We start from the raw sequence: 47733 nt of genomic DNA, 5'->3' as shown, positions 1-47733 counted from the left end.
CTGGCCCTTCAAACGCTTGTCGCAACCGGATCGCGCGTGGTCGCACTCCGGTTTTTCGCCGGGAGCCGCGGTTCCTGCATCTCCGCTCCTTCGTTGAGGAGCCTCTTCGATGTCACCGGGACCACGCTGCGCCGCGCGCTGCCCGACCTCGACGCGCGTATCGCCGCCAGGGACCTGGCCCCGGTGTTTGACTGGCTGTGCACGAACGTTTGGAGCCAGCTCAGGCCTCGCGGTGGGACACCGACGAACTGACGCGCCGGGCCCGCGGCGAGACGCTCGACCCGGCGCCGCGCACCTCGAATCGCGCTACCTCGCCGACGCCCTCGCGCTGACCGCGATTGTGCGTGCCGTCGCCGGCCCGGGGGCCGGCCGTGCAGGCATCGATCACGCCGCGGCTCGCGCGACGAAGCGCTGAGCGAGCGGGCTCGCCGGTCGCATCGCGGCCCGCTCGGCCGCTAGCGCTGCCGCGAGTGGCCGATCGCCGCTGCGCAGCGCCGCCTCGATCAGCGTCAGGTCGAGCAGGTCGCGCTGAGCGTGGCTGCCGCCGAAGCGATGCGCACTCGAGCGGATCGACCGCAGCAGCGCGACGACCGTCGCGTGGTCGCCCGCCACGAAGGCCTGCACGGCGCACGTCGCTGCCTCGCCAGCCTCGGCGGTGAAGGCGCGGGCGTCGCCGTCGCCGGCGAGCGCGGCACGCTGTGTCTCGCGCAGCTGCGCGGCGAGATCGCTGCGCCAGGCGCTCGCGAAGGCCATCATCGCGTGCAGGTCGTTGAACGCATAGTTGCCCGCGGTGGCATGCGGCGCCCAGCGTTCGGCCAGCGGCTGCCAGCGGTCGCCGACGTCCACGCCGCGCAGCGCGAGGCGCCACAGCAGTGCGCTTTGGTCGATCATGTCGAGCACGACCCCCGAGCCCGGCCCGCCGATCGACGCGTCGTACATCGCGAGCACCTCGTCGTGCCGGTCCTGCTCGAGCTTGAACAGCGCCAGGTGCCACCAGTTGTGCACCGCGAAGAAGCTGTCGCGCGACCAGTGCACCGCATTCGGCTCGAGCCAGGCGATGCCGTCCTTCGGCGCATTGCGCATCTCGTGCACATGCGCCACCGCATGCCAGGCCCAGGTGTCGCGCGGCTGCAACTCGATCGCCCGGCGTCCGGTGCGCTCGGCCTGCGCATAGTCGCCGGTCTCCTCGAGCCCGAAGGCGTGCATGCCGAGCACCGCATGGTGGCCCGGCATCGCGTCGTTCCAGTGCGGCCGCACGCGCGCGATGCGGTCGCGCAGCATGCGTGAATCGCCGGTGAAGAAGTCCGCTTGGTGGCCGGCCTGCAGCGCGAGCAGGTCGCGCGGGTGCTGCGCCGACAGGTCCTCCAGCACGCGCGCGGCGTCGCGCCAGCGGCCGGCGGCGACGAGCGCGGCGGAGCGAGCATGCATCCGCTCGCGATCGGTTCCGGCGTGGCGCGCCGCGGCTTCGGCCGCCTCGCGCGCGGTCGCGAGCGCCGGCGCCTCGGTGCCGAGCAGGTGCAGCCAGGCACGCAGCGTGTGCGCGATCGACATGCTTGGCGCCTCGGCGAGCGCACGGTCGATCGTCGCGAGCGGGTCGCCGATCAGGCAGCACATCTCGTGCGCGGCCTGATCGTAGTGGTCGATCGCGGCGGCGGTGGCACCGCTCACCGGATGTCCCAGGGCGTCGATAAGAACGGTCATCGTCGGGCCCTCCGGATCAGCCGATGGCCGCGCCGACGGCGACCGAGGCGACAAAGCGGCTCAGGTCGAGTGCGAAGCGTTGCGGCTCCTCCCAGTGCATCGCGTGCCCGGCGTCGGCGTACTCGAGGAACCGGGCGGTCGGGATCAGGCGCAGCATCGCCTCCTGGTCCGCAGCCGAGCAGAACGCATCGTGCCGACCCCAGACGATCAGCGTGGGCACCTCGATCTCGCGCAGGCGCGGCGAGAAGTCGTCGCCGATGAAGCCGGCGAAGGCGGCGCGCCAGACATGCGCCGGGACTTTCAGGCTCTCGGCGACGAAGCGCTCGAGCATCGAAGCGGCGATCGGCCGGGCCAGCGTGCTCTGCTGGAAGTCGCGGGCGACGGCGACGGGCACCGGGTCGGCGAGCGGCACGATGTGCTCGCGGTGGTACGCCACCAGCTCGGGTGGCCGGCCGAACCACGGCATCGTGCCGGCCAGCAGCAGGCCGGCGACCCGGGACGGGTGGTCGATCGCGAAGCGCATCGCGTTGACGCTTCCCATCGAGTGGCCGACGAGCACCGCGCGCTCGATCTCCATCACGTCCATGAAGGCCGCAATATCGGCGGCGAAGTCGGCGGGCCGGTATCCTCCGGCCGGCTTGTCGCTGTCGCCATGGCCGCGTTGGGTGAGCGCCATCACGCGCAGTTCGGATGGCAGGTGGGGCAGCACCGGCTCGAAGGAGTGCCACGAGTCAGTCACGCCGTGCAGCGCGATGACCGGCGTGCTGGAGCGGCCGCCCTGTTCGGCGAACTCGAGCCGCACGCGGCCGGGGAGTTGGATCTGGCGAAGGGTGAGTTTCATCGAGGGTTCCTCAGGAGTGGGTGGGGGATCGGGATACGTCGCGGGCGAGCTCTTCGGCGGCATTGAGATTCATGGCAGTCTCAATCTCGATAGAGTTGGGTTCCTTCAAGTGCTTGAATGGGTTGGTGTGGGATGAAGCTTGCGCCCGCAAAGGGCCTCGGAGATGTGCGTTCTCGCACCTCGGCGTTCATGTCGTGGAATAGTGCGGCCTGGCGCTTGGCTCGCCCATACTGGGGACAAGGCTTCGCCACCGAGGCAGCTCAAGCAGCCCTGGAGTTCGGCTTCGAAATCGTTGATCTATCTGAAATCGTGGCGCTGACCGTGCCTGGCAACGCGCGTTCTCGTGCTGTGATGTCCAAGCTTGGGATGACGCGAACGGCCTCCGATGACTTCGATCATCCGCTCGTGCCGGCTGGTCATCCGCTGAAGGCAGGTCCTGTATCGCTTGGCCTGGGAAGCATGGTTACGGACGGGGACGCGCGGGCTGTCGCGTTCCGTCGGCCACCAGCGTGATCGCGGCAAAACCTGCACCCCACGCAGCGCCTGCAGCGCGGCCACCACCGGCGCCAGCGGCCAGTCCGCCAGCGCATCGCGCAGCGACTGCTCCAGGCGTGCGATGCGCGCCCCGACTCGCTGACCGCGTGCAGGTACTCCCGGAAGGCAATCTGCTGCGCGGCGTGCGGCAGCGCCAGGCCGGCCCCGCGCCAGCCGGCTGAGCTACTCGGCCACTTCCGCGACTTCTACCGGCAGCTCATCGCGACGACCGACCTTGGCGCAGCTTTTCGGAGTTGGAGCAGTCGGAGCTTGGAGAAGGGCAAATGGCGATCGTCACCGCGGAACTCTGGTGGAGGCAGCTGATGTCCGCGTATCTGGGCGAACATGCAACGAGGGACGGAATTGCGAAGACAGCGCGGCGTCAAAGAAAGATTCAGGCTGCTCAAGGTGTCGCTGCATCCATTGGATCCTTGAGACGCAAGTTCATCCCGCTGGGTGGAGGCCCGCAGGTTGAGGTCGTAGTGGACAAAATCACGCCGTCGGGCTGGATCGCACTACGGCTACTCTCACTAGACATCTAACGCGTCATGGCAAAGCATGCTCTTGCCAGAAACCAAAGGCGAGGCAGTTCTCCCTTTCGATGGCCCTGCCCTGCAGCCCCCTGGGCATTGATCAACCCATTCGCACCCATTTCGGCGTTCCCCAGCCAGCTGCCCACTAGCGCCCCGCAATGTGACTTACTTTCCACCTTCCCCGACGCGTTGTCACCACAAGGTGTTACTCCCCCCGACCCCGCTGCTAATCTAGCTCCGCCACTGCCCCTCAGTGGCCGTGCAGAGGGCGCACGCCACAACAAGCTCTCGAGGAGACAGCGACATGAAACGATTTCTCGCGCCGATGGCCCTCGTGCTGGCGGCGATTCAGCCTGCTTGGTCACAGGACATCGTGATCGGCCAGTCGGTCCCCTTGAGCGGCAGCAATGCCGACATAGGGCGCGACATGCGCGACGGCGCACTCGCGGTGTTTGCCAGGGCGAACGCCAGCAACGAGCTGGGCCGCGCCATCAAGCTGGTCACGCTGGACAACGCCAATAACCGGCAGCGCGCGCTCGAGAACTCGCAGCAGTTGCTTGGCCAGCATGGCGCGATGGTGCTGTTCGGCTACAACTCGGCGACCAACAGTCTCGACGCACTGCCGCTGGCAGAGCAGAACAAGGTGCTGTTCTTCGCCCCCTTCAGCGGCTCGTTGAGCCTGCGCAAGCATCCCAACGTCTACACCATCCGCGCCTCGTATCGCGACGAGGCGGTCAAGGTGATGGAGGCCAAGCGCACGGTCGGCTCCGACAAGGGGGTGATCCTGCACTACGACGACGAGGTGGGCCGCAGCAACTACGAGGCCGCGGCCGCCGCGTTCACCGAAGCCGGCCTCCCGAAGCCCAAGGGCGTGGCGACCAAGCGCGGCGCGGCCATGGAGCCCGCCACGGTCGAGGCGCTGGTGAAGGACGCGCCGCACTACGTGCTCGCGACCACGCAGTTCAGCCAGGTCGGCGACTACTTCAAGGCCGTCGAAGGCAAACCGCAGCAGGTGCCGGTGGCCGCGCTGTCCTTCGTCAACCCCGACGAGCTGGCCGAGTCGCTGGGCGGCGTGGCGCGCGGCACGGTGGTGTCGCAGGTGATTCCGTCGCCGCGCATCTCGAACCAGGTGGCGATGCCGGTGGTGAAGAGCTGCGCCGAGGCGCTGACCGCGTTCAACGGCGGCAAGCTGAACTACACCTCGCTGGAGTCGTGCATCGCCGCCAAGACGTTGCTGGTCGCACTCAAGAAGGCCGGCGGCGCCAAGGCCACGCGCGAGAGCGTGCTGCAGGCCATGGGCACGCTGGGCCGCGTGGACCTCGGTGGCTACGTGCTCACCTACTCGCCGACCAGCCGCCACGGCAGCACGATGGTGGACCTGACCATCCTGTCGCGCGGCAACCGGTTCGTGCAGTAAGCGTGGGCGAGCCCGCGCTGCGAGTTGGGAGAAATCGTGCGCGTCGCGCGCGGCCGCCGCGACGAAGGACTCTCCCCCGCTGCTAGCAGGCCAGCGCCGGCGCCGCGATCCGCCGCTCCAGAAATCCCAGCAAGCTCCGCAGCGCCGCACTGTTGTGCCGCCGCTGCGCATAGGCGGCGTGAAACCAGATGTCGCGCGGCATGAAGTCGCGCAGCACCGGGACCAGGGCGCCGCGTTCGAGGTGCGGGCGGGCGAGCACCGCCGGCACCGCCACGGCGCCGAGGCCGCTCAGCGCAATGCCGACCAGTGCCGAGGGCTCGTTGCATTCCATGCGGCTGGTCACGGGCACCTCGCAGGCCTGGCCATCGACCTCGAAGGGCAGCAGCGCTCTGCCTGCGCGTGAGATGAAGCTCAGCACCTCGTGCGTGCGCATGTCCTCGGGGTGCGCCGGCATGCCGCGCCTGGCCCAGTACTGCGGCGTCGCGCACAGCACCCAGTCGACTCGCGCGAGCCGCCGCACGATCAGGTTGTCGTTGCGCAGCCGGCCGAGCCGGAGCGCGATGTCGCAGGCGTCTTCCACCAGGTCGACGGCGCCGTTGGTGACGCGCAGGCTGATGTGCACATCGGGGTGCGAGCGCATGTACTCGCCCAGGATGTCGGGGAACGCAGTGCGCTCCAGGCCGTAGGGCGCCGTCACGCGCAGCCGTCCGCGCGGCCGGCTCGCATGGCCTTGCAGCTCGGCGCGCGTCAGCGCCGCCATCTCGATCAGCGGCGCGCTGCGTTCCAGCAGCACCTGGCCGGCATCGGTCAGGCTCACGGCGCGCGTGGAACGATTCAGCAGGCGCACGTCGAAGCGCTTCTCCAGTTCCGCCACATGCTTGCTGACCGTGGGCTTGGAGATGCGCAGCCGCGTGGCCGCGCGCGAGAAGCTGCCGCGCGCGGCGACCTCCCTGAAGGTGTGGATGAGCTGCAGGCTATCCATGGCGGCCGGCGCCGGCGATGTCCACCACCGCCGGCCCTCGCAAGGCAAAGATCAAGACCGGCGCATCGCAATCGACGACGAAGAATTCGCCGCCGTCGAGCACGATGTCCCGTTCGTCCCGGTCCAGCGTGACCCAGACAACGCCCTCGACGCAGCCGATGCGGCGCCCGCGCGAGCGCAAGAGCCGATGGCTGCGCTGGTGCGCGATGGTCAGGCTGCGTCCTTCAGGCCGCCACATGGTCTTCGACCCGCGCGGGCCTGGCTGCAACGACGGCCTTGCGCGCTGCCCGCTCATCCCCCATGGCGCGCACGAGCGCGCGGTCGCCGGCGCGGGACGCGGCCTCGATCACCGTGAGATGCAGCAGGTCGCGCTGGGCATGGCTGCCGCCGAGCGGACTGCTGGCGGCGAGCACGGGCAGCAGCAGTTCCACGCACTGCGCGTAGCGGCCGGCCGCGAAGGCGTGCAGCGCGCTGGCGGCCGGCAGCGCGACGGCAGCGGCGGCGGCGGCTTGCGCAGCGGGGCCGTGGGCCGCTTCGGCGATTGCCGCGATGCCCGCTTTCGCCGCGCTGTCGTCCCCGGCCGCGGCCAGCGCCATCACAGCATGCACATCGTTGAAGGCGCTGACGCCCCACGCGGCCTGCAGGCGCCAGCGTGCAGCCAGGGCCTGCCAGCGCGCCGACACGTCGACGCCGCGCAGGCCGAAGCGCCACAGCAGCGCGCTGGCATCGTCGAGGTTCAGCGCAATGGCTTCGGGCGCAGGAGCGACCGCGTCGTCGTAGAGCGCGAGCGCCGCTTCCATCTCGCCGCTTCCCATGTGCATCAGCGCCAGATGCCAGTGGTTGTGGACCGCCATGCCGCAATCGGTCGCCCAATGGCGCTGCGTCGCCTTCAGCCAGCGGATGCCGTCGGCCGAGCGGCCCTGCATCTCGCAGACGTGGGCCACTGCGTGCACGGCCCAGCTGTCGTGCGGCTGCAGCTCGAACGCGCGGCGGCCGACCGACTCGGCACGCGCGTAGTCGTTGCACTCCTCGAGGCCGAAGGCGTGCATGCCGAGCAGGTAGCCGTAGCCCTTGTCGTCGGCGCTCCACTGGGTCAGCGAGCGCGCAACGCGGTCGCGCAGCATGAAGGAATGGCCGAGGAAGAGATCGCCCAGGTGCGCGAGCTGCAGCGCGAAGAGATCGCGCGGATGGTCGATCAGATGCCGGCCGAGCAGCCGGTTGGCGCGCAGCGCGTCGCCGCTGCTCCAGGCGCCGAGCGCGGCGATCAGCGACTGCTCGCGCTCGTTGGCCTTCTGCGGGCTGGCCGCCGCGGCATCGACGCAGGCCTTCGCCATGCCGTGCAGCTGGCCGTCGAAGGCGGTCAGCAGCATGCCGGCCATCAGCAGCTGGCCGGACACGAAGCCCGGATCGCGTTCGAGCACCGGCGTGAGCACCGCGACCGGGTCGGTGCGAAAGCTGTGGAACAGGTCGAGCGCATGCTCGTAGGCGGCAAGCGATGCGCGGTCGGTGGTGGAAAGCGCCTGGCCGTGGGCATCGCGGAGGGTCGTGGTCATGGGAGAGGTCCTTGGGGAATGGTTGAGCGGATTGCGCATAGAGCGTAAATTCGCCGGTCTCCAAGGCACGAAGCCATTCCGGCAACAAGACTGACGAATCAGCCATGAGCGCAGCGCCGGGCCGCCCCAAGCAAGCTCGCACCGCGGTGCGAAGCACGAAGGTATTTCAATGGCCACCACCACCGCCAACGCGCCGCTCCCGCGGATCGCCATCGTCGCCACGCCGCTGAGTTCCGCTGCGGTGGTCTACGGCATGTACGAGATGTTCAAGTCGGCAGGCCGCGATTGGCCATGGATGCTGAACGGCCGCTATGGCCGCTCCTTGCTCGATCCGGTGATCGTGGGCGCGCAGGCCGGCGAAGTGACGGGCTGCAACCAGCTGCCGATCCGCGTCGAGATGGCGTTGTCGGAATGCAGCTCGCCGACGGTGGTCTGCGTGCCGGAGTCGCTGCTGGTGCCCGAGGACGCCGAGCCGGGCCTGTTCGAGGCCGAGGCCGCCTGGCTGCGCCAGTGCCATGCGGACGGCTCGCTGGTGACCGCCGCCTGCTCCGGCGCAATGCTGCTGGCCCAGGCCGGCCTGCTCGACGGCCACGAGGCGACCACGCACTGGGCCTACTGCGAAACCATGCAGCGCCTCCACCCCAGCGTGCGCGTGCAACCGCAGCGCGCGCTGGTCGCCACCGGCGACGGGCATCGGCTGGTGATGGCCGGCGGCGGCAGCTCGTGGATGGACCTGGGGCTCTACATCATCGCGCGCTGCGTCAGCGTGGAAACGGCGATGCAGGTGGCGCGGGTGCTGCTCATCGACTGGCACCACGTCGGCCAGCAGCCTTTCGCGCGCGTGGCGCGCTCGAAGCAGGTGGACGACGCGCTGATCGGCCGCTGCCAGACATGGATCGCCGACCACTACGCCGACCCGGCGCCGGTGGCCGCGATGGTGCAGCAGAGCGGGTTGCCGCAGCGTTCGTTCCAGCGCCGCTTCAAGCTGGCGACCGGCATGGCGCCGCTCGAATACGTGCACACGATGCGCATCGAGGAAGCCAAGCACCTGCTCGAGACCAGCGGCCTGCCGGTGGCGGCGGTGGCCGAGGAAGTCGGCTACGACGATGCCGCCTTCTTCGGCCGCTTGTTCAAGCGCCAGGTGAACCTGACGCCGCCGCAGTACCGCCGGCGCTTCGGCGGCTTGCGCGCGGCGCTGTCGGTGCACGGCAACACCTGACGACGGGCGCAGCGCAGGCGCCCGCGTCAGCCTGATCCTCGCGCCGGATGCGGCGCGGTCCGGCGCGCGGCCCGCGCCGCCGGGCCAGACTGGCGAGCATGAGAAAAGGACCGACGATGAAACATCTCGACATATCCGATGCGCAACGCGCCGAGCTTTCCGGCCGCAGTCTGTTGGCGATCAACTCCAAGGGCCAGGAAGTCCTGCACGGATTGAGTTTCGAGGAGTCGCAGTTCTTCGTCGACTGCGCGCGGCAGATGCCCGCCGGGAGCGCCGAGCTCGACCGCTACGCCGACCTGACCCACAAGCATGAAGCCGCGCGCTTCAAGATCGCATCGGTGGACGACGAGAGCACGGGCGAGGAAGACGGCCCGCCCCGCCTGCCGGGCAAGTTCTGAGCGCTACTCGACGAAGCGCCGCAGCCCTTCCAGATCGACCACGGTGATGCCGCCGTACTCGATGCGCAGCAGTCCCGCCTCGCGCAGCCGGTTGAGCGCGGCGTTGCAGCGCTGCCGCGAGAGGCCGGAGAGGTTGGCAATTTCTTCCTGCGAAGTCTGCAGGTGCACGTCGCTGCCCGGGTGCAGCCACGGATGGAACAGGCCTGCGAGCGCGCGCGCCACCTGGCTGTCGGCATCGAGCAGCCGGTGCGCCGCATAGTTGCCCATGAACCAGTGCAGCCGCTCGTTGATCTGGTTCAGCAGGAAGTGGTTGAAGCTCATCTGCGTGCGGTGCAGCCACTGGAAGGTGTCGAGCGGCAGCACCGCGACGCGGCTGTCGCGCAGCGCGATGATGTCGGCCGAGCGCGGCATGGCGCGCAGCAACGTGCCCTCGCCGAACCAGCTGCCGACCGAGAGGCCGCCGAAGGTGACGGAGCGGCCGTCGTTCGAGGTCATCGACCACTTGAGCAGGCCTTCGAGCGTGCCGTACCAGTGCAGCGGCGTGTCGCCGCGGCGGCACAGCGCGGCGCCGGCGGCCACCGGCTGCTCGCGCATGTCCTCGAGCACGCGCGCCTGCGCCGCCGCGTCCAGCCCGGGGAACCAGACCGATCGCTGCAGCAGCTCGGGAATCGACAAGGACGCCGGCGGTCTTTGGCTCGGCCTGGTGTGCTGCATCAACGCTCCTGCTGGCTGCGGCTCGTAAACCCTGATCTCAAATGTCATCGCAATGACTGCCGGGGCGGCAGCCGCCAAAAATAATAGCGCGCCATCCACAGGAGAACGCCCATGTCGAAGCGCAAGGTGATCGTGACCATCGCCCCCACGGGAGGCATGGCGCACAAGTCGCAGAACCCGCATCTTCCCACCCAGCCCGAGGAGATCGCGGCGGACGTGGTCGCCTGCTGGAAGGCCGGTGCCAGCGTGGCCGCGATCCATGCACGCCGGCCGGACGACGGCGCCACCTGCGACGCCGAGGTCTACCGCGACATCAACCGCCGCATACGCGCCGCTGGCTGCGACATCGTGATCAACAACTCCACCGGCGGCGGCGTGCACGGCGACATGATCAAGCCGCTGCCTGGGGGGCGCTGGGAGATCGCCTTCGACGAGCGCGTGAAAGGCATGGACGCCGGCGCCGAGATGTGCACGCTGGACGCGACCACGCTCAACCTCAGCTTCGAAGGCCGCGAGATCCTGATGGACACGCCGCTCACCAAGGGCCGCGAGCTCGCCGCCGGCATGAAGGCGCGCGGCATCAAGCCCGAGTGGGAGGTGTTCAGCCCCACCCACATCCTGCAGGACACCACCACGCTGATCGAGGAGGGCCTGGACGAAGCGCCCTACTTCATCAACCTGGTGATGAACGTGCACCGCAACTTCCAGAACGCGATGCCCTTCTCGCCGCGGCACTTGCAGATGATGGTCGACACGCTGCCCAAGGGCGCGATCTTCTGCGTCAGCGGCATCGGCCCCTCGCAGCTCGAGGCCAACATCAGCGCGCTGCTGCTGGGCGGCCATGCGCGCGTGGGCCTGGAAGACAACCTCTATTACCGTCACGGCGAGCTGGCGACCAACCTGCAGTTGACCGAACGCATCGTGCGCATCATTCGCGAGATGGACATGGAGCCGGCAACGCCGGCCGAGGCGCGCGACATGATGGGCCTGCCGCGCATCGGATTGCCGCGCCCCGAATTCGCCGTCTGAAGAACCGATCCAAAGAACTTTCGAGGAGACACACCATGACCGATCGCCGCCACTTCCTTCACACCCTGGGCGCCACCGCCGCGCTCGCCGCCCTGCACCCGCTGGCCGCGCTGGCCCAGACCATCGAGCAGGTGAAGATCCTCTACGGCTTCCCGGCCGGCAGCGCCGGCGACAGCGTGGCGCGCCGCGTCGGCGAAAAGCTCGCAGGCTCGGCCTTCACGCGCAACTCGGCGGTCGTCGAGAACAAGCCCGGCGCGGGCGGGCGCATCGCGCTGGAGGTGCTCAAGGGCGCGCCGGCCGACGGCAGCGTGCTTGCGCTCACGCCCTTCTCCTGCACCTCGATCTACCCGCACATCTACGGCAAGCTCAGCTACGACCCGGTCAAGGACCTCGCGCCGGTGTCGATCGCCGCCGTGATGCACCACGGCCTGGCGGTGGGCCCGCTGGTGCCTGCCAGTGTGAAGACCGTCAAGGACTTCCTCGCCTGGGCCAAGGCCAATCCCAACGAGGCCAGCTACGGGTCGCCCGCGGCCGGCTCGACGCCGCACTTCATCGGCGCGCTCCTGGGCATCAACAACGGCGTGGAGCTCCGACATGTGCCCTACCGCGGCTCGATTCCCGGGGTGACCGACGTGGTCGGCGGCCAGATCGCCGCGATGGTGACGCCCAGCGGCGACTTCATCGCCAACCACAAGGCCGGCAAGCTGCGCCTCCTCGCCACCTCCGGCAAGGCGCGCTCGCCCTTCTCGCCCGAGGTGCCGACTCTGGCGGAACAAGGCTTTGCCGAGCTGACGACCGAGGAGTGGTTCGGCTTCTACGCGCCGGCGAAGACGCCAACTGCGGTGATCGCCGCCGCGAACGCAGCCATCAACGCCGCGATCAAGGAAAAGGCCGTCGTCGACAGCCTGGCGGTGGTCGGCCTGATCGCCCAGGGCTCCACGGTCGAGGAGATGGCCCGCTCGCAGCGCGCCGAATTCGAGCGCTGGGGTCCGCTGGTCAAGAAGGTCGGCTTCACGGCCGAGTCCTGACGGATGGCGCACATGGACACGGCCATCACCCGCGTCGCGGTCGTCGGCACCGGCGTGATCGGCGCCAGCTGGGCGGCCTACTTCCTCGCCCATGGGCTCGACGTCCATGCCACCGATCCTTCGCCGGACGCCGAAGCGCGGCTGCGTGAAGCGGTGGCGCAGCACTGGCCGACGCTGCAGCGCTTCGGCCTGGCCGAAGGCGCATCGGTGGAGCGGCTGCGCTTCCATGCGACGCTGGAAGCCACGGTGCGCGACGCGGACTTCGTGCAGGAGAACGGCCCCGAGCGCCTGGACTTCAAGATCGATCTGTTCCGCCGCATGGACGCGGCCGCCAAGCCGCAGGCGATCCTCGCATCGAGCTCCTCGGGGTTGGCGATCAGCGGCGTGCAGTCCGGCTGCGCGCATCCCGAACGCGTAGTGCTGGGCCATCCCTTCAACCCGCCGCACCTGATTCCGCTGGTCGAGGTGATCGGCGGCACAGCCACGTCGCCCGCGACCATCCAACGCACGATGGCCTTCTATGCCGCGATCGGCAAGCGGCCGATTCACGTGAAGCGCGAGGTCAAGGGCCATATCGCGAACCGTCTGCAGGCCGCGCTGTGGCGCGAGGCCTTCCACCTGGTGGACCAGGGCGTGGCCTCGGTGGCCGACATCGATGCGGCCATCGCGCACGGCCCAGGCCTGCGCTGGGCCGTGATGGGCCCGTTCATGAACCTGCATCTCTCCGGCGGCGCCGGCGGCATCGCGCATGTGCTCGCGCACCTGGGCGGGCCGATCGAGGACTGGTGGAAGGATCTGGGTGCGCCGAGCATGACGGCAGAGCTCAAGCAACAGGTGACGGAGGGCGTGGCGGCGGAACTCGGCGAACGCCAGACCAGCGAGCTCGAAGCAGCGCGCGACACCTTGCTGTTGAACCTGATTCGCGCGAAAGCGGCATCCGGCACACTCGAAACATGAAGGCGCCCCGGCGGCGGCCGCCTACTCGCCATGGAGGCAACAGCATGACCAAGACCTTCTTCGACGACGAGCGCCAGCTCGCCCCGCCGCGCACCCTGCGCATCGACTTCGACGACGGCTCCTTCGCGCTGCGCTCGCCGGTTGCGCTCCGGCCTTATGCGCGCTGCATCGGCGAGTGGCTGGAGCGCTGGGCGCGCGAGACGCCCGACGCCCTGGCGCTGGCCGAGCGCGACGAGACCGGCGAGGGCTGGCGCCGGCTCGACTACCGCGCGCTGCGTCGCGCCGTCGGCGCCGTGGCGCAAGGCCTGCTCGACCTGGGCGTGCCGGCAGACAAGCCGGTGGTGATCCTCTCCGACAACGCGATCGACCATGCGGTGCTGATGCTCGCCGCCATGCACATCGGCCGCACCGCCTGCTCGCTCTCGAGCGCCTATTCGCGCATGGCGAAAGACCCGACGCGGCTGCACGGCATGCTGCGCGCGCTCGGGCCGGCGCTGGTCTATGCCTCGGATGCCAAGGTCTACGGCAGCGCGCTGGCGGGCTGCGGCCTCGACGCGCCGGCGGTGTTCAGCCGCAACGCCGACGCCCACCCGGGCGCACTCGGCTTCGCGCAGCTGCTGGCAACCGAGGAAACGCCGGCCGTCATGCAGGCCTTCGAGGCGATCCTGCCCGACACCCACGCCAAGTACCTGCTGACCTCGGGCTCCACCGGCAAGCCGAAGGTGGTGATCAACTCGCACCGCATGCTGTGCGCCAACCAGCAAATGATGGCGCAGACCTGGCGCTTCCTCGACCAGGAGCCGCCGGTGCTGGTCGACTGGCTGCCCTGGAGCCACACCTTCGGCGCCAACCACAACTTCAACATGGTGCTCTGCCACGGCGGCGCGCTCTACATCGACGAGGGCCGGCCGGCGCCGGGGCTGATCGAGAAGACGGTGCGCAATCTGCGCGAGGTGCGGCCGACGCTGCTTTTCAACGTGCCGCGCGGCTACGACATGCTGCTGCCCTTCCTCGAGGCGGACGACGCGCTCGCGGCCGAGGCCTTCTCGCGCCTGCGCCTGTGCTTCTACGCGGCGGCGGCGCTCGCGCCCTCGACCTGGCAGCGGCTCGAAGCGGTGGCGCGGCGCGCCCGGCCGACGCAGCCGCTGTGGCTCACCACCTCGTGGGGCGCGACCGAGACCTCACCCGCCATCACCTCGGCGCACTGGAAGCTCGACGGCGCCGGCTGCATCGGCGCGCCGCTGCCGGGGCTGGAGCTGAAGTTCGTTCCCAACGGCGACAAGCTGGAGATGCGGGTCAAGGGCGTCTCGGTGTTTCCCGGTTACCGCGATGCGCCGCGCGAAACCGCACAGGCCTTCGACGAGGAGGGCTACTACCGCATCGGCGACGCGGGCTACCTCGTCGATGCGGCGCGGCCCGAACGCGGCGTGATGTTCAACGGCCGCGTGGCCGAGGACTTCAAGCTCACCAGCGGGACTTGGGTTTCGGTCGGCACGCTGCGCGTCGATCTGGTCTCGCGCCTCGCGCCATTGGTGCAGGACATCGTGATCACCGGGCACGACCGCGACGCGGTCGGCATGCTGGTGTTCGCCAGCCCGCAGGGCGCCGCGCTGCCGCGCGAGGAGCTGACCGCCGCGCTGCGCCGCACGATGGCGGCGCTGCGCGATGCGGGCGCGGGCTCCTCGCAATGCCCGGTGCGCGCGCTGGTGCTCGCCAGCCCGCCCGACATCGATGCCGGCGAAATCACCGACAAGGGCTACATCAACCAGCGTGCGGTGCTGACGCGGCGCGCGGCCGAGGTCGAGCGGCTGCATGGCAGCGCAGGCGATCCGGAAGTGGTGCGCCTGGACTGAGGCGGCTCAGCCGAGCAACAGCGGGTTGCGCCGCGCTTCGTCGAGCCGGCGCTGCCGCAGCGGCTCCGCGCACTGCGTGCTGCGGCGGGCGGATGGTTGCGCGCACCTGTTGTTCGTGCAGACGGCGCGAAAGATGAAGTTCAGGCCGGCGCATTGGGCCAGCGGCCCCCACGCGCCGGCGCGCGCGAAGCTCGCAGGCGCCGCGGTGCGGCCCGGCGGCCGTGCCGATCTGCGCGGGGCTGCGGGCGCGGGCGTTGGCGTGGCATCGGCATCCTCGCGGACCAGGGCAGGTGCTTCGGGTTCCGGCGCCAGCGCCAGCGCCACTGCGGCCGTCGGCCCGAGGGGCGATGCCTGCACTGGCTTCCGGTCCGCCGAGGCGACACCCGCGTCGCGCGGCCCGAAGGCCGTGACGACCATGACCGGGATCACCACCGTCCACATGGCCAGCAAAGCAAAGCCGCGCAACGGCCTCCCCACGCTGGCGGCCTTCTTCGGCTCGTTGCCGGCGGGCAGCGCCACCAGGCGGTCGGCGAGGCGGCGGCGCCGTCGCTGCTCGTCCACCGCCAGTTGGGCGAACTGCCTGAGCTGTTCCTCCGTGGGGGCCGGACCGCCGCCCCGGAGAAAGCTTCCGAACGACTGGACGATGTCGGCCTGCACCGCCTCTCTCGCATTCGCCACGGCATTCATCGCGGTCAACTGCGCATTGATCGACGCTTCCGCAGTTCCGGTGCGCTTTGGATCGAGAGCCTCGGACATCTTTTCCTTTCAACAGAACGGCGACAAGCCATACGCATGGAATCAAATCCGAGCTTGGGCATTTATCTGTCGGACAGCGTCTGAAGTCGTTGTCTCGCTGGTAACCGTGCGTTAGCACGAGCGTCCTCTAGCGTTGCAGGCGCGCCGCGAGCCGGGCCAGATTGGACGCCCACTGGTTCGGCTTTTCTTCCTCCCATTGCTGGGCGAGCTCGGAGACGTTGCGGTCCGCGACACGGGCCAGGGCCTGCCTGGCGCGCGATGCAAGCGCCTGCAGCTCTTCGGGTCGCTTGCCGGCCAGGCAGGGCACCGCCCGTGCCTTCGATGCCGCGGTATCCGTTGCGATGGCAGCGGCAACCAGCTCGGCGACGGCGACTGCCGCAGCGCCGTCGTCCGCATCGACGTAGCTTGCGAAGAGCGCCATGTCCAGGGCCTCGGACGCGAGGCCTGGATGGGTCGAGCGCGCACATTCGGCCAGCCATTCCTGTGCGGCGTCGTTGTCGAAGGCGCCGTCGCCCCACGCTCCGGCGTGCGCCGCCAGCTTCATCGAAAGCGCAAGTGCGGCAAGAAACAAGTGCTTCGAACGGCTCACCGGGTCCACCTCATCGCAGCCGCCATGACTGCCGGCAGCAAGGCTACATCGACCAGCGCGCGCTGCCGGGGCGGCGCGTGGCCGGGCTCGAGAAGCTCTCCGGCAGCGCCAGCGATGCGGTGGTCATCCGGCTCGACTGAAGCACGGCCAGGTCGGTCTCCACTTCGAGAAAGCAGGCCAGCATCGCATTGACGCCCGGCGCGCGGCCGGCCTGGTCGCGCCAGTGCGGGAGCTCGTGGTCCATCTGGGTGCAGAGATCGTTCCAAGCCTCGGCCAGCGCGGCCCAGGGCACGACCGCGGGCTCGCTGACACGCCCCGCCAGCAGCAGGAGCGGCCGCCGCAGCGAGGGCGTCTGCTCCAGCAGCAGGCGGCAGCGGCGGAATTCGCTCGCGCTGCGCGGCAGGTCGAGCGCGGTACCCCCGTAGTGCGGCGGGCGAACGCCGGTCAAGAGCGTGAAGAGCGCCAGGCTCGACAGCCCCTGTTCGCCCGCCGCCAGCCAACGCACCGCATCCGGCTTGAGCCGGCGCGCGGCTCGGCCCAGCTGTGCGCGCACGCGTCCCATGGCAGCGGGCGCTTCCTGCTCGCGGATGCGCGCCAGCCCTTGCGGCGGTCCGAGGACGGCGGTGGCACCCAGCATGCGCGCCACGTCGGCATGCAGCACATCGATGTCGCTCGCCTCTCTCAAGAGCAGCAGCCAGTCGCGCAGCGGCATGTGGCCGTACACGATCCGGCAGCCTTCGCGCGACTGGATCCTGTAGTTCGGCTCGCCTGCGGCCGGCGTCTTCGTGGGGGTCATGCCGGTATATCGGCAGACCGGGGGCCAGCGAACAGGGCGGCGCCGGAAAAAATGCCGCGGGAGCGCTCACTCCGGGTTCCTCCCGCTCACCAGCGCGCCGCCCACGTCTCCAGCGGCACGCGCGCCGCGTTGCAGACATAGCTGATCGCGTGGTACCAGCCGGCGAGCATCAGCAGTTCGATGAGCTGCGGCGGCGTCCATTGCGCCGACAACGACTGCCACAGCGCGTCGTCGACATCGGCCTTGTCGTGCAGCGCATCCACCATCTGCAACAGCAGCCGGTCGCGCGGTGCAAGCACTTCGAGGTCGGCGACGGCCGAGACGATGGCCTCACGCTCGCGTTCGCCCAGCCCCGCAGCCTGGGCGAACGCCGCCCAATGCACGCCCCACTCGTACTCCGCGCCGCAGCGCGCGCACACGCGCAGGATGACGATCTCCCGATCGCGCAGCGCAAGGCTTGCCTTGCGGCCCAGCAGGTAGCCGCCCCATGGCATCGATCGTTCGGCAAGCATCGGGTTGATCGCCAGCACCCGGAAGAGCGCCAGGATTTCCGGCGCATCGGGCGGCGTCATCTTTTTCAGCAGCGCACCGAGCGCTTCCGGATGGGGCGGCGCAAGCGGTGCGATGCGTGGTTCGGACAGGGTCGTCATTGGCGATTCCTCTGGCTAGAATGACTGCACTTCGCTACGGAATTCGTAGCGACAGAGTGCAGTCTATCGCTACGGATTTCGTAGCGCAATCACCTTCAGCATGAACGCCAAGTCCTCCGATGCCCTCCCCGTCGCGGCCCGGCGCCCGATCATGGCGCTGCTCGAGCAGCTCGGCCGCAAGGGCACATTGCGCATCCTCTGGGAGTTGCGCGACGGCGCGCCGCAGAGCTTCCGGTTGCTGCAGACGAATGCGGGCGAGATGTCGCCCTCGGTCCTGAACGACCGCCTCAAGGAACTGCGCGCGCTGAACATCGTCGAGCTGGCCGAGCTCGGCTATGCGCTGACCGAATCGGGCGTCGAGCTGGTGAAGCGCCTGAAGCCGCTCAACCAGTGGGCAGACCGTTGGTTCGCCGAGCTTTGATAATTTGTCCAGGTATAGATAATCTGTCCACATCGAGGAACGCCATGTCTGAAACCCTGAAGCTGCCCACCTTCGAAGACGTCGCCGCCGCTGCCGCGCGCATCGAAGGCCACGCCCATCGCACGCCGGTGCTGCGCTCGCGCACAGCCGACGAGGAATTCGGTGCCGAGATCTTCTTCAAGTGCGAGAACCTGCAGCGCATGGGCGCCTTCAAGTTCCGCGGCGCCTTCAATGCGCTCGCGAAGTTCGACGAGCGCCAGCGCCGGGCCGGCGTGGTGGCCTTCTCCTCGGGCAATCATGCGCAGGCCATCGCGCTCGCCGCGCGCATCCTCGGCATGCCCGCGACCATCGTGATGCCGCACGACGCACCGGCGGCCAAGGTGGCCGCCACCAAGGGCTACGGCGGCCAGGTCGTCATCTACGACCGCTACCGGGACGACCGCGAGCAGATCGGCCGCGACTTGGCCGAGAAGCACGGCCTGACGCTGATCCCGCCCTACGACCATCCCGACGTGATCGCGGGCCAGGGCACGGCGGCGAAGGAACTGTACGAGGAGGTGGGGCCGCTCGATGCCTTCTTCGCCCCCATGGGCGGCGGCGGCCTGCTCTCGGGCTCGGCGCTCGCCGCGCGCGCGCTTTCGCCGCAATGCAAGATCTACGGCGTGGAGCCGGAAGCGGGCAACGACGGGCAGCAGTCTTTTCGCAGCGGCGAGATCGTCCACATCGACACGCCGAAGACCATCGCGGACGGCGCGCAGACGCAGCACCTGGGCCAGCACACCTTCCCCATCATCCGGCGCGAGGTCGACGCTGTATTCACGGCGAGCGACGCGCAGCTGGTCGAGGCCATGCGCTTCTTCGCCTCGCGCATGAAGCTGGTGGTGGAGCCCACCGGCTGCCTGGGCTTTGCGGCCGCGCGCGAGATGAAGGCGCAGCTGCGCGGCAAGCGCATCGGCGTGCTGCTGAGCGGCGGCAACGTCGACGTGGAGCGCTTCGGGGCCCTGCTCGCGGGTTGAGCCTCGGGCCTGCGCTCTACTCGGGCTCTACGCCGAAGCGCCACAGCACGTTCTTCAGCAGCTTGCCGAAATTCGGGTCGCTGCCCAATACCCAGGCTGCGCCGACCGCACCGGCGTGGAACACGCGCCCGCCCTGAGGCCGCTCCCAGTAAATCATCTCGGCCGAAAGGCCGTCGAGCGACTCGGTCAGGTTCGAGAAGCAGTCGAGGTAGGCGTCGAGCCGGCCGGGCACGCGCCGGATGCCTTGGGCGATGACCTCGATGCCTTCCTGCGGCACCGGCAGCGCAGCGCCCGGTGGCATGCGCTTCGTCATGCGCGCGAGCGTGGCGATCGTGAGGTCCCATTCGTGGCCGATCGCGCGCGGCAGCCCACCGCCCGGCGCATGGCCGAAGGTCTGGCCCCTGGCCAGGCCCAGCGGGTGCGGCTCGTTGAAGAGCGCATGCGCGGGCTGCGCCACGTGGTAGACGCCGAAGTCCTCGCTGTCGGCGAAGGCCCAGCCCGCGGTTTCGAGCCCGATGATGTCGGCCGCCGCCCGGCCCGAGGCCCTGAGCCGCCCGCCGCGCGCCCAGTCCTGGCCGTGGTACTGCTCGCCGAAGGGGCCGGCCGGCGGGCCCACCGGCGGCACCGTTTCGTCATGGTCGGGGCCGTTGACCTTGCGCTGCTCCATGACCGTGAAGTCCTCGTCGTAGCTCACGCGCAGGTACATGGTGTTGCCCGAGAGCACGATCGCGCTGCCGCCGCGGCAGAGGTAGTCGTCGAGCCCGTCGACAGCGGGCAGCGACCAGTATTCGCTGTGGCCGTTGACGAACACGGTCTTGTAGCGCGAGAGGAGCGCCGGATCGCGGTGCAGGTCGATGTCGCCGATCACGTCGAAGTCATAGCCCTCGCGCGCGAGCCAGGCGTGCAGGCGCCGCTCGAGCCGCGTCCACTGGCTGAAGCCGCTGCCCTCGGGGTCGTAGAGCGCGTTGGGGCTGGCGTTGGGCCAGGGCATGCGCAGGCCGACCTGGTAGCAGGGCTGGCCGGCGCGGTGGTAGGTGTAGCTGCTGTAGGCCGGTGCTTCCGGATGGCAGTTCTCGAGGCCGGCCGCGCGGCGCGGCCACACAGGATCGTCGACCACGTTCTTCGCAAAGGGCGTGCTCGCATAGGCCAGCCAGCTGTTGACGGCGCACAGCACGAGGATCGGCGCCGGCGCCGCATGCGCGGGCTTGCGCACGATGAACGTGATGTCGTAGTCGGCCTCGCGGCCGTCGAGCTCGTAGCGGATGCGGCACACATAGACGCCCGACTTCGCGTCCGCGGGAATGCGGAATTCGTGCGTCGCCTCCCAGCGGCAATCGTAGAGATCGTCGCTCGCGAAGCGCAGGCCGTGCCCGCGCGTCGGATCGGCAAAGGGGTCGTAGCGCGACTCGGCGTCTTCTCTGGGCCCCACCTTGGCCGGCTCGAAGGCGGGGCCGACGATCATCCAGGTGCCGTGGTTGACGATGCAGCCGGTGCGCTGATGGCCGCTCGCATCGGCCACCTGCGCGCCACGCTCCTCGCGCAGCGGCCAGCAGGCCAGCACCGAGCGGCCGGACGCCACCGTGAGTCCGCGCTGCGCGTGGCGCTCGGCGATCTCTTCGGCTGCCAGCGCGCGACCGTGGATCGCCGGCATGACCAGATCGGCTTCGAGAAAAACGTCGGCCAGACCGTCGACACCGCTCGCGCCTATTCGCAACGGTGCGGGACCGGGCCGGACTTCCTGCACCGCATCCCATTGCCCGACTTGCTGGCCATCGATCCAGAGCGCCGCGACGCGGCCGTTCCACGTGGCGGCCACATGCTGCCAGCGCCGCGCAGCGAGCCGGCCGTGCGCCTGCTGTGCCTCGGCGCGGAAGACCCGGCCGTCGCCGAGGTAGAAGCCGAGCGCTCCGCCTTCCTCGATGAAAAGGCCCCAGCCGCAGCGGGCGGGAAAGTCGTACTGGGCGATCAAGGTCTGGCGCGCTGCGACGCTCCAGGGCTTGACCCAGCACTCCAGGGTCAGGCCGGAGAGCGGCAGCATCGCATCCAGCCCCTTCTCGACCAAGACATAGGAGCCGGGGTGGATCGGCTGCACGCGCGCGGGCGACGGCGCGAAGGCATGCAGCACCAGGTCGTCGCTGCGCCCTTCCACATCGCTGCCGAGCCGGCAGACCGAGAGCCGGTAGCCCCGGTCGCTGCTGATGTGGAAGCGCACCAGCTCGCCGGCGGCCGCGCTCTTGCAGTCGGCATAGCCATGGACGCCGGGCAGGCGCAGGGACTTGTGCGGCGGGATCGGCGCGCGCGTCATTCCGAGCTGAAGCCCGAGGCCTTGACCACCGGACCCCAGCGCTTGAGATCGTCGGCAATGAGCCTGGTCAGCTCCTCCGGCGTGCTCGGGCTCGGATCGCTGCTGAGCTTCTGCAGGCGCTCTTGCACCTCCTTGTTGGCAAGCGCCTTGCCCAGCGCCGCATGCAGCTGGTCGACGATGGGCCGCGGCGTGCCGGCGGGCACGAAGAGGCCGGTCCATTCAAGGTTGTCGAAGTGCGGCTGGCCCAGTTCCTTGAGCGTGGGCACATCGGGCAGGAGCGAGGCGCGCCTGGCGCCGTTGACAGCGAGCACCTTGAGCTTGCCGCTTTGCTGGTGCGCGACCAGGTCCGCGATCGGCATGATGCCGGCCGCGATCTGATTGCCAAGCAGGTCCTGCACCAGCGGCGCCGCGCCGCGATAAGGCGCCGCCACCAGGCTGGCCTTGGCCTCGCTGCCGAGGCGGAAACCCATGAACTGCGCGACGCTGCCGGGTGCGGGCACGCCGTAGCTCGCCTTCGACGTATCGGTGCGTGCGAGCTCCAGCCATTGCTGCACGTTCTGCACCGGCAGCGCGGTCGGCACGGCGATGCCCTCGTAGAAACTTGCGATGCGACCGACGGCGTGAAAGTCCTTCACCGGGTCGTAGCGCACCGACTTCGAGGTCAGCGGCAGCATCACCATCATGTGCATGTTGGCCAGCAGCACCGTGAGGCCGTCGGGCGGCGCGGCGCGCACGTAGTCGGCCGCGATCTGGCCACCGGCGCCGGTGCGGTTGTCGATCACCACCGTGGTGCCGAGCTCGGCCGCGAGCTTGTCGGCCAGCGTGCGCGCCTGCACGTCGGCCGAGCCGCCGGCCGGGTAGCCGACGATGAGCTTCAGCGGTCCCTTGGTGGTGGCGATCTGCGCGGGCGCGGCAGCGGCGAAGGCGAAGGTCGCGCAGGCGAGCGCTGTCTTCAGGAGAACGGCATGGAGCTTCATCGAGGGCCTTTCAGGCAAGGAGGTGGGAAATCAAGCGAGGCCCTTGCGCGCGATCTCGTCGGCGAGATCGCGCAGGGACTTCTCGAGCAGGTCGGCGAGCTCGTCGAGCTCCGGCTCGGTGATCGTGAGCGGCGGCGTGATCATCTGGAAATCGCCGAAGGCGCCCAGGTTGGCGCGCCGGTTGTAGAGCGCGATGCCGTGCTTCAAGCCGTGCTCGGTGAGCCGCGCGGGCGCGTTGAAGGCCACTGGCAGCTGGCGCCGCGTCGGCTTGTCGGCCACGATCTCGATCGCGGTCAGCAAACCCTTGCCGCGCACGTCGCCGACGATGGGCGAACGCGCAGCGAGTTCGTTGAGCCGCGCCATCAGGTACTCGCCCCTGTCGCGCGCCCGCACGACCAGGTCCTGCCGGACCACTTCGTCGACCACCGCATGCGCGACCGCGCAGGAAAGCGGATTGGTGAAGTAGGTGTGGCCGTGCACGAAGCCGCCGCTGGCGGCCACGGCATCGACGATGCGGTCGGGCGCGAGCAGGCAGCCCAGCGGCGTGTAGCCGGCGGCCAGGCCCTTGGCCAAGGTCACGAGATCGGGCCGCGCCGCGGGCCAGTGGTGCGCGGCGAGGAAGGCGCCGGTGCGGCCGGCGCCGCTCATGATCTCGTCGTAGATGACCAGCACGCCGTGGCGGTCGCAGATCTGGCGCACGCGCTCGAAGTAGGCCGCCGAGGACACCACCGCGCCGGTCGAGAGCCCGCCGATCGGTTCGAGGATGAAGGCCAGCACGGTCTGCGGACCTTCGCGCAGGATGGTCTGCTCGAGGTCGTCGGCGCAGGTCATCGCGTGCGACTCGACGGTGTGTCCTTCCGGCACGCGGTAGGACAGCGGCGCCGCGACCTTCGGCATCGTGCGGACCATCGGCCCATATAGATTCAGCGTGTTGGCGTCGCCGGTGACCGCGAGCGCGCCCAGCGTGGAGCCGTGATAGCTCGGATTGCGCGAAATCACCTTGGCGCGGCTCGCCTGGCCCCTGATCACCGCGTACTGCCGCGCGAGCTTGATCGCGGCCTCGTTGGCTTCCGACCCGCCGGAGACGAAGAAGGCGCGGTCGAAGCCCTCGCCGGCGAGCGCGCAGACGCGGTCGGCCAGCGCGATGTTGTGCTCGCTCTCGAAGAAGCGCGGATAGGCGAAGCTGACCTTGGCCGCCTGCTCGGTCATCGCGGCCAGCACGCGCGGGTTGCCGTGGCCGATGTTGGCGACCACCGCGCCGGCGGTGGCGTCCAAGTAGCGCTTGCCGTCGGCGTCCCACAGGAAGATGCCTTCGCCGCGCGCGATGCAGGGCGGGCGCGGCGCGCCCTTGGGCGCATAGAAGCCGAGGACGGTGCCGCCCTGCGGCGTGTCGCCCACGAGGCGTGCGGTGGAGATCTGGATGCTCATGCTGCGGAAGATACGGAGAGACCGGCCGTGGCGGTAGACGTATGGAACGATGAAGTGCTATACGTGCTACGCATGAAGACCACGCACGACAGGCTGGACCTGCTCGACACTTTCCTGCGCATCGGCGACACCGGCTCGCTCAGCAAGGCGGCCCGCCTGCTCGGCACCACGCAACCGACGGTGAGTCGCCGCCTGCTGGAGCTCGAACGCCTGCTGGGCTGCAAGCTCGCGATCCGCACAACCGCGAGCTTCTCGCTCACCGACGAAGGCCGCTCGCTGCTGGCCGAGGCGCACGACTTGACCGATCGCTGGTCCGGGTTGTCGAGCCGGCTCTCGGGCGCGCAGAGCCGACCCGAGGGCACGCTGCGCGTGATCGGCCCTTCGGGCTACGGCACCGGTTTCCTGACCGATGCAGTGACCGATCTGCGCGCCGCGCATCCCGCCCTGCGCATCGAACTCACGCTGACCGATCGCGTGGTCGACCTCGCGGCTTCGGGCGCGGAGTGCTGGGTCTGCGTCGGCGAGGTGCGCGACCCGGGGCTCGTGAGTCGCCAGCTTGGCTCAATGGAGCGCGTGCTGCTCGCCACGCCGGCGCTGCTCAAGCGCCTGGGGCCGGTGACGCTGGCGCGGCTGCCCTCGCTGCCCTGCGTCGGACTGCTGCCCTACGTGATGGGCAGCGTGCGCCTGCTCGACAAGGCCGGCCGCTCGCGCATCGTGGCGCTGGACACCCCGATCCGCACCGACAGCCTGCTGTCGAGCTACCGCGCCATCCTCAACGGCGCGGGCATAGGCGCTGCGGCGCCGTGGATGTGCCAGGACGACCTGCAGGCCGGCCGGCTCAAGCGGGTGCTGCCGCAATGGTGGCTGGAGCCGGTCGGCATCCACGTCGCATTGCCGCCAGGGATTTATAGACCCGCACGCGTGACCGCCTTCATCGAAGCGCTCAAGCGGCGCATGTATGCGCTGCCCGGCTTCCGACCAGCGCCCTGAGCCTCAGCGCGCCTTCTGCGGCGGCTTCCTCTTCTTCTCTTCGTCCTCGCCGCCGAACAGCTTTTCCACCTGCTGCCCGATGCGCGCGCCGATCGCGGTGCCGACGCCCGGCAGCACGGCCGTGCCCACCGCGGCGCCGGCCAGCGCGCCGCCGGTCAGCGAGAGCTCGGGGTTGTCGAGCGTGCCGGCCAGCTTGAAGGGCACGCCGACCACGCCGTCGACCAGGTCGATCGCTGCCTCGCCGTTCAGGCGCCGGTTCAACACCGTGGCGCTGCCGCTCGCGGTGAGCAGGCCGGAGCGCGCCTGCAGGCCGGTGTAGCGAAGCGTGATGCCGTCCTCGCCGGATTGGGTGTCGAGGGTGCCCGTGAGTTCGTCGAACACGGTCTGCCCGCTGCGGTCCGCGCCCGCGGTGCTGACTGCCTTCGCGAGATCGAAGCCCTTCAAGGTCGCGGGCCTGACCGTGAATCGGGTGCGCGTGTGCAGCCGGCGCACCATCTCACCGACGTTGTCGCCTTCGGTCTCGAGCTCGGTCCGGCCGTCGATCCTGCCTTCGACCGCGTTGCGCCGCGCAAAGGCGCCGACCAGCCCGGCGATGTCCACGCCCTTCGGCGCCAGCTGGGCCGTGAGCCGCATCCGGCCCTGGTCGAGCGTCCGCAGCGCCGCCTCGCCGTTCCACGTGCCGCCGCCCACATCGATCTTCACGCGCCAGCGGTCCTGTTCGCCCTCGCGTTCGACGCGCATCCTGGCGGCGGGCGATGCGCCGCGCCGAGACACTTCGGCCTCGCTCGGGCGCCAGCCGCGGCCGAAGCGCAGGTCGGCGTCGTAGGCCAGCGCAATGCCGCGGCGGTCGATCCACGTCACATCGCGCAGCCGCAGGTGGTCGAGCGGAATTTCCGCCGGGCTCCATGCGCCGGCCAGCGCCGTGGCCGCGTCGCTCCACTGCCAGCGCCCGCGAAAGGCGCGCACCGAGGTGCGCGGCAGCACGGCGCCTTCGACCTCGACGGCGTCGATCGCGATCTTGCGGTTCCACAACGCGGCGAGCTGCGGCCGCACGACGACGCGCCGCACGGTGATCGGGCGCTCCTGCGCGGTCGCGAGATCGCTCAGCACCACCACCGGGATCGGTCGCAGCGACCAGTGCGCCGCGCCGATGCGCAGGCCGATACCGGAGGCCTTCTCGAAGCGCTGGCTGATCTCGGCCGCGAGCGCCTCGTCGCTCGGCAGCAGCCGCCAGGCCAGGAGGGCCAGGCCGCCGAACAGCAACAGCACGGCGACGGCGATCCCGCTGATCCATCTTCCAGTGCGCGTCATATTGAAAGCTTATGCCGTACAAGCTCGGCCGCCGTGTCGGCCAGGGGCCCGTCGTGTCCAGACCAGTCGCTATAGTTTTGGCCACATCGACTGGAGAATGCCGCATGCCCATCTGGAAAAAAGAGATCTCGATCGAGGAACTGACCCGCAGCCATATCGACACCGCCGTCGCGACGCTGGGCGTGGAGTTCCTCGAGGTCGGCGACGATTTCATTCGCGCCCGCGTGCCGGTGGACAAGCGCACGCGCCAGCCCTACGGCATCCTGCACGGCGGCGTGTCGGTGGTGCTGGCCGAGACGCTGGGCTCCTGCGGCGCCCACTACTCGGCGCCCGAGGGCGAGCGCTGCGTGGGGCTGGACATCAACGCCAACCACATCAAGGCCACGACGTCGGGCTGGGTCACCGGCACCGCACGGCCGGTGCACCGCGGCCGCAGCACGCAGGTGTGGCAGATCGACATGACCAACGACGCCGGCGAGCTGACCTGCGTTTCGCGCATCACCATGGCTGTACTTAGGTAAACCCCGAGGCTGCGCGCACTTCGTGTCGCTACGCCAACCCCCTTGCAGGGGGCAACACCTGCGGCCCGGCAAAGCCGTTCCGAGGTGTTCCTGGAACAGAGCCCGTTTCGAACGCAGATCACAACAACCGAGGAGAAGAAAACAATGAGCGATTCCTACCTTCCCCGCTGGCGCGAGGTCGCTGCCGGCAGCACCGCCGTGGTGGCGCCCGAGGAGCGCCTGCCCTGGCCGCAGACGGTCGCGATGGGCGTGCAGCATGTGATCGCGATGTTCGGCGCCACGGTGCTGGCGCCGATCCTCATGGGCTTCAATCCCAACATCGCGATCCTGATGAGCGGCGTCGGCACGCTGATCTTCTTCGTCGTCACCGGCGGCCGGGTGCCGAGCTACCTGGGTTCGAGCTTCGCCTTCATCGGCGTGGTGATCGCGGCCACGGGCTATGCCGGCCAGGGGCCGAACGCCAATCTGGGCGTGGCGCTGGGCGGCATCATCGCCTGCGGCCTGGTCTACACGCTGATCGGCATCCTGGTCGCGCTCACCAACGAACGGCACCACAAGACGGCGCCGATGCGCGGCGTCGAGGTCGAGGAGATCGAGCAGGACGTCGCGGTGCATTGGATCGAGCGGCTGATGCCGCCGGTGGTCACGGGCGCCGTGGTGGCGGTGATCGGGCTCAACCTGGCGAGCGTGCCGATCAAGAACATGGCGCCGACCGGTTTCGACACCTGGATCCAGGCGTTGACCTTTCTTTGCGTGGGCCTGATCGCGGTCTACACGCGCGGCATGGTGCAGCGCCTGCTGATCCTCATGGGGCTGATCGCCGCGAGCGTGATCTATGCGGTGCTGACCAACGGCCTGGGGCTGGGCAAGCCGATCGACTTGACGGCGCTCGGCGCGGCGCCATGGTTCGGCCTGCCGAAGTTTGCGGCGCCGGTCTTCGATGTCAACGCGATGCTGCTGATCGCGCCGGTGGCTGTGATCCTGGTGGCCGAGAACCTGGGCCACATCAAGGCCGTGAGCGCGATGACGGGGCGCGACCTCAATCCGTATCTCGGCCGCGCCTTCATCGGCGACGGCATCGCGACCATGGTGAGCGGCGCGGCCGGCGGCACCGGCGTCACGACCTATGCGGAAAACATCGGCGTGATGGCGGCCACCAAGATCTACTCGACCGCGATGTTCGTGGTCGCCGCGCTGATCGCGCTGCTCTTGGGCTTCAGCCCCAAGTTCGGCGCGCTGATCCAGGCCATCCCGCTGCCGGTGATGGGCGGCGTGAGCATCGTGGTCTTCGGCCTGATCGCGATCGCGGGCGCGAAGATCTGGGTCGACAACAAGGTCGACTTCTCGCAGAACAAGAACCTGATCGTGGCCGCGATCACGCTGATCATCGGCACCGGCGATTTCACGCTGAAGTTCGGCCAGTTCGCGCTCGGCGGCATCGGCACGGCGACCTTCGGCGCGATCCTGCTCTACGCGCTGTTGAGCCGCTCGCGCCAGGCTTGAGCCCGCCGGCGCGGCAAGGCGCGCGATCGGTAGATGCTCTCGATGCGCGCCATGAGTTCGCGGAACAGCCCCATCGGATCCTCCACCATGCGCGCCACCGGATAGCTGCCGAGCGCGAAACCGGCAAAGGAGATCTGGACGCGGTCGAAGTACAGGAAGAGGCCCTCGCCCGCGTCCTGCAGGCAGCGCTCCGCGGTTTCGAAGAAGTCGTCGCGCGGAAGCACGCCCTCCGCCGCCGCGCCGAGGCTGTAAGTGTAGAGATCAGGCTGAACCGACCGGATATCGAGGATGGGTTGCATGGCAGGAAGTGCGCATCGCGCCGTTTACAAAGCGGGCCAGTCTGCGAAGAGATCTCCGGCGCCCGTGTAGGAATGGGGCGCACCTTCATGAGCGCGAAGATGCAACGTGGTGCAAGAGATGTTGTGCCGCGTGTTCTTTCGCCGACCTGGCGGCAGCCTGCGGCCTGCTCCCCGTTAGACTCCAACGCTTTTCGCACCAACGTTTTCCATGGCCGATGCTTCCGCCGCGCGCAACAAGGCGGTATTCGAATTCAAGAGCGCGACGCTGCCGCTGATCGCCGTGATCCTCAAGACGGCCGAACTCGGCGTTCTGGCCGAGGCACTCGACGTGCAACTGGCCGATTCACCCGACTTCTTCGACCAGGAGCCGGTCGTCATCGACCTTTCCCAGCTCCAAGAGGACCAAGCAGGCGCCGCCATCGACTTTGCAGCGCTGCGTGCGTTGCTGGCGCGCCACCAGACGCAGCCGATCGCGGTGCGCGGCGGCAACGATGTCCAGAATGCGGCGGCGCGTGCCGCCGGCCTGTCGCTGGCCGCGATGCCGGTGACGCCGACTCCCCGCCCGAGCGCCCCGCCGGCCGAAGCGCCCAGCGAGGCGCCGCAGATCGTGCGCGAAGTACCGGTACCGGCCAACGGCACGCTGGTGATCGACAAGCCCCTGCGTTCCGGCCAGCAGGTGTATGCGCGCGGCGGCGACGTGGTCGTGACGGCCGTGGTGAGCTTCGGCGCCGAAGTGATCGCGGACGGCAACGTCCACGTCTACGCACCGCTGCGCGGCAAGGCGATCGCCGGCGCGCGCGGCAACACCGAGGCGCGCATCTTCACGACCTGCATGGAAGCGCAGCTGGTGGCGATCGCGGGCATCTACCGCACGGCGGAGGTCGCGCTGCCGGCGGACATCGCCGGCAAGCCGGCACAGATCTCGCTCGACGGAAAAAAGATCGTGATGAGCGCGATTGCATGAACCCCTCGGCTTGCCGCTTCGTGTGCTTCGCTAACCCTCCGAGGGGAGGCGCGGACCGCCTTGGGGCGGCCCGGCGGCGGCCGCCTGCGCGTGATAACTGAACAACTGAGCAAAGAAGGAACGGAATGGCCAAGATTGTGGTGGTGACCTCGGGCAAGGGCGGCGTCGGCAAGACGACCACGAGCGCGAGCTTTGCATCGGGGCTCGCGCTCGCGGGCAAGAAGACGGCCGTGATCGACTTCGACGTCGGCCTGCGCAACCTGGACCTGATCATGGGCTGCGAACGGCGCGTGGTGTACGACCTGATCAACGTGATCCAGGGCGAGGCCAACTTGAGCCAGGCGCTCATCAAGGACAAGCAGTGCGACAACCTGTTCGTGCTGGCCGCCTCGCAGACGCGCGACAAGGACGCGCTCACGCAGGAAGGCGTCGAGAAGATCCTCAAGGAGCTGGCCGAACAGGGCTTCGACTTCATCGTCTGCGACTCGCCCGCGGGCATCGAGACCGGCGCGCTGATGGCGATGCACTTCGCCGACGAGGCGCTGATCGTGACCAACCCCGAGGTCTCGTCGGTGCGCGACTCCGACCGCATCCTGGGCATGCTGGGCTCCAAGACCAAGCGCGCCAAGGAAGGCGGCGAGCCGATCAAGGAGCACCTCCTGATCACGCGCTACAACCCGAACCGCGTGGCCGGCGGCCAGATGCTGTCGCTGGAAGACATCCAGGACATCCTGCGCATCAAGCTGCTCGGCGTGATCCCCGAATCCGAGAGCGTGCTGCAGGCCTCCAACCAGGGCGTGCCCGCGATCCATGACAAGGAGACCGACGTGGCGCAGGCCTACAGCGACGTGGTGGCGCGCTTCCTCGGGGAAGACAAGCCGATGCGCTTCGTCGATGCCGAGAAGCCGAGCTTCTTCAAGCGCTTCTTCGGCGGGAGGTAAGCAATGTCCTTTTTCTCGTTCCTCCTGGGCGAAAAGAAGAAGACGGCAAGCGTCGCCAAGGAGCGGCTGCAGATCATTCTTGCGCACGAGCGCAGCGCCCTGAGCGGCAAGCGCCGGCCCGACTATCTGCCCGAACTGCAGCGCGAGCTGATCGCGGTGATCTCGAAGTACGTGTCGATCAAGGCCGAGGACATCAAGGTCCACCTCGAGAAGCAGGACGACCTCGAGGTGCTCGAGGTCAAGATCGAGCTGCCCGATGCGGCAGCGGCTGCGCTCGCGGCGCGCTGACCTGTCGCGCGGCCCTCACGGCCGCAGGATGAACGCGACCACTTCCTGCAGCACCGACGGCTCCTTCAGGATGCGCCGGTGGCCCAGGCCCTCGGTCGCGATCAGCCGCGCGCCCGCGATCGCGTCGCGGTAGGCCACGCCGTCCGCAAAGCGGTTGACGCGGTCCTCGCGGTCGTGCACCACCAGCGTCGGCAGCTGGATGCGCGGGCCGACGGCCGGCGGCTCCAGGTGCGGCATCAGGATGCCCTCGCGCGCCTCGACCCGCCGCTGCATCGCGGCGCGCGTGCGCTCGCTGAGACCGAACACGTGTGCGAAGTAGCGCGTGAACGCATGCGGCGACGCCGGCGGCGCCAGCAGCACCAGGCTTTGCGCGGGCAGGCCGCGACTTGCCGCATAGGCCAGCGCATTGGCACCCAGCGAGTGCGCCGCCACCGCCTGAATGCTGGCCCCCTGCTGCACCAGCCGCGCCGCCACGTAGTCGATGGCGCGTGCGAACTGCGGCAGGTTGCTGGCCGTGCCCGCGCTGCGGCCATGGGCCGGCATCTCGAGCAGCACCGGCGTGAAGCCCTCGGCCGCCACAGCCTGGGCGAGCGCCAGCATCTGGCCCGCATGGCCGCCCCAGCCATGCACCAGCAGCACCCGCGGCGTGTCGGCGGCCATCACGACGGGCATGTAGAGGCTCAGGCTCGCGTCCTCGAAGGCCCAAGCCTCGCGCCGCCAATCCGCACCCGGGCCATGGCGCCGGTTCGCCCATTTGAGCGGCAGCGGCGTGCCGAAAAGCCTATAGGCGGCGCGAACCCCCAGGGCGGGCCAGGCGCGTTGTGCCGTGCCCAGCGCGACGCGCAACGCGCGCATCGCGAGGCTGGCGCCGTAGTAATTGGAGGCGGCGGCGTTCGCGCCGGTGCTGATGGTGGATTCCATGTTCAGTACCAGACCCAGTCTTCGTTGCTGCGGGGGAGGCTGCGCAGGGTATCGACAAAGGAGCGGATGCCGAGCCCGGCCAGGCAGGCTCCAAGGAAGAGAAAGGCGATCAACATGAGGCTCTCCTTTATCGCACGATTGTGCGAAATCTAGACGAAGGAAGGGGAAGGCAAAGAAACATGGGTTCAGGCCCGGTAGCTGGCGACCAGCCGCTGCCAGGTCAGCATGGCGCGGTCGGCGGCACGCGTATCGCGCAGGAAGCGCGCGTCGTGCAGCAGGGCCATGATCAGGCCGTTGATCTCGCTGACGAGCTGCGCGGGGTCGGTGTCGGCCTTGAGCTCGCCGGTTTCGACCGCCTGCAGCACCGTGCGCCGCAGGGCGGCGCGCCAGCGGGTCACTTCTTCCAGCAGCAGGTCGCGCAGCTCGCCTTCGCGGTCGTCGAGCTCGAAGGCGCCCGCCGTGTAGATGCAGCCGGTTTCGATCTCCACGTCGCGCGTGCGCACGATCCAGCGCGAGACGATCTCGTCGAGGCGCGCGAGGCCCTTGGGCTTTTGCATCGCGGGCACGAAGACATCCGCCAGGAAGCGGCGGCCGAATTCCTCGATCACCGCCTTCTGCAGCGCCTCGCGCGAACCCACGCGCGAGAACACCCCGCTCTTGGACAAGCCCAGCCGCGTGGCCACCGCCTGCAGCGTGATGGCCTCCAGGCCTTCGGCCGAGGCGAGATCCATCGCTGCACCGACGATGGCGGTGCGGGTCATCTCGCTTTTCTGGGTCTTGGCGTCCATGCGCGCAATTTAGCACATTCGTCCGAAATTGCAAACGCTTCCACGGAACCGTGATGTGGGCGTATCGTGGCAGCCCCAACCACAGAACGGAGACACCCATGGCAACCAGCAGCAAGTCGAGCAGCGCCGCCGCCAAGAAAGCGCGCCCCACGGCGACGGACGACGTCCAGGATGCTTTCATCAAGCCGCTCAAGGGCATGGCCGAGCGCTTGCAGACCCTTCCGCTGGCGGGCGCCGCGGGCGCCATCGTCGAGAGCGGTCGCAAGGACCTGCAGGCGCTGGTGCAGGCCAACGAGAAGTCCTACCAGGGACTGCAGGCGGTGGTGCAGCGCCAGACCGAGATGCTCAAGGCGTCGATCGTCGAATGGCAGGGCGCGGTGAAGGGCATGTCGCCCACCGAGCCGCGCGAGAACCTTGCCAAGCTCGATGCCATGGGCAAGGCCGCCTTCAAGCAGGCGCTCGACGACATCCGCGAACTGTCGGAGCTGGCGGCCAAGTCGCAGGCCGAGGCCTTCGACATCGTGAGCGAACGCATCCGGTCCAACGTGGACGAGGTCAGCAAGCTGCTGCAGCCCAAGCGCAAATGATGCCCGGCCGGCGTCCCTATGGCCTGATCCGAGAAAAAGGTCCGTGACGCTTCACACAGGAAGCGTACATTGGCCCCATTCCTCAGCGATCGGAAAAAGAACCAGCCATGGCATCGACTTCCATTCCAACACGCACTTCTGCAGCCGATGAGACTGCGGCCCGGGAACGACTGCGGCAGGGGCTGCCCGCCACGGTCGATCTGTTGACTCAGCGCCAGGCCGATCGGATCGACGACAAGGACATCGACGCCTACGTGAAACTGAACTGGCTCGAATGGCATGGCGGCGGCCTGCGCCTGACCATCACCGGGCGCAACGTGTGCGCCCAGATGGCGCCGACCGCCGTCTGAAGCCTTATTGGCCGGCGATGATCTGCGCGATCAGGCCGGTGGCGATGGCGGCCAGCACGTAGTCGCCGCCGACGCCGACCCACTGGTAGCCGCGCGGCGGCTGTTGCAGACGATGGCCACGCCAGTCGCCGACCACGTAGTTGCGGCCGCGATATTCGCGCGGCACGTAGCCGCCGCGGCGCCATTCGGCACGCGGATGGGCATAGCCGTGGCGGTCGAAATGGCGGCCGTCCCTGAAGTCCTGGCGAGCACCGTGGCGGTCGAAATGGCGCTGCTGCTGCTGCTGGTAGTGCTGCTGGCCCCGGCGATCGTCGCGGTCGAACCGGCGATCCTGCGCAAAGGCGCTGCCTGCCATGCACATCGCGAGCGCCGCTGCGGCCACGGCCATGCTCTTGGACTTGATCATCTTGGAACTCCTTCGCGTTGATGAGGAGTTCAGTGTCGGCGGCCCATGTGTCGCGCACACGCGATGCGTGTAGGCGCGAGGTAAAGCAAAGCTGCTACGGCGCGCTGCCCTGCGGCCCGACCGGCGGCGGCGCGGCATGGCCGCCGCCGAGCTTGCGCCCGAAGGCCTCGCCCACCCTGCGCACCGGCTGGCTTGCGCGCTCCGACACGTTGTTGACACCACGCTCGGTGGCGCTGCCCGCGCGGTCGATGCCGCGGCCGGTGGCATCGGCGCCGCGCTCGATGCCGCCGAGGACCTTACTGTCGCGCGGCGGGGTTTTCAGGGTGTTGGCACGCTGCGCCTTCGGTGGGTTGTCGGCGCTCTGCGCCGGCGCGGCAGCCGGCAGCGCGAGCATGGCCGCGAACATCAGCGCGGCGATCCGCGCGGGAAAACGGGGTTCGATGGACATGGTTCGGGCTCCGGGAGTTCAAGTCGTCATTCTTCACCGGCAGCGGCACGGGCCATGCGCTCGCTCTTCCAGTACACGTCGTCGCCGCCGTCGACGCGGTTGAGCACACGCGCAAGCACGAACAGCAGATCGCTCAGGCGGTTGAGGTACTGGCGCGGCGCATCGTTGAGTTCGGCTTCCGCGCCGAGCGCGACGACCGCGCGCTCGGCGCGCCGCGCGACCGTGCGGCACACGTGCGCCTGCGAGGCAGCGCGGGTGCCGGCCGGCAGGATGAACTCGGCCAGGCGCGGCAGCGCCGCATTGTGCTCGGCCAGCGCGTTGTCGAGCTGCAGCAGCGCATCGGCCCTGAGCAGCGCGTAGCCGGGCATCGAGAGCTCGCCGCCGAGATTGAAGAGCTGGTGCTGCACGTCGACCAGCAGCTCGCGCACGGGCGCCGGCATCGGCTCGCACAGCAGCACGCCGATGTGCGAGTTGAGTTCATCCACGTCGCCCATCGCGTGCACGCGCAGGTGGTCCTTGGGCACGCGCGTGTTGTCGCCGAGGCCGGTGGTGCCGTCGTCGCCGGTGCGCGTGGCGATCTGGGTGAGTCGATTGCCCATGTCGGGGGCCTTTTCTAGTGCGGTTCGTAGAATGGTAGACCCTTCAGGAGACCTGCCGATGAACGCCCCTGCCGCCCTTTCCCATCTCACGCCCGAGATCGCGCTGCGCGAAGTGCCCGATGCACTGATCGACGCCCTGAAGGCGCGCTTTGCCGATCGCTGCTCGACCGCGATGGCGGTGCGCGCGCAGCACGGGCGCGACGAGTCCTCCTTCGATGCGCCGCCGCCCTCGGCCGTGGTCTTTGCCGAGAGCACGCAGGACGTGGCCGATGCGGTCAAGCTCGCGAGCGACTGCAGCGTGCCGGTCATTCCCTTCGGCGTCGGCTCCTCGCTCGAAGGGCACCTGCTGGCGGTGCAGGGTGGCATCAGCATCGACGTGAGCCGCATGAACCGCGTGCTGTCGGTCAATGCCGACGACCTCACGGTCACGGTGCAGCCCGGCGTCACGCGCAAGCAGCTCAACGACGAAATCAAGAGCACCGGCCTCTTCTTCCCCATCGACCCGGGCGCCGACGCTTCGATCGGCGGCATGACCGCCACCCGCGCGAGCGGCACGAACGCGGTGCGCTACGGCACCATGCGCGAGAACGTGCTGGCGCTGGAGGTAGTCACGGCGAGCGGCGAGGTGATCCGCACCGGCACGCGCGCCAAGAAGTCATCGGCCGGCTACGACCTCACGCGGCTGATGGTCGGCAGCGAGGGCACGCTGGGCGTGGTGACCGAGATCACGTTGCGCCTCTATCCGCTGCCCGAGGCGGTGTCGGCCGCGATCTGCTCGTTCCCGAGCATCGAGGCGGCCGTGCGCACCACGATCGAGATCATCCAGCTGGGCGTGCCGATCGCGCGCGTCGAGCTGATCGACGTCAACACGGTGCGCATGGTGAACGCCTACGCCAAGCTCGGCCTGCGCGAGGAACCGATGCTGCTGATGGAGTTCCACGGCTCGCCGGCCGGCGTCAAGGAGCAGGCCGAGACCGTGCAGGAACTGGCCAGCGGCCACGGCGGCAAGGCTTTCGAATGGGCCAGCACGCCGGAGGAGCGCACGCGCCTGTGGACGGCGCGGCACAACAGCTATTTCGCGGCCGTGCAGTCGCGCCCCGGCTGCCGCGTGATTTCGACCGACACCTGCGTGCCGATCTCGCGCCTGGCCGACTGCCTGCTCGAGTCGGTGGCCGAGGCCGACGCCAGCGGCATCCCCTACTTCCTGGTCGGCCACGTGGGCGACGGCAATTTCCACTTCGGCTATTTGCTGGATCCGAATGCGCCCGAGGAGCGCGTCACGGCCGAGAAGCTCAACCATGCGCTGGTGTCGCGCGCGCTGGCGCTCGAGGGCACCTGCACGGGCGAGCACGGCGTGGGCCTGCACAAGATGGATTTCCTGGTGGCCGAAGCCGGCACCGGCGCGATCGACATGATGCGCACGATCAAGCGCGCGCTCGATCCGAAGAACATCATGAATCCGGGCAAGATCTTCAGCCTCTGAAGAAGAATGCAAAAAGCCCGGGGCTCGAAGAGCCGCCGGGCTTTGCACCCTGAGCGCCGCGCCTTATTTCCTGGTGCCGTTGCGGCGTGTAGGAGCGCGTTCCGCCGGTGCCGAGGTCTGCGACGGCGCCACGCCGCCGTCCACACCCAGCCGGCCGCCGCCGCCCAAGCCCTGCCCTTGCACCGTCTGCGCCTTGTAGTTGCGCAGCGAAACGACCATCTGGTTGAAGGCGTCCATGAAGGCGGCGCTGATCACCTTGCCCTGCGCCGTGTTGGTGTAGCCGCCGAGCGCGCCGGCGCCGCTGCCGCCGAAGACGGAGCCGAAGGCGCCGAAGTCGGTCTTGGAGGCGCTGCCTTCCGAAGCCGCGACCTGCACGCCGGAGCGGTTGTCGATCAGCGTGAGCAGCGCGCTGGCTTCCTTGGTCTGCAGGTTGCCGCCGACCGCGGCCAGGACGCCGCTGTAACGACCGCCGACCAGGCCGCCCAGCGAGGCGCCTGCGCCGCCGGCATTGCTGTTGCTGAACACGATCTCCGGCGAGAGGCCGTAGTCGGAGGCCACCATCTGCCCGCGGCCGAAATTGCTTCCCTGGCGCATTTCGCCGGAGGCCATGAGATCGCGTTCGCGCGACATCGCGTTCATGCCGGCCGCTCCGCGCTCGACCACCACGAAGCAGTTGGATTGCTGGATCAGGAGGCGCAGCAGGTTGGCGGTGGGCGGCAGGCGGTACTCGTTGCGAAGAATGGTGTACCAGCCGGCCGACTGGTTCTCGATCAGCGACACCGTGCCCAGCGGCGAGCCGCAGCGCTCGAGCGAACTGCTGGTGTTGGCCGATGCACTGCCGGCGGCGCTGCCGGTCGCCACGGTCTTCGCGCTCTGGCTGCCCATCTGCATGTCGGTGGTCTGGCAACCGGTCAAAAGAAGCGCCCCCACGGCGACGGCGGCTAGCGGAAGACGAGCGATGTGCATGGTGGATCCCCTCCGAGAACTTTCGGACTAAAGTTAAAAAAAGTAACTCCTGAGCATATGCGCAAAGAAGCCGGCGAATCAATCGCCCGGAAGCAAGGGATCAGAGATGTTGGGAGTTATGCCGTTTGGCGGATGCGGTCGATCAGACCGTTGAGCGCGTCGAGCGAGCCGAAGTGGATGGCGAGCTCGCCGCTCTCCTCCATCTTCCCGTTGCGCTTGCTGCGCTTCTTGATGCGCACCTCGACTTCGGCCGCCAGCAGGTCGGCCAGCTCTTCCTCGACGCGCTGGAGGTCGCGCGACTTCTCGGCCGCGCCGCGCCGCGGCGACGGCGTCAGGCTGAATTCGGCGGCCAGCTTCTTGACCAGCGCCTCGGCTTCGCGCACCGAGAGCTTCTTGGCAGCGATCTGGTTGGCGGCGGTGATCTGGGTGCCCTTGTCGAGCGAGAGCAGCGCCCGCGCATGGCCCATGTCGATGTCGCCCGCCATCAGCATCGCCTGCGCGGGTTCGGCCAGGTTCAGCAGGCGCAGCAGGTTGCTGGCGGCGCTGCGCGAACGGCCCACCGCTTGTGCAGCGGATTCGTGAGTGAGCCCAAACTCGGCGACCAGGCGTTGCAGGCCTTGAGCCTCTTCCAGCGGGTTGAGATCTTCGCGCTGGATGTTCTCGATCAGCGACATGGCTGCGGCGGCTTCGTTCGGCACGTCGCGCACCAGCACGGGCACGCTGTCGAGGCCGGCCAGCTTGGCCGCGCGGAAGCGGCGCTCACCCGCGATGATCTCGAACTCGGCGTTCTTGGCGCGCGCCGCGTCGGTGTCGAGGCGGCGAACCAGGATCGGCTGCATGATCCCCTGCGCCTTGATGCTCTCGGCCAGTTCGTAGAGCGCACCCTCGTCCATGCGCGTGCGCGGCTGGTAGACGCCGGGCACCATCTGGTCGAGGTTCAGGGCGGTCGGGTTGGGCGGCGCGGCATCGTCGTTGGCGGAGCTGTCCGGGCCGTTGAAGGTCGGGCCCAGCAGGGCTTCGAGTCCGCGGCCGAGGCCCTTGGGTTTCTTGGTGGCCATCGAGGTCATTCTTCTTTCAATAGATCGTTCAGCAATTGCCGGCCATGGGGCCAGTCGCCCAGGCCGGATTCGCCATTCAAGTGGCCACCCCGACCTGCGTCGATGTAGCGGGCTCCCCAGTCGCGTGCCATCTCGCGCGATCGCTCGGCGGCACAGTAGGGGTCGTCGTTGGCCGCGGTCACAAGAGCGCGGAACGGCAAGGCTTGGCGGGCGATCGGCGCCCAGCCGGGGATCAGCTCGCGCAGATCCTCGCGCTCCAGGTCGCCCGGAGCGACCAGCAGTGCGGCCTGCACCTTGTGCGTGTTGCGCGAGTGCGCGGCCCAGGCGGCGACGAGAATGCAGCCCAGGCTGTGCGCGACGAGTGCGACTTGGCCAGGTGCGGCCAGGATCTCTTCCTCGAGGCGAGCCGACCAGTCGCCGCGCAGCGGGCGCATCCATTCATGCTGCTCGACCCGGTGATCGCCATGGACGGCCTCCCAGCGGCTCTGCCAATGCGGCGGATCGCTGTTTTGCCAGCCGGGCAGCAACAGGATTTTCGGAACAGTCATCTGCTGCGAAATTGATAGCAAAAGAGATCGATCCGGCGGGCCCTAGAGGCCGTTCGGATCCTGGAGCACCACCGGCGGCGCGTCCATCGGCTCCGGCGCGGGCGCGGCGGCGGCACCCGCCATCGCACTGGCCGGCGGCATCTTCTCGACCAGCTCCTGCGCAAAGGCGATGAAAGCCTGGCTGCCCCGGGCCGCCGGATCGAAGACCACGCCCGGCAGGCCATAGCTCGGCGCCTCGGCCAGCCGCACATTGCGCGGGATCACGGTGTCGAACACTTTTTCGCCGAAGTGGGACTTGAGCTGCTCGCTGACCTGCTGCTGCAGCGTGATGCGCGGATCGAACATCACGCGCAGCAGGCCGATGATTTGCAAATTCTTGTTGAGGTTGGCGTGCACCTGCTTGATGGTGTTGACCAGGTCGGTCAGCCCTTCGAGCGCGAAGTACTCGCACTGCATCGGGACGATCACGCCGTGGGCGGAGCACAGGCCGTTGAGCGTGAGGAGGCTCAAGCTGGGCGGGCAGTCGATCAGGATGAAGTCGTACTCGGCGCCGACGGCAGCCAGCGCAGTGCGCAGGCGCTTCTCGCGCCGGTCGAGAGCGACCATTTCAACCTCGGCACCGGCCAGTTCGCGGTTCGCGCCCAGCACGTCATAGCCGCACTTCTCGGACTTCACCCGCGCTTCCGCCACGGAAGCGGATTCGAGCAGCACGTCGTACACCGTCGTTTCCAGCTTCCGCTTGTCGATGCCCGAGCCCATGGTGGCATTGCCCTGCGGGTCGAGATCGATCATCAAGACGCGCTGGCCCACCTTGGCCAGGCCGGCGGCCAGGTTGACGGTGGTCGTGGTCTTGCCGACGCCGCCCTTCTGGTTCGCGATGCAGAAGATCTTCGCCATGCTATCTGGACACCGCCAGCTTGACGCCGAAGGCGATCAGGAAGACGCCGGCCAGCTTTTCCAGCATCGCCGAGATGCGGGGATTGGCGCGCAGGCGCTCGGCGAGGAAGTGCGTGAGCAGCGTCGCGATCAGGCAATAGACGAAGGTCAGCACGGCGATCGTCAACGCCATCACCGCGAAGGTTGTGAACCCCTGGTGGCGCGCCGGATCGACGAAGAGCGGAAAGAAGGCCATGTAGAAAACGATCGCCTTCGGGTTCAGCAGCGTGATCATCAAGGCCTGGCGGAAATACTGCCGCGGCCGGATGTTCAGGACCGGTGCAGCGCCGGGTTTGGCGGCCAACATCTTGAAGCCCAGCCAGGCCAGGTAGGCAGCGCCCAGCCATTGGACGGCCTTGAATGCGGCCGGATAGGCGCCCAAGAGGGCAGCCACGCCGGCCACGGCAGCCCACATCAGCATCTGGTCTCCGGCGATCAAGCCGAAGGCCGCCGCCAATCCGCCGCGGATCCCGCCTTTGCCTGTCGAAGTGATGATCGCCAGGTTCCCGGGTCCGGGAATCGCAAGAAAGATGATGATGGCGGCGACGAACGCGCCGTAGTCAGCGATGCCGAACATGGAATTTGCCTTCGATGGGAGAGCGTCGAGTCTAAGCGAGGTCGACGCGCCGGAAGCCTGTCAGGAGGCGGGTTTTCGTGCCCAGACGATGCAGCGCTCGGCATCGAGCCCTGGGACGCTCAACTGTTCCACGTGAAACACATCAATTCCGATTGGCAGTTTGGCCAGTTCATCGTCGGGCACCTTGCCTTTCATGGCCAACCAAATGCCGGCGGGCGCGAGCAGGTGCATCGAACCGTTGAAGAAGTCGGGGAGCGAGGCGAAGGCGCGTGAACTGATGAGCTCATAGCTTCCGGTGAGCGATTCGACGCGGGCGTGAACGCCCCGCAGATTGGGCAGCCCCAGTTCGGCAGCAACTTGTTGAACGAAAGCGGTCTTCTTGGCCACCGCGTCCAGGCAGCTGACATCGATGTCTTCGCGCAGGATCGCAATCACCACCCCCGGCAGGCCGGCGCCGGCGCCGACATCGAGCAGTTTCGCCCTCCCCGGCCACTCGCGCTTCAGCGGGCCGACCACCGACAGGCTGTCCAGCAGGTGGTGCGTCAGCACGGTCGCCGGATCGCGCAGCGCCGTCAGGTTGTAGACCTTGTTCCATTTGAGGATGAGCGCGCCGTAGGCCAGCAGCCGCTCGCACTGGCGATCGCTCAGCGTCAGGCCGAGTTTGGCTGCGCCCTCGGGCAGCGCCAAATCCCGGCTCATTCGCCGATCTGCTGCGGCTCAGCCGCCGCGTCCTTGGCGAAAGCGCGATGGCCGCCTTTGCGCAAATGAATCATCAGCAGCGAGATCGCCGCCGGCGTCACACCGGAGATGCGCGAAGCCAGCCCCAAGGTTTCCGGCCGGTGCTTGCTCAACTTCTGCCGCACCTCGAAGCTCAGCGCCGCGACCTGGCTGTAGTCAAGGTCGGCCGGCAGTTTGAGATTCTCGAAATGCGCGGCCCGCTCGACCTCGTCATGCTGCCGATCGATATAGCCCGCGTACTTGGCGGCGATTTCGATCTGTTCGATCTCCGAGTCGCCCAGCGCCTGGTCCGACCCGTACCTGCCACCGTCCAGCGACATCAGCGAGGCGTAGCTCACATTGGGCCGACGCAGCAGATCGCCGAGGTTGTATTCCCGCTCGATCGCCTTGCCGAGCACGCGCTCCGACTCCGCAGCCGGCAAGTTGCGCGGATTCACCCAGATCGAACGCAAGCGCTCTGTTTCACGTGAAACAAGATCGCGCTTGCGCGAGAAGGCATCCCAGCGCGCATCGTCCACCAAACCCATCTTGCGCCCGGTCTCGGTGAGCCGCATGTCGGCGTTGTCTTCGCGCAATTGGAGCCGGAACTCGGCCCGGCTGGTGAACATGCGGTAGGGCTCGGTCACGCCCTTGGTGATCAGGTCGTCGACCAGCACACCCAAATAGGCCTCGTCACGACGGGGCAGCCAGGCGGCCTCCCCCCTGCATTGCAGCGCCGCATTGATGCCGGCGAACAAGCCCTGCGCCGCCGCCTCTTCGTAGCCGGTGGTGCCGTTGATCTGCCCGGCAAAAAAGAGCCCCTGGATCGCCCTCGTTTCGAAGTTGCTCTTGAGTTCGCGCGGATCGAAGTAGTCGTACTCGATCGCGTAGCCCGGCCGCAGGATGTGGGCGTTTTCCAGCCCGGCCATCGAACGCACCAGTTGGTACTGGATATCGAAAGGCAGGCTGGTCGAGATCCCGTTCGGGTAGTACTCGTTGGTCGTCAGGCCTTCTGGCTCGAGGAAGATCTGGTGGCTTTCCTTGTCGGCGAAGCGGTTGATCTTGTCTTCGACGCTCGGGCAATAGCGCGGGCCGATGCCGTCGATCTTGCCGGTAAACATCGGGCTGCGGTCGAAACCGGAGCGGATGATCTCGTGCGTGCGCGCGTTGGTGTTCGTGATCCAGCACGGCATCTGCTGCGGATGCATGTCGGCCCGGCCCATGAAGCTGAAGACCGGCATCGGCCCGGCGCCGCCTGGCATGCCGTCGCCCGGCTGCTCGACGCATTTCGAGAAATCGATGCTTCGCCCGTCCAACCGAGGCGGTGTCCCCGTCTTGAGCCGGCCCTGCGGGAGCTTCAGTTCCTTGAGACGCGCCGACAGGCTGACCGCCGGCGGATCGCCCGCGCGGCCGGCCTGGTAGTTGTCGAGCCCGACATGGATCCGGCCATCGAGAAAGGTACCGGCAGTCAACACCACCGCACGCGCCCGGAAGGCGATGCCGACCTGCGTGATCGCGCCGACGACGCGGTCGCCTTCGATCATCAAATCATCGACGGCCTGCTGGAACAGCGACAGGTTCGGCTGGTTCTCGAGCCGGCGCCGGATCGCGGCCTTGTAGAGCACGCGGTCCGCCTGCGCGCGCGTGGCTCGCACGGCCGGCCCCTTGCTCGAATTGAGGATGCGGAACTGGATCCCGCCCTCGTCGGTCGCGATCGCCATCGCCCCGCCGAGCGCGTCGACCTCCTTGACCAGGTGGCCCTTGCCGATGCCGCCGATCGAGGGGTTGCAGCTCATCTGCCCCAGCGTCTCAATGTTGTGGGTGAGCAGCAGCGTGCGCGCGCCCATGCGCGCGGAGGCCAGCGCGGCTTCGGTGCCGGCATGGCCGCCGCCGACGACGATCACATCGAATTCTTCGGGGTACAGCATGGAGAGTGGGGGCGCACCTGCGCGTGCGCTCTCGGAAAGGGGCGCTAATTTTAATCGCGGGCGCCGCTCCGTGCCGCGCACATGGACAAGCGCTTGCGGCCGATCCTGCCTTGATTTTATGCTATCAATTTGATAGCAATTCACCCGTTGCGGCCACCGGCACCGGCTTTTCGATTCCCACCAGCTGTCCGCTGGGCGCCGGTGCTGCAGGCGGCGTGAGGCGCTCGTCCTGCAGCTCGCGCACGACCAGCGACTTGCCCGTCATGCGCACCGGCCCGAAGATGGTGCAGAAGGCGACATCCTTCGCATCGCGCCCCGTGCCCACGCGCACCAGCCGATCGACCCGCGCCATGCGGGTCGCATCGAACAGCACCCACCGCCCACCCAACCAGGCCTCGAACACCGCGTGGAAGTCCTGCGGCGGCTCGTCGAACCCCACATAGCCCACCACCAGCCGCGCGGGAATATTGAGCGCGCGGCAGAAGGTGATGCCCAGGTGCGCGAAATCGCGGCACACGCCGGCGCGCTCGACGAAGACCTCGCGCGCCGTGGTGGTCGAGTCGCTGCTGCCCAGCTCGTAGGTGATGCTGTCGTGGATCCAGTCGGCGATCGCCTGTACGCGGCCGATGCCCGGCGGCAGGTCGCCGAAGAGCTGCTGCGCGCAGCGCGACATCAGGTCCGACTCGCAATAGCGCGTCGGCATCATGTAGTGGACGATCTCGTTGGGCACCTGGCTCACCGGCACCTCGGCGAGATCCGGCGGCACCTCCACGTGCGCGCGCTGCACACTGGCCCGGTAGCGGATCTTCAGCGGCCCCGGCTCTGCATCGAAGCGGATGAAGCGATTGCCACTGCCCTCGTCGCAGAAGGCCTGCATCTCCACCGCCGGCTCGATCGCCAGATCCTCGCTGATCACAGCCTGTGCGCCGCTGCGCGCGGCTTCTATGTTGAGCAGCAGGTGCGATGGCGCCTCGACCTCGTAGTCGAGCACCGTCTCCACGTTCGAGTAGTGCGTCAATCGATCGCCTTCTTGACCGCCCCCACCCCGAGCGCCGCAAGAACGAGGAACACGACGGCAAGAATCAGGAACAGCCCGAACAGCACCTTCGCGATACCGGCCGCGCCGGCCGCCACGCCGCCGAAGCCGAGCGCACCGGCGATCAGTGAGATCACCGCAAAAACGATGGCGTACTTCAACATGAGCGAGCTCCTTGCGTGCGGACATCCGCCCGCGGTGCCGGGAGCATAAAAAGGCACGCCGGCCGGCCCGATAGTCGCCGCGCCCAAGGCCCCGTAGGACAAACGCGCTCGCGGCGAACCCGCTAGCATCCACCTCGCGTTTGCAAGAAAGAACGTTTTCCGAACACCATTGGAGTTTTTCGCATGAAGCTGTATTACTCGCCGGGCGCCTGCTCGCTCTCGCCCCATATTGCGCTGCGCGAAGCCGGCCTCGCCTTCGAACCCGTTCTCGCCAGCACCAAGAGCCACAAGTTGCAGGACGGCACCGACTACTACGGCATCAACCCGCTCGGCTACGTGCCGATGCTCGAGCTCGACGACGGCACGCGCCTGCGCGAAGGTCCGGCCATCGTCCAATACATCGCCGACCTCGCGCCGACCAAGAACCTCGCCCCCGCCAACGGCACGCTCTCGCGCTACCGGCTGCAGGAGTGGCTCACCTTCATCGGCACCGAGATGCACAAGACCTACTCGCCGATGTTCAACCCCAACATGCCCGAAGAAGCCAAGGCCATCTTCAGGACCAAGCTGCAGTCGCGCTACGAGTGGCTCAACGGCGAGCTCGAAGGCAAGGAATACCTGATGGGCGACCACTTCACCGTGGCCGACGGCTACCTGTTCACCGTCACCAACTGGACCAAGCCGACCGGCGTCGACATCTCGCCCTACGCGAATGTGCAGGCCTGGCATGCACGCGTCGGCGCTCGCCCGGCGGTGCAGGAAGCCATGAAGACCGAAGGCCTGCTCAAGTAGGCAACAGCGGCCGCTGCCGCGAGGCGAGCGCGGCCCCGATCCACAGCGCCAGCGCCGAGGCCACCAGGCCGCGCGCCAGGCCGCCCGGCCCGTCGGAGATCCAGCCGGTCACGGTGGGCCCCACGATCTGTCCCAGCGCGAAGATGATCGTGAAGGCGCTGATGCCGGTGGCCCATTGTTCGGCCGGCAGGTTGTGGCGCACCAGCGCGGTGGTCGAGGCCACGACCGACAGGAACACCGCGCCGAACAGCAGCCCCGAGACCAGCGTCACCGGCCACGCCGCGCTCAGTACCGGCAGCAGCGTCGCCAGGCCCAGCAGCGCATTGAGCAGTGCCTGCGGCTGGCCGCCATGGAAGCGATCCAGCAAGCCGGCCCAGAGCCGCGATGACGCCACGCAGGCCACGCCGAGCAGCGCGTAGAAGATCGTGATGCGAACCGGGCTCGCGCCCTGCTCGTGCAGCAGCGCAATCACGAAGGTCATGTAGCCGATGTAGCCGGCACCGAAGAGCGCATAGCCGGAGAGCGCCCAGCCGAAGCGACGCACGCCCGCGGGCTGCACGGCCGGCGCCTGCGTCGAGGCCGCAGCCGCGGACGCATGCGCTCCGCCGGGCATGGCATGCGCCGCGTAACCCAGCACGGCCGTCCCCGCGAAGCTCGCCAGCGCCAATGCCCACCAGGCCCAGGCCCAGCCATGCGCTTCGCCCGACGCGGCCTGCAGAACCGGCGGCACCAGCAAGGCCGACAGCGTGATGCCGAAGCCGGTGCCCCCGTAGTACAGGCCCAGCAGGAACCCAGCGCGCGACGGCTGCAGCGTCCCGAGCCGCGCCGCCAGCAACCCGCCCGCGACGAACACCCAAGCGCTCGCCAGCCCGGCCAGCAAGCGCTGCACCAGCAGCGCCGAGGCCGAGGTGAAGAAGCCGCTCGCCGCCATGAACAAGCTGGCCCACAGCGCACCGCCGACCAGCAGGCGCACCGGCCCGAAGCGCCGCATCAAGGCCGGCGTCATCAACGCGCCCAGCAGATAGCCGGCCGCGTTCGCGGTGTTCATTGCGCCGGCCAGCGTGTAGCTCCAGCCCAGATCCGCGCGCATCGGCGGCAGCAGCAAGGCATAGGAGAAGCGCGTGATGCCGAGCGAAACCGCAGCCCCCATCGACAACGCGATCGCGAGGCGCAGGGCCTGCGGGGGCGTGAGCGTGGCGGCGTGCATCGTCATGGCGTGGGGCATTCTGCTGCATCCCCTACCAGCAAACCGACAACCCCGCGGCAGCACGGTTGGGCGCGCCGGTTTACCGTTCGCGCTGTCCATCCACCCCAACAAGCAGAACCGATGTCCTCCCTCTTCGACCCCATCCAGGCCGGCCACCTGAAGCTGGCCAACCGCATCGTCATGGCGCCGCTCACGCGCAACCGCTCGCCCGAGGCCGTGCCGCGCGACATCACCGCCACCTACTACGCGCAACGCGCCAGCGCCGGACTGCTGATCACCGAAGCCACTGCGATCAGCCAGCAGGGCCAGGGCTATGCCGACGTGCCCGGCCTCTACGGCAGCGAGCAGCTCGACGCCTGGAAGCGCGTGACCGATGCGGTGCACGCCGAGGGCGGCAAGATCGTGGTCCAGCTCTGGCACGTGGGCCGGGTCTCGCACAACGAGCTGCAACCCGATGGCGGCCAGCCGGTCGCGCCCTCGGCCATCACGGCCAAGACCAAGACCGTGCTCTTCAGGGACGGCATTCCCACTTACATCCAAACCTCCGAGCCGCGCGCGCTCGACGCGAGCGAGCTGCCCGGCATCGTCCACACCTACGCCGCCGCGGCACGCAATGCCGTCGAGACGGCCGGCTTCGATGGCGTCGAGGTGCATGCCGCCAACGGCTACCTGCTCGACCAGTTCCTCAAGACCGGCAGCAACCAGCGCAGCGACGACTACGGCGGCAGCATCGAGAACCGCGCCCGCCTGCTGCTCGAAGCGATGCGCGCCGTGGTGGACGCGGTCGGCGGCGGCCGCACCGGCATCCGCATCTCGCCGGTGACGCCGGCCAACGACGTGCACGACGAGAACCCGCAGCCACTCTTCGAGTACGTCGTGAAACAGCTCGCCGCGCTCGACCTGGCCTACATCCACGTCGTCGAGGGCGCCACCGGCGGCCCGCGCGAACTGGAGGACCGCCCCTTCGACTACGAAGCCCTCAAGGCCGCCTACCGCCGGGCCGGCGGCAAGGGCGCCTGGATGGTGAACAACGGCTACGACAAGCCGCTGGCCGAGGAAGCCTTGAAAGAAGGCGACGACCTCGTGGCCTTCGGCAAGCCCTTCATCTCCAATCCCGACCTGGTGCGCCGCCTGCGCGAAGGCGCGCCGCTCAACCCGTGGGACAAGAACACCTTCTACGGCGGCGGCGCGAAGGGCTACATCGACTATCCGGCGCTGGGCTGATCATTTCCGCATCCGTTCGGGCCGAGGCCGGCTGGTCCTTGCGACCGAGGATCCGGCAGGCGACGAGCGCCCCTGTACTGGACGTTGACAACGTGAGAAGGTTGACACTTGCGCATCATCCCCATGAAAGGAGCAACGATGAGCCAGAAATTCCAGGTCCTGGGCATGAGCTGCGCCCATTGCGCGAGCGCCGTGCAGAACGCGGTGCAGACGGTCGATCCCGAGGCGCAGGTCACGGTCGATCTCGAAACCGGCCATGTCGACGTGCTGAGCCATCAGCCGCGGCAGGACATCATCGTGGCGATCGAGAACGCCGGCTACCAGGCGCAGTGAGGCGCGGCCCCGGCCTGTGAAGCCCGCCGGAGACACGGAAAATGCACGAAACAGTTGAATACTTTTGTTTCAAAGTACAAAATACGCGCTGCATCCACCGTGAGCAAAAGGGTTTCCATGCTGTCGAATCTGCTGCCGTCTTCGGTCCGCG

General features: G+C 68.5%; 53 protein-coding genes. 23 read left to right on the top strand and 30 right to left on the bottom strand.

Annotated elements, in window-relative coordinates; translation table 11 throughout:
- Window positions 1-252, top strand: a 252-nt coding sequence (locus EJI01_RS29460; protein ID WP_260602672.1) for a hypothetical protein, incomplete at its 5' end; no start/stop codon positions are given.
- Window positions 253-384: 132 nt separating this feature from the next.
- Here EJI01_RS29460 and EJI01_RS25155 read toward each other — a convergent pair.
- Both EJI01_RS25155 and EJI01_RS25150 read right to left on the bottom strand, forming a co-directional pair.
- Window positions 385-1701: a tetratricopeptide repeat protein gene (locus EJI01_RS25155; RefSeq protein WP_126839852.1), complete on the bottom strand. Its 1317-nt coding sequence runs from the start codon at window positions 1699-1701 to the stop codon at window positions 385-387.
- 16 nt (window positions 1702-1717) lie between these two features.
- Complete coding sequence (locus tag EJI01_RS25150; protein WP_185879049.1) at window positions 1718-2542, bottom strand: alpha/beta fold hydrolase; 825 nt, start codon at window positions 2540-2542, stop codon at window positions 1718-1720.
- 132 nt (window positions 2543-2674) lie between these two features.
- Between EJI01_RS25150 and EJI01_RS29725 the strand changes: the two genes are divergently transcribed.
- Together EJI01_RS29725 and EJI01_RS25135 are read left to right on the top strand one after the other, a co-directional pair.
- The gene (locus tag EJI01_RS29725) at window positions 2675-3055 is read left to right on the top strand and encodes a GNAT family N-acetyltransferase (protein WP_409513983.1); all 381 of its coding nucleotides are present in this window, start codon (window positions 2675-2677) and stop codon (window positions 3053-3055) included.
- Between the two features lie 858 nt (window positions 3056-3913).
- Complete coding sequence (locus EJI01_RS25135; protein ID WP_126839849.1) at window positions 3914-5026, top strand: ABC transporter substrate-binding protein; 1113 nt, start codon at window positions 3914-3916, stop codon at window positions 5024-5026.
- Between the two features lie 82 nt (window positions 5027-5108).
- Here the strand turns inward: EJI01_RS25135 and EJI01_RS25130 are convergent, their stop codons facing one another.
- The 3 genes from EJI01_RS25130 to EJI01_RS25120 are packed head-to-tail and all read right to left on the bottom strand — an operon-like array spanning window position 5109 to window position 7561.
- On the bottom strand, window positions 5109-6008 hold the full coding sequence (locus tag EJI01_RS25130; protein WP_126839848.1) for a LysR family transcriptional regulator: 900 nt from the start codon (window positions 6006-6008) through the stop codon (window positions 5109-5111).
- Window positions 6001-6246, bottom strand: coding sequence for a DUF2917 domain-containing protein (locus EJI01_RS25125; RefSeq protein ID WP_185879048.1), 246 nt, complete (start codon window positions 6244-6246; stop codon window positions 6001-6003). The genes EJI01_RS25130 and EJI01_RS25125 overlap by 8 nt, the downstream gene beginning before the upstream one ends.
- The gene (locus EJI01_RS25120; RefSeq protein WP_126839846.1) at window positions 6233-7561 is read right to left on the bottom strand and encodes a tetratricopeptide repeat protein; all 1329 of its coding nucleotides are present in this window, start codon (window positions 7559-7561) and stop codon (window positions 6233-6235) included. The genes EJI01_RS25125 and EJI01_RS25120 overlap by 14 nt, the downstream gene beginning before the upstream one ends.
- Before the next feature lie 169 nt (window positions 7562-7730).
- Between EJI01_RS25120 and EJI01_RS25115 the strand changes: the two genes are divergently transcribed.
- Both EJI01_RS25115 and EJI01_RS25110 read left to right on the top strand, forming a co-directional pair.
- Entirely contained in the window at window positions 7731-8780 is a 1050-nt protein-coding gene (locus EJI01_RS25115) for a GlxA family transcriptional regulator (RefSeq protein ID WP_126839845.1), read from the top strand.
- Window positions 8781-8896: 116 nt separating this feature from the next.
- Window positions 8897-9178, top strand: a complete 282-nt coding sequence (locus tag EJI01_RS25110) for a hypothetical protein (protein ID WP_126839844.1) — start codon at window positions 8897-8899, stop codon at window positions 9176-9178.
- A 3-nt stretch (window positions 9179-9181) separates the two neighbouring features.
- On the opposite strand, the gene EJI01_RS25105 is transcribed toward EJI01_RS25110, so the two are convergent.
- Window positions 9182-9892 carry a Crp/Fnr family transcriptional regulator gene (locus EJI01_RS25105; RefSeq protein WP_126839843.1) on the bottom strand — a complete coding sequence of 237 codons (711 nt, stop codon included), beginning with the start codon at window positions 9890-9892 and terminating at the stop codon, window positions 9182-9184.
- A gap of 111 nt (window positions 9893-10003) precedes the next feature.
- Here EJI01_RS25105 and EJI01_RS25100 point away from each other — a divergent pair, with 111 nt between their 5' ends.
- Genes EJI01_RS25100 through EJI01_RS25085 form a run of 4 tightly spaced genes read left to right on the top strand, consistent with a single transcriptional unit; the run spans window position 10004 to window position 14759 of the window.
- The gene (locus EJI01_RS25100; protein WP_126839842.1) at window positions 10004-10921 is read left to right on the top strand and encodes a 3-keto-5-aminohexanoate cleavage protein; all 918 of its coding nucleotides are present in this window, start codon (window positions 10004-10006) and stop codon (window positions 10919-10921) included.
- A 35-nt stretch (window positions 10922-10956) separates the two neighbouring features.
- A complete protein-coding gene (locus tag EJI01_RS25095) occupies window positions 10957-11949 on the top strand; it encodes a Bug family tripartite tricarboxylate transporter substrate binding protein (RefSeq protein ID WP_126839841.1) in 993 nt (330 codons plus the stop codon).
- A 12-nt stretch (window positions 11950-11961) separates the two neighbouring features.
- The gene (locus EJI01_RS25090) at window positions 11962-12906 is read left to right on the top strand and encodes a 3-hydroxyacyl-CoA dehydrogenase NAD-binding domain-containing protein (RefSeq protein WP_260602671.1); all 945 of its coding nucleotides are present in this window, start codon (window positions 11962-11964) and stop codon (window positions 12904-12906) included.
- Window positions 12907-12950: 44 nt separating this feature from the next.
- Window positions 12951-14759 (top strand): feruloyl-CoA synthase, encoded by a 1809-nt coding sequence (locus EJI01_RS25085; protein ID WP_126839839.1) that lies wholly within the window; start codon window positions 12951-12953, stop codon window positions 14757-14759.
- A gap of 6 nt (window positions 14760-14765) precedes the next feature.
- Here EJI01_RS25085 and EJI01_RS25080 read toward each other — a convergent pair whose 3' ends face one another.
- The 4 genes from EJI01_RS25080 to EJI01_RS25065 all read right to left on the bottom strand — a co-directional run bounded on the left by EJI01_RS25080 (window position 14766) and on the right by EJI01_RS25065 (window position 17550).
- Complete coding sequence (locus tag EJI01_RS25080) at window positions 14766-15515, bottom strand: hypothetical protein (protein WP_126839838.1); 750 nt, start codon at window positions 15513-15515, stop codon at window positions 14766-14768.
- 127 nt (window positions 15516-15642) lie between these two features.
- The gene (locus EJI01_RS25075; protein WP_126839837.1) at window positions 15643-16104 is read right to left on the bottom strand and encodes a DUF4259 domain-containing protein; all 462 of its coding nucleotides are present in this window, start codon (window positions 16102-16104) and stop codon (window positions 15643-15645) included.
- Window positions 16105-16147: 43 nt separating this feature from the next.
- The gene (locus EJI01_RS25070) at window positions 16148-16900 is read right to left on the bottom strand and encodes a hypothetical protein (protein WP_126839836.1); all 753 of its coding nucleotides are present in this window, start codon (window positions 16898-16900) and stop codon (window positions 16148-16150) included.
- Between the two features lie 86 nt (window positions 16901-16986).
- Window positions 16987-17550 (bottom strand): carboxymuconolactone decarboxylase family protein, encoded by a 564-nt coding sequence (locus EJI01_RS25065; RefSeq protein WP_126839835.1) that lies wholly within the window; start codon window positions 17548-17550, stop codon window positions 16987-16989.
- 100 nt (window positions 17551-17650) lie between these two features.
- Here EJI01_RS25065 and EJI01_RS25060 point away from each other — a divergent pair, with 100 nt between their 5' ends.
- Window positions 17651-17971 carry a winged helix-turn-helix transcriptional regulator gene (locus EJI01_RS25060; RefSeq protein ID WP_126839834.1) on the top strand — a complete coding sequence of 107 codons (321 nt, stop codon included), beginning with the start codon at window positions 17651-17653 and terminating at the stop codon, window positions 17969-17971.
- 44 nt (window positions 17972-18015) lie between these two features.
- Complete coding sequence (locus tag EJI01_RS25055) at window positions 18016-18987, top strand: threo-3-hydroxy-L-aspartate ammonia-lyase (protein WP_126839833.1); 972 nt, start codon at window positions 18016-18018, stop codon at window positions 18985-18987.
- 16 nt (window positions 18988-19003) lie between these two features.
- Here the strand turns inward: EJI01_RS25055 and EJI01_RS25050 are convergent, their stop codons facing one another.
- The 3 genes from EJI01_RS25050 to EJI01_RS25040 are packed head-to-tail and all read right to left on the bottom strand — an operon-like array spanning window position 19004 to window position 23697.
- Entirely contained in the window at window positions 19004-21292 is a 2289-nt protein-coding gene (locus tag EJI01_RS25050; RefSeq protein ID WP_126839832.1) for a LamG domain-containing protein, read from the bottom strand.
- Window positions 21289-22269 carry a Bug family tripartite tricarboxylate transporter substrate binding protein gene (locus tag EJI01_RS25045; RefSeq protein ID WP_126839831.1) on the bottom strand — a complete coding sequence of 327 codons (981 nt, stop codon included), beginning with the start codon at window positions 22267-22269 and terminating at the stop codon, window positions 21289-21291. The genes EJI01_RS25050 and EJI01_RS25045 overlap by 4 nt, the downstream gene beginning before the upstream one ends.
- Before the next feature lie 30 nt (window positions 22270-22299).
- The gene (locus EJI01_RS25040; RefSeq protein ID WP_126839830.1) at window positions 22300-23697 is read right to left on the bottom strand and encodes an aspartate aminotransferase family protein; all 1398 of its coding nucleotides are present in this window, start codon (window positions 23695-23697) and stop codon (window positions 22300-22302) included.
- Between the two features lie 72 nt (window positions 23698-23769).
- Here EJI01_RS25040 and EJI01_RS25035 point away from each other — a divergent pair, with 72 nt between their 5' ends.
- Window positions 23770-24687: a LysR family transcriptional regulator gene (locus EJI01_RS25035; RefSeq protein WP_126839829.1), complete on the top strand. Its 918-nt coding sequence runs from the start codon at window positions 23770-23772 to the stop codon at window positions 24685-24687.
- Window positions 24688-24690: 3 nt separating this feature from the next.
- Here the strand turns inward: EJI01_RS25035 and EJI01_RS25030 are convergent, their stop codons facing one another.
- Window positions 24691-25998: an AsmA-like C-terminal region-containing protein gene (locus EJI01_RS25030; protein WP_126839828.1), complete on the bottom strand. Its 1308-nt coding sequence runs from the start codon at window positions 25996-25998 to the stop codon at window positions 24691-24693.
- A 104-nt stretch (window positions 25999-26102) separates the two neighbouring features.
- On the opposite strand from EJI01_RS25030, the gene EJI01_RS25025 reads away from it, so the two are divergent.
- Window positions 26103-26519: a hotdog fold thioesterase gene (locus tag EJI01_RS25025; protein WP_126839827.1), complete on the top strand. Its 417-nt coding sequence runs from the start codon at window positions 26103-26105 to the stop codon at window positions 26517-26519.
- A 144-nt stretch (window positions 26520-26663) separates the two neighbouring features.
- Window positions 26664-28022: a solute carrier family 23 protein gene (locus tag EJI01_RS25020; protein WP_126839826.1), complete on the top strand. Its 1359-nt coding sequence runs from the start codon at window positions 26664-26666 to the stop codon at window positions 28020-28022.
- On the opposite strand, the gene EJI01_RS25015 is transcribed toward EJI01_RS25020, so the two are convergent.
- Window positions 27989-28321 carry a hypothetical protein gene (locus EJI01_RS25015; RefSeq protein WP_126839825.1) on the bottom strand — a complete coding sequence of 111 codons (333 nt, stop codon included), beginning with the start codon at window positions 28319-28321 and terminating at the stop codon, window positions 27989-27991. The two genes, EJI01_RS25020 and EJI01_RS25015, sit on opposite strands and share 34 nt — an antisense overlap.
- A 208-nt stretch (window positions 28322-28529) precedes the next feature.
- On the opposite strand from EJI01_RS25015, the gene minC reads away from it, so the two are divergent.
- The 3 genes from minC to minE all read left to right on the top strand — a co-directional run bounded on the left by minC (window position 28530) and on the right by minE (window position 30514).
- Entirely contained in the window at window positions 28530-29285 is a 756-nt protein-coding gene (gene minC / locus EJI01_RS25010; RefSeq protein ID WP_126839824.1) for a septum site-determining protein MinC, read from the top strand.
- A gap of 125 nt (window positions 29286-29410) precedes the next feature.
- A complete protein-coding gene (gene minD, locus EJI01_RS25005) occupies window positions 29411-30226 on the top strand; it encodes a septum site-determining protein MinD (RefSeq protein ID WP_126839823.1) in 816 nt (271 codons plus the stop codon).
- A 3-nt stretch (window positions 30227-30229) separates the two neighbouring features.
- Window positions 30230-30514: a cell division topological specificity factor MinE gene (gene minE, locus EJI01_RS25000; protein WP_126839822.1), complete on the top strand. Its 285-nt coding sequence runs from the start codon at window positions 30230-30232 to the stop codon at window positions 30512-30514.
- 15 nt (window positions 30515-30529) lie between these two features.
- On the opposite strand, the gene EJI01_RS24995 is transcribed toward minE, so the two are convergent.
- Window positions 30530-31435 (bottom strand): alpha/beta hydrolase, encoded by a 906-nt coding sequence (locus EJI01_RS24995; protein WP_126839821.1) that lies wholly within the window; start codon window positions 31433-31435, stop codon window positions 30530-30532.
- Between the two features lie 185 nt (window positions 31436-31620).
- The gene (locus EJI01_RS24990) at window positions 31621-32223 is read right to left on the bottom strand and encodes a TetR/AcrR family transcriptional regulator (protein WP_126839820.1); all 603 of its coding nucleotides are present in this window, start codon (window positions 32221-32223) and stop codon (window positions 31621-31623) included.
- A gap of 98 nt (window positions 32224-32321) precedes the next feature.
- Here EJI01_RS24990 and phaP point away from each other — a divergent pair, with 98 nt between their 5' ends.
- Complete coding sequence (phaP, locus tag EJI01_RS24985) at window positions 32322-32810, top strand: TIGR01841 family phasin (protein ID WP_126839819.1); 489 nt, start codon at window positions 32322-32324, stop codon at window positions 32808-32810.
- Between the two features lie 107 nt (window positions 32811-32917).
- Window positions 32918-33160 (top strand): hypothetical protein, encoded by a 243-nt coding sequence (locus EJI01_RS24980; RefSeq protein ID WP_126839818.1) that lies wholly within the window; start codon window positions 32918-32920, stop codon window positions 33158-33160.
- Between the two features lie 4 nt (window positions 33161-33164).
- Here EJI01_RS24980 and EJI01_RS24975 read toward each other — a convergent pair whose 3' ends face one another.
- The 3 genes from EJI01_RS24975 to EJI01_RS24965 form a co-directional block, all read right to left on the bottom strand.
- Entirely contained in the window at window positions 33165-33566 is a 402-nt protein-coding gene (locus EJI01_RS24975; RefSeq protein ID WP_126839817.1) for an RcnB family protein, read from the bottom strand.
- Between the two features lie 94 nt (window positions 33567-33660).
- Window positions 33661-34014, bottom strand: a complete 354-nt coding sequence (locus EJI01_RS24970; protein ID WP_260602670.1) for a hypothetical protein — start codon at window positions 34012-34014, stop codon at window positions 33661-33663.
- Between the two features lie 26 nt (window positions 34015-34040).
- Window positions 34041-34613 (bottom strand): cob(I)yrinic acid a,c-diamide adenosyltransferase, encoded by a 573-nt coding sequence (locus EJI01_RS24965; protein WP_126839816.1) that lies wholly within the window; start codon window positions 34611-34613, stop codon window positions 34041-34043.
- Between the two features lie 58 nt (window positions 34614-34671).
- On the opposite strand from EJI01_RS24965, the gene EJI01_RS24960 reads away from it, so the two are divergent.
- Entirely contained in the window at window positions 34672-36096 is a 1425-nt protein-coding gene (locus EJI01_RS24960) for an FAD-binding oxidoreductase (RefSeq protein WP_126839815.1), read from the top strand.
- 63 nt (window positions 36097-36159) lie between these two features.
- Here EJI01_RS24960 and EJI01_RS24955 read toward each other — a convergent pair whose 3' ends face one another.
- The 9 genes from EJI01_RS24955 to EJI01_RS24915 all read right to left on the bottom strand — a co-directional run bounded on the left by EJI01_RS24955 (window position 36160) and on the right by EJI01_RS24915 (window position 44026).
- Window positions 36160-37062: a CsgG/HfaB family protein gene (locus EJI01_RS24955; RefSeq protein ID WP_126839814.1), complete on the bottom strand. Its 903-nt coding sequence runs from the start codon at window positions 37060-37062 to the stop codon at window positions 36160-36162.
- 116 nt (window positions 37063-37178) lie between these two features.
- Window positions 37179-38120: a ParB/RepB/Spo0J family partition protein gene (locus EJI01_RS24950; RefSeq protein WP_126839813.1), complete on the bottom strand. Its 942-nt coding sequence runs from the start codon at window positions 38118-38120 to the stop codon at window positions 37179-37181.
- A gap of 5 nt (window positions 38121-38125) precedes the next feature.
- On the bottom strand, window positions 38126-38668 hold the full coding sequence (locus EJI01_RS24945; RefSeq protein WP_126839854.1) for an RBBP9/YdeN family alpha/beta hydrolase: 543 nt from the start codon (window positions 38666-38668) through the stop codon (window positions 38126-38128).
- 42 nt (window positions 38669-38710) lie between these two features.
- Window positions 38711-39565 carry a ParA family protein gene (locus tag EJI01_RS24940; protein WP_260602669.1) on the bottom strand — a complete coding sequence of 285 codons (855 nt, stop codon included), beginning with the start codon at window positions 39563-39565 and terminating at the stop codon, window positions 38711-38713.
- A 1-nt stretch (window position 39566) separates the two neighbouring features.
- Complete coding sequence (locus EJI01_RS24935) at window positions 39567-40181, bottom strand: LysE family transporter (RefSeq protein WP_126839812.1); 615 nt, start codon at window positions 40179-40181, stop codon at window positions 39567-39569.
- A 60-nt stretch (window positions 40182-40241) separates the two neighbouring features.
- A complete protein-coding gene (gene rsmG / locus EJI01_RS24930; RefSeq protein ID WP_126839811.1) occupies window positions 40242-40880 on the bottom strand; it encodes a 16S rRNA (guanine(527)-N(7))-methyltransferase RsmG in 639 nt (212 codons plus the stop codon).
- The gene (mnmG, locus tag EJI01_RS24925; protein WP_126839810.1) at window positions 40877-42826 is read right to left on the bottom strand and encodes a tRNA uridine-5-carboxymethylaminomethyl(34) synthesis enzyme MnmG; all 1950 of its coding nucleotides are present in this window, start codon (window positions 42824-42826) and stop codon (window positions 40877-40879) included. The genes rsmG and mnmG overlap by 4 nt, the downstream gene beginning before the upstream one ends.
- A gap of 124 nt (window positions 42827-42950) precedes the next feature.
- Window positions 42951-43844 carry a transglutaminase-like domain-containing protein gene (locus EJI01_RS24920; protein ID WP_126839809.1) on the bottom strand — a complete coding sequence of 298 codons (894 nt, stop codon included), beginning with the start codon at window positions 43842-43844 and terminating at the stop codon, window positions 42951-42953.
- The gene (locus EJI01_RS24915; protein ID WP_126839808.1) at window positions 43841-44026 is read right to left on the bottom strand and encodes a DUF1328 family protein; all 186 of its coding nucleotides are present in this window, start codon (window positions 44024-44026) and stop codon (window positions 43841-43843) included. Before EJI01_RS24915 ends, EJI01_RS24920 begins: the two co-directional genes overlap by 4 nt.
- Before the next feature lie 183 nt (window positions 44027-44209).
- On the opposite strand from EJI01_RS24915, the gene gstA reads away from it, so the two are divergent.
- Window positions 44210-44818 (top strand): glutathione transferase GstA, encoded by a 609-nt coding sequence (gene gstA / locus EJI01_RS24910; protein ID WP_126839807.1) that lies wholly within the window; start codon window positions 44210-44212, stop codon window positions 44816-44818.
- On the opposite strand, the gene EJI01_RS24905 is transcribed toward gstA, so the two are convergent.
- On the bottom strand, window positions 44811-46031 hold the full coding sequence (locus tag EJI01_RS24905; protein ID WP_409513982.1) for a YbfB/YjiJ family MFS transporter: 1221 nt from the start codon (window positions 46029-46031) through the stop codon (window positions 44811-44813). The genes gstA and EJI01_RS24905 overlap by 8 nt on opposite strands.
- Window positions 46032-46145: 114 nt before the next feature.
- On the opposite strand from EJI01_RS24905, the gene EJI01_RS24900 reads away from it, so the two are divergent.
- Together EJI01_RS24900 and EJI01_RS24895 are read left to right on the top strand one after the other, a co-directional pair.
- Complete coding sequence (locus tag EJI01_RS24900) at window positions 46146-47249, top strand: alkene reductase (RefSeq protein ID WP_126839806.1); 1104 nt, start codon at window positions 46146-46148, stop codon at window positions 47247-47249.
- 138 nt (window positions 47250-47387) lie between these two features.
- Entirely contained in the window at window positions 47388-47582 is a 195-nt protein-coding gene (locus EJI01_RS24895; protein ID WP_093106988.1) for a heavy-metal-associated domain-containing protein, read from the top strand.
- Window positions 47583-47733: the final 151 nt, after the last annotated feature.

Origin of the sequence: Variovorax sp. MHTC-1 (assembly GCF_003984645.1) — a bacterium.
GTDB lineage: Bacteria > Pseudomonadota > Gammaproteobacteria > Burkholderiales > Burkholderiaceae_C > Variovorax.
This window is presented reverse-complemented; position numbering and strand designations above follow the sequence as displayed.

Coding starts and splice junctions, on each gene's coding strand:
- EJI01_RS24990 (WP_126839820.1), bottom strand. CDS start 32,223: ATGGACGCCAAGACCCAGAAAAGCGAGATGACCCGCACCGCCATCGTC.
- EJI01_RS24965 (WP_126839816.1), bottom strand. CDS start 34,613: ATGGGCAATCGACTCACCCAGATCGCCACGCGCACCGGCGACGACGGC.
- EJI01_RS25110 (WP_126839844.1), top strand. CDS start 8,897: ATGAAACATCTCGACATATCCGATGCGCAACGCGCCGAGCTTTCCGGC.
- gstA (WP_126839807.1), top strand. CDS start 44,210: ATGAAGCTGTATTACTCGCCGGGCGCCTGCTCGCTCTCGCCCCATATT.
- EJI01_RS25130 (WP_126839848.1), bottom strand. CDS start 6,008: ATGGATAGCCTGCAGCTCATCCACACCTTCAGGGAGGTCGCCGCGCGC.
- EJI01_RS24960 (WP_126839815.1), top strand. CDS start 34,672: ATGAACGCCCCTGCCGCCCTTTCCCATCTCACGCCCGAGATCGCGCTG.
- EJI01_RS25055 (WP_126839833.1), top strand. CDS start 18,016: ATGTCTGAAACCCTGAAGCTGCCCACCTTCGAAGACGTCGCCGCCGCT.
- EJI01_RS25100 (WP_126839842.1), top strand. CDS start 10,004: ATGTCGAAGCGCAAGGTGATCGTGACCATCGCCCCCACGGGAGGCATG.
- EJI01_RS25040 (WP_126839830.1), bottom strand. CDS start 23,697: ATGAGCATCCAGATCTCCACCGCACGCCTCGTGGGCGACACGCCGCAG.
- EJI01_RS25105 (WP_126839843.1), bottom strand. CDS start 9,892: ATGCAGCACACCAGGCCGAGCCAAAGACCGCCGGCGTCCTTGTCGATT.
- EJI01_RS24945 (WP_126839854.1), bottom strand. CDS start 38,668: ATGACTGTTCCGAAAATCCTGTTGCTGCCCGGCTGGCAAAACAGCGAT.
- EJI01_RS24975 (WP_126839817.1), bottom strand. CDS start 33,566: ATGATCAAGTCCAAGAGCATGGCCGTGGCCGCAGCGGCGCTCGCGATG.
- EJI01_RS25085 (WP_126839839.1), top strand. CDS start 12,951: ATGACCAAGACCTTCTTCGACGACGAGCGCCAGCTCGCCCCGCCGCGC.
- EJI01_RS25080 (WP_126839838.1), bottom strand. CDS start 15,515: ATGTCCGAGGCTCTCGATCCAAAGCGCACCGGAACTGCGGAAGCGTCG.
- EJI01_RS25015 (WP_126839825.1), bottom strand. CDS start 28,321: ATGCAACCCATCCTCGATATCCGGTCGGTTCAGCCTGATCTCTACACT.
- minC (WP_126839824.1), top strand. CDS start 28,530: ATGGCCGATGCTTCCGCCGCGCGCAACAAGGCGGTATTCGAATTCAAG.
- EJI01_RS25135 (WP_126839849.1), top strand. CDS start 3,914: ATGAAACGATTTCTCGCGCCGATGGCCCTCGTGCTGGCGGCGATTCAG.
- EJI01_RS24970 (WP_260602670.1), bottom strand. CDS start 34,014: ATGTCCATCGAACCCCGTTTTCCCGCGCGGATCGCCGCGCTGATGTTC.
- EJI01_RS25065 (WP_126839835.1), bottom strand. CDS start 17,550: ATGACGACCCTGTCCGAACCACGCATCGCACCGCTTGCGCCGCCCCAT.
- EJI01_RS24940 (WP_260602669.1), bottom strand. CDS start 39,565: ATGGCGAAGATCTTCTGCATCGCGAACCAGAAGGGCGGCGTCGGCAAG.
- EJI01_RS24895 (WP_093106988.1), top strand. CDS start 47,388: ATGAGCCAGAAATTCCAGGTCCTGGGCATGAGCTGCGCCCATTGCGCG.
- EJI01_RS25035 (WP_126839829.1), top strand. CDS start 23,770: ATGAAGACCACGCACGACAGGCTGGACCTGCTCGACACTTTCCTGCGC.
- EJI01_RS25150 (WP_185879049.1), bottom strand. CDS start 2,542: ATGAAACTCACCCTTCGCCAGATCCAACTCCCCGGCCGCGTGCGGCTC.
- EJI01_RS24905 (WP_409513982.1), bottom strand. CDS start 46,031: ATGACGATGCACGCCGCCACGCTCACGCCCCCGCAGGCCCTGCGCCTC.
- phaP (WP_126839819.1), top strand. CDS start 32,322: ATGGCAACCAGCAGCAAGTCGAGCAGCGCCGCCGCCAAGAAAGCGCGC.
- EJI01_RS24980 (WP_126839818.1), top strand. CDS start 32,918: ATGGCATCGACTTCCATTCCAACACGCACTTCTGCAGCCGATGAGACT.
- EJI01_RS25050 (WP_126839832.1), bottom strand. CDS start 21,292: ATGACGCGCGCGCCGATCCCGCCGCACAAGTCCCTGCGCCTGCCCGGC.
- mnmG (WP_126839810.1), bottom strand. CDS start 42,826: ATGCTGTACCCCGAAGAATTCGATGTGATCGTCGTCGGCGGCGGCCAT.
- EJI01_RS24950 (WP_126839813.1), bottom strand. CDS start 38,120: ATGGCCACCAAGAAACCCAAGGGCCTCGGCCGCGGACTCGAAGCCCTG.
- EJI01_RS24955 (WP_126839814.1), bottom strand. CDS start 37,062: ATGCACATCGCTCGTCTTCCGCTAGCCGCCGTCGCCGTGGGGGCGCTT.
- EJI01_RS25090 (WP_260602671.1), top strand. CDS start 11,962: ATGGACACGGCCATCACCCGCGTCGCGGTCGTCGGCACCGGCGTGATC.
- EJI01_RS24915 (WP_126839808.1), bottom strand. CDS start 44,026: ATGTTGAAGTACGCCATCGTTTTTGCGGTGATCTCACTGATCGCCGGT.
- EJI01_RS25155 (WP_126839852.1), bottom strand. CDS start 1,701: ATGACCGTTCTTATCGACGCCCTGGGACATCCGGTGAGCGGTGCCACC.
- EJI01_RS25045 (WP_126839831.1), bottom strand. CDS start 22,269: ATGAAGCTCCATGCCGTTCTCCTGAAGACAGCGCTCGCCTGCGCGACC.
- EJI01_RS25125 (WP_185879048.1), bottom strand. CDS start 6,246: ATGTGGCGGCCTGAAGGACGCAGCCTGACCATCGCGCACCAGCGCAGC.
- rsmG (WP_126839811.1), bottom strand. CDS start 40,880: ATGAGCCGGGATTTGGCGCTGCCCGAGGGCGCAGCCAAACTCGGCCTG.
- EJI01_RS29725 (WP_409513983.1), top strand. CDS start 2,675: ATGAAGCTTGCGCCCGCAAAGGGCCTCGGAGATGTGCGTTCTCGCACC.
- EJI01_RS25095 (WP_126839841.1), top strand. CDS start 10,957: ATGACCGATCGCCGCCACTTCCTTCACACCCTGGGCGCCACCGCCGCG.
- EJI01_RS25070 (WP_126839836.1), bottom strand. CDS start 16,900: ATGACCCCCACGAAGACGCCGGCCGCAGGCGAGCCGAACTACAGGATC.
- EJI01_RS24900 (WP_126839806.1), top strand. CDS start 46,146: ATGTCCTCCCTCTTCGACCCCATCCAGGCCGGCCACCTGAAGCTGGCC.
- EJI01_RS25020 (WP_126839826.1), top strand. CDS start 26,664: ATGAGCGATTCCTACCTTCCCCGCTGGCGCGAGGTCGCTGCCGGCAGC.
- EJI01_RS25030 (WP_126839828.1), bottom strand. CDS start 25,998: ATGACGCGCACTGGAAGATGGATCAGCGGGATCGCCGTCGCCGTGCTG.
- EJI01_RS25060 (WP_126839834.1), top strand. CDS start 17,651: ATGAACGCCAAGTCCTCCGATGCCCTCCCCGTCGCGGCCCGGCGCCCG.
- EJI01_RS25115 (WP_126839845.1), top strand. CDS start 7,731: ATGGCCACCACCACCGCCAACGCGCCGCTCCCGCGGATCGCCATCGTC.
- EJI01_RS24995 (WP_126839821.1), bottom strand. CDS start 31,435: ATGGAATCCACCATCAGCACCGGCGCGAACGCCGCCGCCTCCAATTAC.
- minE (WP_126839822.1), top strand. CDS start 30,230: ATGTCCTTTTTCTCGTTCCTCCTGGGCGAAAAGAAGAAGACGGCAAGC.
- EJI01_RS24935 (WP_126839812.1), bottom strand. CDS start 40,181: ATGTTCGGCATCGCTGACTACGGCGCGTTCGTCGCCGCCATCATCATC.
- EJI01_RS25120 (WP_126839846.1), bottom strand. CDS start 7,561: ATGACCACGACCCTCCGCGATGCCCACGGCCAGGCGCTTTCCACCACC.
- minD (WP_126839823.1), top strand. CDS start 29,411: ATGGCCAAGATTGTGGTGGTGACCTCGGGCAAGGGCGGCGTCGGCAAG.
- EJI01_RS25025 (WP_126839827.1), top strand. CDS start 26,103: ATGCCCATCTGGAAAAAAGAGATCTCGATCGAGGAACTGACCCGCAGC.